The following is a 57671-nucleotide window of genomic DNA, read 5'->3' as shown; positions in this document are numbered from 1 at the left end:
GGCGACAAAACTTTTTTCATTTTGTAATCCGTCGCGAGGTCCAACTTCAACAATCTTAATTTTTTTAGTCATAGTTAATCCGAATTAGTTTAATTCTACGAGGTCAACTCCACCATCAATTGTTTGGCCTTCTTGAACTAGTATAGCATCAATCTTACCATCACGAGATGCCTTTACAGTATGTTCCATTTTCATGGCCTCCATAACAACTAGAGCATCACCAATTTTAACTTCTTGTCCTGCTTGAACAAGAACCTTAAGAATTTTCCCAGGCATTGGCGAGCTCATTTCATGGGCCTCACCTGTAGCAGCCCCAGAGCGCTTCGCAACACTTCGTGAAAGTTCAACACGCTTACTATTTACAATATAGGCATACTTTTGCGTTAAGATATGGAATGGAACTTCGTTAATCCAAAGAGCATCTTCTTCAATATCAACAGTACAAGTAAAGCCTTCAAAACGTACAACAAGAGTACTCACACCTGAGAACTTGAAGAAAGCTTCAAAAGTATTTTCTCCAAAGTCATAAATTCTCTTTTCACCTTGGTCACCGCTCATTCTAAAAGAATCAAACATGATATCATCTTTTAAGAAATCGTGAGCAAGAGCAGCAGCAATCTCTTCTGCATAAACTTCAGCAGGTGCAAGATCTGCTTCATAAGTTTTTACAAAGTGAGTATAAGTGTTACCAGCAAGGAATGCCTCATGCTTTAAAATTCTTACGAGATAGTCATTATTTGTTGTTAAACCTTCAAATGGAAGGTGATTAAGACCTGCAATCATTGTTCCTACAGCTTCATTTCTTTCAGCTCCCCAAGTAATAACTTTTGCAATCATTGGGTCAAAGTTAACAGTGATTGAGTTTCCATTCTTATAACCAGTGTCTAGACGAATTCCCTCAATTGCATCCCCAATATATTCAAGGCGACCAATTGCTGGCATAAAGTCATTATCAGGATCTTCTGCATAGATACGACATTCAATAGCGTGCCCGACTTGCTTAATATCATCTTGAGTAAACTCAAATCTCTCACCACTTGCTGCCATAAGCTGTAATTCGACAAGATCATATCCTGTTACCATTTCAGTGACAGGGTGCTCAACCTGTAATCTTGTATTCATTTCAAGAAAATAGAAGTTTTCACCGTCAAGAATTAATTCAACAGTACCAGCACCATGATAATCGATGGCCGTTGTAATCTTAACAGCTGCATCAGTCATCTTTTTACGAAGCTCATCACTTAGGGCCAAAGAAGGAGACTCTTCAATAATTTTTTGGTGACGTCTTTGAATTGAACATTCTCTTTCAAAAAAGTGAAAGTGATTCCCGTGAGTATCACTCATTACTTGAATTTCAATATGGCGTGGACTTGTTATGAATTTTTCAATCAAGACAATATCGGAACCAAATGAGCTTAGGGCCTCTCGCTTACAACTTTCAAGTTCAGCAAGAAAGTCTTTCGAGTCATTAACAACTCTCATCCCTTTTCCACCACCACCGGCAGATGCTTTAATCAGTACAGGATAGCCCATTTTATCAGCTTCAGACTTTAAGAATTCAGGTTCTTGATTTTCACCATTGTATCCTGGAATAACAGGCACACCGATTTCAATCATCTTGTCTTTAGACCCTTTCTTATCTCCCATAAGAACAATATGCTCAGGAGTTGGTCCAATAAACACAAGACCTGCATCAGTTACTTTCTGAGCAAATATTGCGTTTTCAGATAAGAAACCATAACCAGGGTGAATTGCATCACATCCACTATCTTTTGCAATTTGAATGATCTTATCCATATTCAGATATGTTTCACTAAGAAGTTTTCCTTCTAAGTAATAAGTCTCATCTGCAAATTCTCTTTGAGGAAGATTTCTTTCTTCAAAAGTGTAAAGAGTTACTGTTTTAATTCCAAGAGTGCGACAAGTTTTGATAACTCTTAGTGCAATCTCAGCGCGGTTGGCGATTAATACTTTCTCAATTTTCTTTATAGTTGCCATATATAACTTACTTCCAGTTTGGTTTTCTTTTTTCAAGTAATGCTGTCATACCTTCCTGACCTTCATCAGAAATTCTCTGCTTAGCAATAACTTCACAAGTGTAATTCATTGTTGCTTCATCATTTCCAAGACGCTCTTTAACACCAAAAATTAACTTCTTTGCAACTCTCTGTGCATTTGGTGCAACTTTAATGAGTTCTTTTGCCATATTGACGATATCTGCATCATAGTAGCGATCAAGAGAAACTCTATGAATAAGGCCAATTTGTAGAGCACGTTCTCCATCAAATCTCTCACCAGTAAGAAATAGGTGGCGAGCATTTGACTCTCCAATTTTTGCCATAACAAATGGAGAAATTACCGCAGGAACAAGTCCAAGATTAACTTCCGTAAGACCAAATTTTGCACTCTCACTTGCGATGACAAAGTCACAACAAGCAACAAGACCAACTCCACCACCAAGGGCAGCTCCATTTACTCGGCCAATGACTGGCTTAGAAAGATTGTTAATGGCATGAAATAGTCCCGCTAACTTTTTAGAGTCCGCAATATTTTCTTCCATTGAATAGTCTTTCATTTTTTTCATCCAATTTAGATCAGCTCCTGCGCAAAACGATTTTCCGGCACCAGTAAGAACAACAACGCGGACGCTATCATCATTTTCAAGTGCTAGGAACTCTTCTGTAAGTGCTGCAATCATCTCATCATTGAATGCATTATGTACTTCTGGGCGATTTAGTGTGATGAAACAAATCCCACTTTCTTCACCTGTTTTTATCTCTTTTGTATATCCTGTCATAAAAAATCCTTCTTCTATTTCACTACATTCTAAAGACACCAAACTTAGTCTCTTCAATTGGAGCCTGTTTGCTTGCTTTAATTGCCGCACCTAAGATATCACGAGTTTTATGAGGTTCAATCACGCCATCATCCCACAGTCTTGCTGTTGAATAATATGCGCTTCCTTCATTTTCGTATTTATCTAAGATAGGTTGTTTAAACTTCGCTTCTTCTTCGGCCGTCATCGGCTTTTCACCTTTTGCAACAAGCCCGTCTTGACGAACAGTTGCAAGTACACCTGCTGCTTGCTCACCACCCATTACTGAGATACGAGCATTAGGCCACATCCATAAGAAACGAGGAGAATAAGCACGACCACACATACCGTAGTTACCAGCACCAAAAGATCCACCAATCACAACTGTAAACTTTGGAACATTAACAGTTGAAACGGCCGTAACCATTTTAGCACCATGCTTTGCAATTCCTTCAGCTTCATATTTAGAACCAACCATGAAACCAGTAATATTTTGTAGGAAAACTAATGGAATATTTCTTTGTCCGCAAAGCTGAATAAAGTGAGAACCTTTAATTGCCGATTCAGAAAAGAGAATACCGTTATTAGCTACGATCCCTACTCTTTCTCCACAAATCTTTGCGAAACCACAAACCAGTGTTGGCCCGTATTTCTCTTTAAACTCATGAAAGCGTGAACCATCAACAAGGCAAGCAATGATCTCTCTAATATCAAATGGCTTCTTCGTATCACGAGGAAGAATTCCGTAAATATCTTCGGCATCATACTTTGGCATTTCAAAATTGAAGTCGTCTTCGTTTTGCTCAAAGTTTATATTTTCAAGAATTGATCTTGTAATTGCAAGAGCGTCGTCTTCGTCTTCAGCGAAGTGGTCAGCAACACCAGACTCACTAGTGTGAACCTTTGCCCCACCAAGAGTTTGAGCATCAACTTCTTCACCTGTTGCAGCTTTTACTAGAGGAGGTCCTCCTAAAAAGATCGTCCCATTATCTTTTACAATAATTGATTCATCCGCCATCGCAGGAACGTAAGCTCCACCAGCAGTACATGAACCAAGAACAACAGCAATTTGTGGAATCCCTTGGGCAGACATTTGGGCCTGATTAAAAAAGATTCTTCCAAAGTGTTCTTTATCTGGAAATACTTCATCTTGCATTGGTAAGAATGCTCCACCAGAGTCCACAAGATAAACACATGGCAGGCGATTCTCACGTGCCACCTCTTGCGCTCTTAAGTGTTTCTTAACTGTCATTGGAAAGTAAGTACCACCTTTAACTGTGGCATCGTTTGCCACGAACATGCACCAAACACCGTGAACCTTACCAATCCCCGTAACAATACCAGCACTTGGGATATCCATTCCATACATGCCGTTTGCAGCAAGAGATGATAATTCGATAAATGGAGATCCTGCATCGAGGATTTTATCAATACGCTCACGTGGTAATAATTTTCCACGAGAGTGGTGACGAGAAACAGATTTTTCTCCTCCACCCATATGAGCATGTTTAACTTTGTTTCTTAATTCTTCTACATTTGAAAAATGAAAATTGAAATTCTCTCTAAAGTCATCACTTGATCGATCGACCTTAGAAACGATAGGTAGCGTCCCTGAAATTGTCATAGAAATTGCCTCTAACTTTTGTAATAAAAACTGAGCAATTTTATCTATTTATGAGGGATTTTGACAAGGCAAGGCACGTTATAACGCGCCTTGCATCGGCTTATTCTAAGAAATTATTCTGATATTTCTGCTGCATTGAGAAATTGAGAGTAGATACTATCCTCAGAACTTACTTCTGAAGCCTCCGAGGCAATTGAGCGACCTGCGTTATCCAGTTTTTTAATCTGATCTGCTTCTAACTGGGGCCCCTCTAATTCAGGAAGCATTGCTACCTCAAATAGTGCATCTTTTGATTGTGAAAGGATGACGTTCCCATCATCATCATGGCCAATGAAGTATGTCTGACCATCTGCTAGGACAACGCGATTGCTACCTTTTGAAATTGCATCAGCAACTAGCTTACGATCTTGCTTTCCTATTCGATTATCTGATACCGATAGTACATCTGATCGTGTATTACTAGATAAACTAAGTCCTGATACCATATCTGCTGCGCCAAGGGCAGCTGAGATTGAAGATGCTGATCCAGAAGTCCCAGCACCTGCTATTGATGCTCCACCACCACGGCCAGAAGTTGAACCAACAGAGGCCCCTCCTCTTACACTAGATGGAGCTGCACCAGAGTGAGGATATGCAGAAGAACTACTACCAAAGTGACCTAATGCTCGCTCATCAGCAAAATTTTGCTCACTAGCAATACTTCTTTCTTTTCTCTTTGCGCTTTCTTCATTAACTGCAAGTGCATTTTTTGCAACATTGGCCAGTTGTTCTTTTAACTCTTTAAGTTGCTTTCTAAGCTCTTGCGCTTCTTGATCGTCATTAACACTTGATGCAAGTTGATTTTCTATTTTCTCAACTTGATTTTCGATCTCTCTCTCGACTCTTTCATGTTTTGTTTCATTTACTTGAGAAGCAGTATTTGTTTGCACCTGAGCAACTTGGGCCTGTCCCATCGTAGCCATTTGCGAGCTTTGTGCCATCCCAGTATTTTGTGTATTTGTATACTTCTTATTTAGGTACTCTGCCGTTTGAGAAAAGGCTCCATCATCGATAGCATCTGCAGATACATTTTCTATATTCGAATTTGATTTAGAATTATTATTAAACGCATTTGCTAGGCCACCCTTCTCATAGGACTCTCTAACTGAAGCAATTTGCTGTCCGTGACTTCCACGAACTTCATCAAAAACGAGTGCAGGGTCATAAGTTGAAGTAAAGTTACCATACCCACCCGCAATAGTTTGTGGGATCTCTCCTTTATTAAAAGCTGAACAATAGAACTCTGCTGTTTCAATATCATTTCCACCAAATGACTCATTCGCCTCAGTAAATTCAACTGCAGATACACTTTTCATTACATCATCAAAATTTGAAGGATCACAAGTATACTCAAGTTCTTCAATACGACTCTCACACTCACTAATTACTTCTTCTTTCAAATCTGTTAAGTGATTCATAAGAGAATCAAAGATAAAGCTCTTAGTATCAACACCTTGATTTTTAATTTCTTTTAAGGCCTTAGTTACTTGCTCAAAATCATCTGCGTCACGAACCATTGATTTCATAAATTTTGAACCAAAGAAGGATACGTATTGAATTAGAAATTGATCCTCTTCTTCTGCAGTAAAGACTTGATTAGCATAATCAAGGCGACCTTCTTTACCATCAGTTTGATAATAAAGGGAGCGACTTAACTTATCTGACTTTGCAATTTCTCTTTCTCTAAAACTATAAAATTCACGACTAAAGATTTTGTTATTATAAACATAAGCTTTAAGATCATCTTTATAATACTTCGAATATCCTTCACCACTAATTCTTTGTTCATTGAATCTTACAATGAAAAGATCAATGAATTGGTTTCTTTTACTACCGCCATTACCATCGAGGGCAACATTCTCAGCTGCAATTTTCTCATCAAAATAATCATCGATTTCTGTATTAGATTTTGTGAAAACATGATTTAGGCGCTGCTTTGCCTCACCTTCAGTACTTGTTTTGATAAGATTATCCAAATTATAACCAAGTTTCTTATCAATAGCATTTCTAACTTGAGGGCTTAAACAAGACTCAATTTTTTGACTAATTTTATCAATATCACTTTTTGTACAAGTAAATCGATCAAAGTTTTTATCTCTAATAGCTAGTTTGTGACGATAACGTTCTAATCGTCCAGCATTGTCTCTAATGAGATCAAAAAGATTATAAACTCGGCTGGCCACAATCGCAGAGTGAAACTTACTCTTATATGCTTCATCTGAATTAGGTACTAATACCTGTTCTTGAGTTACAGTAGCTGTAACGTTACTTACACAACCACAGTATTGTTCAACATTAATTTTCTCTTTAGCACCTTCTTGAAGGTCAACACTATATAAAGTGTCTCGACATGCATTACCATAACGAGACATACTGATTTCCATTTTTGTCACTTGATCAATTTGATTATCAGCTGGAGATGAACTCTTACGATCACCAACACAGCCAGACTTTGCAAGAGACTTCTCCATTTCCACAAATGGATCACTTGTACCAAGGATACGATTCTTTCTAATCTCATTGAATGTATTTTCGTTGTGATCTACCTGTTCAAGAAGATAGATACCAGCATCAGCAATAACCGTATCGACTTCACTTAACATTAGTAAGTTTTGTTGAAGTGGTGTAGAAAACGAACCTCCAGCGACTCCTAGGATAGCGGCTGCTTGAGTAGTGTTCTGTAGTGTAAACAATGTCGTAGTAATAAATATTTTAATTAATTTCATTTCCGTCCCGGATACCTGATCCAATTTGTCTATCGGTGGCATTAAGAATTCTCTTAAGTGACCAAAATTTATTGTTCACCTTCCTTTCTTCAATATATTATGGACGCTAAAAATATATTTTCTAAACACACTACAAATAACTTAATTATGAGGTGAGCAAACTCACTGAATTCACGTGTACAACTGTTTAAAAATAAATAAATAGCGACTAAACAACAAAATCTCCTTGCGCCAATAATAGTCGTCGTTTCAACACTTTCTATTTTCAAAAAAAAGTAAAAAAAAATAAAAAAGACCAGCTATTGCTGGTCTTTTCTATATGTGAATTTATTGATAATTCTATTCGTTGATTTCTGCAGCATTTAAGAACTTAGTATAAATACTATCCTCGCCAGGAACTTTTACTTCTTCACCTTCAGAAGCAATTTCACGCTTAGGACCGTCTTCGGCCTTAGGAGTAGGAAGTTGAGGTCCTTCTTGCTCAGGACTCGTCACACCAGCTAATACTTCTTCTGCTGTTTCAGAAAGAATCACATTTCCATCTTCATCATGACCAATATAATAGACACGGCCATCGGCAAGAACAACACTGTTATTCCCTTCAGCGATAGCTTTTGCAACTAAGCGTTGATCACTTTTAGCAATATTATCACCTGCTACTGCTCCTGAAGAAGCACGTGAAGAAGAGCCTGCTGTAAGTCCTAGTCCACCAGTTGCACCTAGTCGATTGATCGCACTAATTCCTGTACCGGCCGATGAAGAACTGCCTCCAGCTCCAGCAGAAAGATTTGAAGGAATACTCGATCCACTAGACGCCTGCTGTACAGCTCTAGTATTTCCTGCAGGTGCCGCATCTCGACGACCTCCACCAAAACCACTACTTGCAGCTATATTAGACATTACTTTATTTCTTTGAGCTGCAATACGCTTTTCTCTTTCAGGATCATCTTCATCAATAGGTTTTTCAGACTTTGCAGTTATAGCAGTATTAAGCTCTGCTATTTGTGCTTTAAGTGCAGCAAGCTCAGCTCTAAGCTCCGCACTCTGACTCGCTTCATCAGTAGAAACAGCTGTAGAGTTTCGGTTCTCTTCAAGCTCTTTCGCAATTGCCTCGGCTTCATCCTCAACTCTTGTTTTCACATCTTCAAGAGACTTAACAGATGTTGACGGATTTTGAATCATTGATTGCAGAGAGTTGTTATCAATAACATTCGAACTTGCAAAACTATTAGATGGTAATGAAGAGTTTGAACTATTATAGCTTTCTAAAAATTGAGCCGCTTCATCAAAGTTATACTCGCTTGAACTTCCATCATTTGCGACACCTGAGTCTTGTCCATTATTAATAATATCACCAGCAGTATTAGCTCTTTCAACAAAGCCTCCGAGGCCTCCATCTAATTTTGAATCGTCGTCACTCTTTACTTTATTAGTCCCAAGGCCAGTCGTTGGATCATATGAGCCTTTAATTTGCTCTAAGACTTTTTGTGAGTCCGAAACAACAGAGCTAGCAAGCTTGGCAGCATTCTCATTGGTAACACCCATATCTAGGGCAAGACAATATTTTCTTGAATTCAAAGAAACGTCTTCACTATTTGTATCATTAATCGCAACGAATTCTTCTAAAGAAAGAGAAGACATAATCTCTTTAGGACTACTGTTACAATCCTTTTCAAGGGCCTCAATTTTTTGACGACATGTTGCTCTTAATTCATCTTCGTGCTGATTTCTAATTACGTTATACATATCTCCCATCACTTTAGCGCCTTGATCATTTTTCGTTTCAAGAGCATTTAGAGCGTTTGAGATTTCAGATAGAGATGCCTTTGAAGAACCATCAAGTAGTCGTGGTAATGTTTGACTGGAAATTGATGTTGCAAATTGTAACATTAGCATATCTTCCTGAACTTGAGAGATATACATATTATCGACAAAAGAGCTTCCCCAACCATAACTTTTATTTTCTAAATTGGCCTTTGCTCTTAATGTTTTATCCGTTACATCAAGTTCCTGCTTTCTAAAATCTTGATAAGCTCCATACATAACAGGATCACTATAGATATACTTATTTAAGCGTGCCACATATGAACGAGGAAACCCTAAAGGTCCTCTTTTATGCTGGCTATATTCTAAGATAAAAATATTTGCGAATTCTTTTAGCTTTTCTTCATCAGTTGTGAACATCTGTCTTTGTCCACTAACATTTTTATCAATGTCTTCAAAGATTTGCTCGAAGCGATTCTTAGCGCGAGACTGTCTAGACGAGTTACCAAGAGCTGGAATCGTTGTCATAAAGTGTAGGCCAATCATATCATCCGAAGAATCAAGTTCCAGTTTCTTATCAATAGCATCACCAAGCCTTCCTGCAAAACAAGACTTAAGCTTATTACTTAGGTTTTCAATATTCTGCCCAGAGCAACTATACGGGTCATTCACATAGCTGTGCTTGTCAAATTCATCAAAACGAACTCTTGCGCTCTCTAAGAAGTCTTTAAATTCTTTGACTCTGTGAGCGACAACTTTTTCATAAATTTTATCAGAGAAGTTATCAATAACATCCTTCTGACCTAGCTCTTCTTCTTGTTCATCAGAATGAGTTATCTTATTTGCGCAATTACAGAATTTTTGAGGGTCAACTTTTGGTGTTATACTAAATGGATCTTCATCTATTGTTAAATAGTCATCAGAACAGCCTTTAAAACGGCTATCAAGCTTAAACATAAATGACTCAAGGAACTCACCATTCGTCCCTAGACGATTCTCAGAAATTGAATCATCACCAGTACAAGGCCTGTAGGCTTCATCAAAGCGAAAAGCAGTCGCATTATTCCAAGGATTGCCTCCAACGGCCACTGCAGAACTATGTGGATATTGTACTTTTTGCTTAAAAATGAAAGGAGAATTCGATAATCCCTTTAGTGATTTGTCACCATCGTCATAATTCAATTCGATTAGATTATCATAACTAAAGTCGTCCATTGGATCTTCAATACGACTCATAAGACCAGTTTGAAGGAAGCTTGCACTGTAAAACATCGGAGGAACTTTACTTCTAATTCCATCCCCACCTTCAAGCTCTCTAAGCTGTAGACGCTTAAGACGAATCGACTTCTCAAAATCATTATTCGTTTCAGCGATGTTATAGACTTGTTGAACAAGGACTTGTTGAACAGGGTCCACAGCATTGAATTGCCCACTTGCATTCACAACCGCATTACCAACCGCAGCGCCAAGCATGTCACCACTTTGATCAGCCACTCCACTAATAAGACCTGATTGTCCATTAGCAAAGCTTGAGTTAATCGTGAATAATAGGATAATCGATGATTTAACAACTTTCATTTCTTCCTCACATAGATTAATCTTCTTAATTTATCGGTTAATAAGTTTTATTTCTTTACTTAACCGACAATAAAGTTGACCACTCCCCTCTATCATTTTCACTTGAGAAAGGGTGTGAGTGAATAATTTTAATAAATTAGGTGCAAGATAATTTTTAGACCGACTTTAACTAGCTGATATCAAAGAATAATTTTCAATTGTAAAATTACTATTCACCAAAAACTGTGCAATTAATTGTGCCAATAAAATTTGCTTTTTAGCAAAGTCCTGGCCCAAACTCTTCCAATTTATTTAAGTGAGAGTCAATCGTCGCATAAGCATACTTGTGTAGTCTATCAGGAAGATCAGGATATATTGATTGAAAAATCTCTTCACGACTCTTGCCTTCTTCCAAGCAAGCACGGATTTGGTTTTCTCTTTCGATTCGATGATCAAGAGTTTGCTTAATTTTATTTGTTCCACCAAGACAAATTCCATGTGAAGGCATTACAACTTGTGGATCTAGATTGATTACATTAGTAAGAGAGTGAAAATATTCTCTCATATCAGAGCCACGCCCACTTATTGTAACTGTTCCAATCGTTTGGATTAGATCAGAAACAATCATCCATGCCCCGTCAGCTCTTAAAAGAGAGCTCTGACCAAAAGCATGGCCACCAGTCGTAACTAGCTTTACTTCATGGCCACATGACGTTGTCACAATATCGCCATCTTCATAGAACTTTACTTCATGGCCATCAAAATAATCCTGCCCAAAGTCTCCTAAAAGATGTTCATAAGTACCTTCGGACATAGAAAAAGGTAGTTTTAATATCTTTGCTAATTCACGACTAAACTCGTGATGATCAGGATGGTGATGAGTAAGAAATATCTCACTAAGATCATGTTCCTTTAGGCCATAAATTAGCTTTTCTAGTTCTTCTTCATTCTTAGGAGATGGATCGATAACAATTTTCTTTCCATTATCATCTCCAATGACAAAACAATTCGTACGATTTGCTGGAGGAAAAGTATGTGAAAGAGGCATGTATTGACGTAGGCCAAATAAAGGCTCAATCATTGGAACCTGCAAATCTCCATCATACTTCAAGTTAGCATCAAGGAAATCAAGAGAATTAATATCACGATCAAGGTCTTTAAGAATTGTAATCATAGGAGGAACAACCAAGAGATGTCCTTTCTTATATTCAGTAAAGGCCTCGTGACAATTCATCCACGTTGCCTTGGCAATTTCTCCCTCGTCAAAGTGAAAATTAATTTCTTCAAGAGCACTCTTATCTTTAATAAAAACCTTGAAGTAATAATTCTCAAATCGATGTGGATTAAAGTCAGGAGTGACTGCTAAAGCGTATTGCTTAACATCAAGTATGTGACCTGACTTTAATAGTTCATCAATATTTATATGAAGCTCCTCTTGGATCTCTCTTTTAAGAGCAAAGAGAAGGTAATCATCTCCACCATTGAGCACATCCTCTTCATCAACTTTTCCTCCAGGAAAAGAAGAGTAGCCAGGAAATGCTCTCAGATAGTTTTGTCTCTTCATAATAAGGACTTGGTCCTCGCAGATAAATATTGCTGAAACTGATTGCTTCAATTGATCTCCAACTCTTTAAATACTCTTTGCGCATTAGTGTAGCGAACTTCCCTGTAACCTTTAATATTATCGAGAAGCTTAAGGGCGTGATATTGACTATTCTTCGCTTCAATTTTTTGGATACCGTTAAATAAGTAATTTCTTACCTTAGAACCAATCTCTCTTTCTTTTGCATGCCAAGCAGGCAGCACAGAACGTAAGATTCTAAAGTGTCTCATAATTTTTAATTGCCAATCTTTTGGCGAAATATCAAATTCAATCTTCTTTCCAAAGATATCAAATGAAGGACGGTTAATTCTCTCTTTAGTATAAGACTTTCCAAGGAAGCTATAGATGCTCTCTTCCATTTGCTTTAAAAAAGGAGAAAGCATTAAGTGAGCAACCATGACTTCATCTTTAACGATAAATGTCTTAGCAAGAACACGTGTAGCAAGAACTTTATTTTCTTCATCAACAATAGTTCCCACTGCTCTGGCCCCAGAAATAAACTCTGTCGTCTCTTTACCGCGATTATAAATATACTGATCGTGAATGATCTGAATTAAGTCCTTGCGACTCATCCAGTTAATATCAACAATTGCTTGATCAAGATGTTGTCTAAATTTATTAATAATATAAGTAGAATTATGCCAAGGAAGTAGTGACGCCTTTACAGACTCGATTGCTAAATCGAGCGGGTCCTTGTTCCTTACGACAAGATTCTTATACTTAGCTTCAAAAGCTTCAGTTCCAAGAGAAGCCATTTCTCGCCCAAGCTTAAACGAAGCAATATTATTTTCAATTTCTGCAGGCTTCATCGACTTCTTTAAGGCCCCAAGAAGATCATCTTCACCAAATGGAACAAGACCTAATTGAAATGCATAACCGAGAATCATACTTGAAGCATAGACCGCTTTACCAAAGAAGAGATCACACCACTTCTTAAGAGGAACCAGAATAATTCTGTCATCACCTTTACTTCTAACTTTTTCAATAAGCTTAGCTCTAGTTAAACTTTCTTCACTCTCCCCCTTATCAAGAAGAATTGAAAGAGGCACTTGATACGAATCATCAAAAATTGCAACAGCATTCTCAGTCTTTAAAAATCCCAGTTGCCCAATACCATCTAAAAGGTCAGGACTTAAAAGTACATCAGAACCACCACGAGGAGTTACGGCCCCCATTGATTTATCTTTATGACAAATTGACATATGTCCCGTTACATTTCCATTTCTTTGAGCAAGGCCCTTTTGATCCATAAATTTAAAATCCAGATCATCACGGCCGGCCATTTCAACACATGCATTTGCAATAATTTTAGAGATCGTTGTAATCCCCGATCCACCGACACCAGTTACAACCATTCGCCAAGTGTCACCACTAGCAATTGCATCAAATGTTTTCTTCGTTTCAAATTCTTTCAGATCATATGTTAAGTGAGAAAGATCACTGTCACGATACATTGTTGGGTGATAACCTTTGACCACAACTTTTTCAAAACTTGGACACGCCTTCATTTTTGTACAATAACTATCGGCCACACAAATAGTAGGGTCAATTGCCATCTTAGTACCATATGCATCCATAACCTGAGTTAGGCCAGGACAACCTGTCTCTTCAATACAAATACGACAGTCTTCACAGGCCGAAGTATTAATTTGATAAAAAGTCTTTTGCGCTAGCACACCCTTATCTTTAATTTGTCCCCTCTCTTTAGCTCTTACCTTTGCTTGGTAAGTAAGAGAACATTCTTTATTTGAAATAATAACCTTAACGCCTTTTTGTACAACAAATTCACGCATAAGGTTTTGGTAAAAGTAGCGATCAGAAGGGTTAACTTCCTTGGCCACCTTAACACCAAGATTTTGCACGATGTTTAGCATATCTTGCTTAGGTCTCTTACTTCCCTCAACATTAATTTGTGATGCAGGAGTCATCTGATGTCCTGTCATGGCCGTATTATCATTATCTAAAAGAATGTAAGTAATATCGTGATCAGCTTGAACTGAGTTTGAAATATCAGTTAGGCCAGAGTGAAAGAAAGTTGAGTCACCCATCAAGACAACAGAAGGGTTCTTTGTGAAAAGATCCATCCCCGCACCAAGAGCACCACCTTGCCCCATTGCTGATAAATTATGCATTTCTCCAAATGGCGGTAAAAATGAAAGTGAATAGCAACCAACGTCACCATGAGTGATAAGGTCAATATCTTGGGCCTTAAGCCAGCGACGAAGGTCTTTTAAAAGAGAAAGAGTCTCACGGTGAGGACAACCTGGACAAAAAGTAGGAAGTCTCTTTGGAAGAATCTCTCCGAAATTTCTTTCTTCGAATGCCAATGATTTACATTGGCCAACTTCAAGATAGTCTTTCAGTGTTTCAAGTTTTTCACTGATGATTTCATAGCTAAGCCCACCAAATGCAGGAAAGCCATCACCATTTTTAAAGTCCTTTCCTACGATATCAAGAATAAGTCCATGTTTCTGACAAAGAGAGCGAATCTCCCCCTCTAAGAAACCTCGCTTTTCTTCAACCACAACAAGCTTCTTCAAGCCCTTTAAGTAAGGTACTAAGATGTCATCAACAAGTGGAAATGAAGAAGCAACTTTATATAAAGAGAAGTGATCAAGATACTCACCTTCTTCTAGGCATTGCTTAAGGGTTTCGAAAATCACACCGCTTGAGATAAAACCAATATCAGCGTTAACATTTCCAAAAACTTGATCAAGGGCCATCTCTTTAAGTACACTTTGAAGTTTTGGAAAGCGCTCTTTAATCATACTCACATCAGCAAGTAGAGAATTTGGTGGAACCATTACATTTTTTTGAAGATCAAAAGTTGAAGGATCGATATCGATTAAATTGCCATCAATCGGGGCCTCGTCAAAGCACTCAACTCTTCCACCACCTTCAGCAAGAAAAGTCGTTAGAAGTAATCCTTGATATAAACTTGTTTTAGAAGAAATTTCTTTTGCCTTAGCAATCCAGTCTTTTAACTCTTTAGGATTTGAAGGTTCTAGAAAAGACATATGAAGATGCTTAAAAAGATATCTTGAATCAGCTGCAGTTGAAGTGGACATCGACCAAGGGTCATCGCCAACACAAATAACAGTAGCAGGATAAACTTCCTTTCCATCGACTATCTTAGGTCTTGCAGGATTGGCAAAGTTACCAACGGATAAAGCATCACTTGCAACATGAAGTCCCATTGATTTCATGGCAACAATACAGTCACGTCCCGCTTGTTTTACTCCACTGGCCATAGCTGCTGCATTGGCCTCCGAGTTTGCAATAACAACACGGATACCTTTTTCGTGAAACTCTTTTTTCTTGCTATATAAGATATTAAAATAATCTGCTAACGGTGATCCTGGATATCCAGTATAAAGATTAAAACCAGCTTCAAGAGCACCTTGAATGATTAGCTCATTCCCATTGAGAATTCTATATTGACTCATAATTCCTCTAAATTTAATTGAGGTGCAAGTATAGAATTTTTATTATGTTTTTTGACGAACCAAAGCGTCATTACTCAATAGTAAACACGATTTTTTTAGTATAAGTATTTTGAATCTTCTGAGGCTTGAATTGCCATTGTTTTGCAACACTTAGTACTGCTTCATTGAAAGCTGTGTAATCAGCAGGTTTTAAAATTTTGACATCCACAACTTTCCCGTCAACACCAACAATAAGTGAGATAGTTACGGAGCCACCAATCGCAGCTCTTCTGGCAGATCGCGGATAAATAGGGGCCTCGAAATGAACTATTTGGTTCTCAAATGTATTATTTGTCACAACCTGTTGCTGCTCAGACTTAGAGGACTCCTCTTTGGCCTGAACACTTTTTCGTGGCTTTTGTTCAATCTTTTCAACTTCTTTTTTATTTTGCTTTTCTTGTTTTATAGCATGGGCCTTAATCTGGACATCAATACCAATGCGCTCGCGCCTCATCTGCTGCTCACCTTTTCTTATATTTGAAAAGAATATAACAGCATGAGTCACTAGACTTAGTGCAAAAAAGAAAAACCATAAACGATGCTTCATGCACATATCATAATGCATCTTGCTCCATTTGGGAAAAATCGTTAGTATCTTTCATACACAAATCAAACAGCTAATATAAAGAAGGAAGTTTTTATGAACTCAAAAATTTCTCCAGAAAACCCTCTTGGGGTCCTGGCCATTGATCATCTCGAATTCACATGTGATTCACTTGATACGGCCACAAAAGATTTATTCTACACATTTGGTTTTTCTAAAACATATGAAAAGCAAAGTGAAAGCAAAGAGCTATTCACTCAGGGACAAGTTAGATTTCTTTTAACGGCACAAAAAGGTGGCCATGCGCAAGATTACTTCAAGGCTCACGGTGAAGGTGTTTCAACAATCTCATTCTTAGTTGAAGATTGTGAGCATGCTTATAAGACAGCAATTGAGCGAGGTGCTGAGTCACTTCAAGAAGTTGTTATCACTGAAAATGAGCATGGTATCTACAAAAGTGCTCGCATTAAAGGCTTTGGTGATGTTGCCAATGAGTTCATCGAAAGACCTCGCACATTCTTTCGTCCAGGGTTTACGAAACTTGAAGAAGATCCAAAAGCGCGCCCTCTAGGTTCACGTGTTGCTCGTATTGACCACTTAACGAATAACGTTCCAAAAGGTGAAATGAAGAAATGGGTTGAGTTCTATGACCGTGTTTATGGTTTCAAAGTAACTCGCTACTTCGATATTAAAGGTTCAAAAACTGGACTTAACTCAGAAGTTGTTCAACTTCCAAAAGGTGAAGTCATTATTCCAATTAATGAGCCAAAAGAAGCTGGTGGAAAGGATCAAATTCAAGAGTTTCTTGATCGACACAACGGTGCTGGAGTTCAGCACATTGCTTTAACTTGCGGTGATATTCTTACAACTGTTAAAGACTTAAGAGAAAGAGATATTAAATTTCTTGATATCCCTCATTCATACTACGAAGGTATTGCTGGGCGTGGAATTAATGTTACAGAAGATCTAGTAGAGCTCGAAGATCGTCAACTTCTAGTTGATGGTGATGAGGAAGGATACCTAATCCAAAACTTTACTGACACTTATATTGGTCCACTATTTTTTGAATTTATTCAAAGAAAAAATCACAACGGTTTTGGTGAAGGAAATTTCCAGGCCCTCTTTGATGCTATTGAAAGGGACCAAATCGCAAGAGGATACCTGGATTAGAATTTAATTACTTAATACAATTGAAGATGCTTTGTTTCTCATAAGACTTCGAGGCAAAGCATCTTTTATCAATTGTCATATCTGACCAAGCTTTATAAGCACGATCGCGAATTGAGTTAATCACATCTACAAATCCTTGAAGGACTTCATACTCTGACTTATCAGAGCACTCGAATAAGAAGTTTGAACAAATAACTTCTTTAGAAATGATAATATCTTCTCGCTCTGTATTGATTACGATATGGGCCTCATGAAAAGGGCGAAAAGATTCAATTACGTGCGCACGCACATCTCTTGGTGAAACTTCTAGAGCAAATGACACTTGCAGCGCCATTAATACTAGAATTACTTTTGTTAATATTTTCATTTTCCACTCCGGGATTAAATTTTTAAGATGCGGCAATATAGACGAAAATCTAAAGGCAATGTTTATTATTGAAAGTATTTCATGTAGCGTCATTGGAAACTGATATTTTCCATTAGATTAAACTAATATATTGATTTCCTTTATCTAAACTACTGATAATACGTTAAAAAATGACTCAACTAGCCTATTCAAAGGGCCCCTCATATCCCTACAATATTGGTTTAATTAACTAAAATTTAAACAACACGACACAACTTCAAAGAAAGGATACTTATGTACAAGTTAATCGCCATTTATAAAATTCCAAACGATATCGATGCATGGGAAAAGCACTATGCGCAAGTTCATACTCCACTTGTAAAGAAAGTTCCAAGTATGAAAGAGCTTCGCTTAAATCGCATCACAGGGACTCCTCGTGGAGCAAGTGATCTACATGTAATCGCAGAAATGGTTTTTGAAAATAAAGATGACTTTAAAGTAGGAATGAGTTCTGAAGAAAATATGGCGTGTGGAAAAGATCTATTTAATTTCGCTAAAGAGATTGTTTCAATTCACTTCGCTAAAGAAGAAGTAATCACTCTTTAATAAGGAAAGCTTTAATGAGTAATATACTTTGTGAATTTCCATATAACGACCACGAGCATATCGCCCTAGTTAAGCTTAATCGCCCAAAGGTTTTAAATGCTCTTTCAACAGACCTAATGCGAGAGTTAGTTGATAAGCTTTTCGAACTTGATGATAACCCACAAGTTCGTGTCATCATCCTTACTGGTGATGAACGCGCATTTGCTGCTGGTGCAGATATTGCACAAATGGTTGAAGCGACTCCAATTGATCAAATCAATGACAACCGCTTCCGCTCATGGCAACAGCTTGCTCAAATAACAAAGCCAATCATTGCGGCCGTAAATGGTTACGCTCTAGGTGGTGGATGTGAGTTAGCAATGCACTGTGATTTCATTATTGCTGGAGATAGCGCAAAATTTGGCCAACCAGAAATTAGCATTGGGACAACTCCTGGTGCAGGTGGAACACAACGCCTAACACGAGCTCTAGGAAAGTCGAAGGCAATGATGCTTTGTATGACAGGTGAAATGTTTGGTGCAAACCAAGCACTTGACTGGGGCCTAGTTGCAAAGGTTGTCCCTAGCACGACTCTACTTCAAGAAACTTTTGAAACGGCAAAAGAAATCGCAAATAAGGCACCAGTTGCAATTAAGTTAATCAAAGAATCTGTAAACAAGGCCTTTGAAATGTCACTTAGTGATGGTGTTGATTTTGAAAGACGCAATTTCTATTTAACTTTTGCAAGTAGTGACCAGAAAGAAGGTATGCGTGCCTTCTTAGAAAAGCGCTCACCAGAGTACAAAGGAAATTAGAATGTCTGAATTTAAGAATATTATTATCGAAAAAGAAGCCTTCACAGGTATGATCACAATTAACCGTGAAGAAGTTTACGGCGCACTTTCTCGTGAAGCAAAACTTGAAATCATCAAGGCCATTAGAGATCTAAACCGCGACAGTGAAGTTGGCTGTATTATCCTTGCTTCAAAAGGCAAAGGATTTTGCACTGGACAAGATTTAAATGATCGCACAGTGCAAGCTGGAGAAAAACCAGTTGATCTTGGTGTAACACTTGAAACTGAGTGGAACCCACTGGTTAATGCAATTAAGTCATCTAAGAAACTAGTAATTGCTGCAGTTGAAGGTGTCGTTGCAGGAGCCGGTGTTTCCGTAGCACTTGCATGCGACTTAATCGTAGCAAAACCAGGAATAAAGTTTGTTTCAGGTTTTTCAAAACTAGGTCTTTGCCCAGATGCTGGATCAACTCATATGTTCACTCAAGCACTTGGCCCTAAAAAAGCAATGGAATACTTCCTTTTTAACGCTCCTTTAACAAGTGAGCAATTAGAGAATGCAGGACTTATTAATAAAGTAAGTGAAGAAGCATTAACAGATGCAAAAGCATGGGCCGGGCAAATTAATGCCATGGCACCTCTTTCAGTAAAAGCGATAAAAGAGAATATCAATGTTGCAATTGATAGCACTTCAAAAGAATCGATGGAGCGCGAAACAGCTTACCAAAGATTCTTGGGAAATAGTGAAGATTATAAAGAAGGCCTAACGGCATTCTTTGAAAAGAGACAAGCAAAATTTTTAGGAAAATAAGAAGGAGGCCATATGGCAGCAAGAGAATACACTCAAGAAGAACTACAATTATTTGAAGACATTCAAAATGGTAAGAAATTTGATAAGGGAGATGAGCTTCCTCCACTATACAAGAAGGCCCTAAGAAACCTTCTATGGATGCAACACGATTCAGAATATTCTGGGGCGCTTGGATATGCACCATGGATTGAAAAGGCACCAACGATGCAAGAAAAAGTAGTTGTTGCTCAAATCGTTAAAGATGAAATGAGACATGCTTCAGTTTGTTACAGACTTCTAAAAGGTCTTGGTGAAGATGTTGACTCACATATCGAAAAGTCAGAACTTGGATTCAAAATGCCAGAAGACGAAGCACAAATTGGATTCCAAAGATTAAAAGATGACTACCGTGTAAATATCTTCTACTACGGTATCAATTTCTGGGAAGACTTTATTCTATTTAACTTCCTAATGGATAGAGCTGCTGGCCACCAACTAGAAGACACTCTTGATTCAAGCTACCTTCCTTGGAAAAAAGGAATCGAAGGAATTTATAAAGAAGAAATCATGCACCTTGCTCACGGTGACAAATGGATCAAAATCCTTGCCGAAGGTGACAACAAAGAATTCCTACAAGAAAGACTAAATATCTGGTGGCCAAGAGTTATGAACGTATTTGGTTCAACAAAAGGTCGCTCAAATGACCTATATGTTAAGTTAGGACTTAAGAAGAGAACAAATGCTGTTGTTCGCGATGTTTTCGTAAAAGAAGTAGAAGAGCTTTGTGAACAAGCGGGCCTAGTTCTTCCTATCTACGACGAAGATGCACAACCACAAAGGCAATAATTGAATGAATATAAATAGTGTACTAGTTATTGGTGCAGGAACTATGGGGCGAGGAATCGCCCAATGGTTTTGCCAACACGGTGTGAAGGTTGAATTAGTAGACCAGCACCTTGAAATGGCCCAAGCAAGTGGTGATCTTATCACCTCTTCGTGGGACAAACTTGAAAGCAAAGGTAAATTTGACTCCGCTGAAATCACGGCTTTTAAAAAGAATTTAAATATCGTTGAGATGAATGAGCACCAAATCGATCACGACCTTGTGATTGAGGCCATTGTTGAAAACTTAGATATTAAGAAAAAAGTTTTTGCTCGTCTTGATGAGATCATGAGTGAAAAAACGATCTTTGCATCTAATACTTCATCTATTCCAATTACTAAAATGGCAAAAGACTTATCAAAACCTCGTAAAGAAAAATTCTTAGGTCTGCATTTCTTCAATCCTGCAACTTTAATGAAGTTAGTTGAAATTATTGAAACACCATGGAGTAGTAAAGATCAGGCCCATGCCCTTTATGACTGGTTTGAGCGCTATGGAAAAAAGCCTGCTTTATGCAAGGATTCTCCTGGTTTTATCGTTAATCGTGTTGCCAGAAATTTTTACGGCGAAAGCTTTCACCGCCTAGAAAACTATAATCAAGAGCAGGTCGCAGAAATTGATCGTGTCATGAAAAATGTAGGTGGATTTAGAATGGGCCCATTTGAGTTAATGGATCTTATCGGAATTGATGTCAACTATGATGTCACTCAATCTGTGTGGGCGTCATACTATTATGAACCACGTTTTAGGCCACACAAGATTCAACGTGAAATGGTTGATAGTGGCCGTATTGGACGCAAAGTTAAAGAGGGGTTCTATCGTTATGAATAAAACTATTTTAGTAAGTGATAACCACCCTCTGTACAAAAATGTTCTTGGAAGTGAATATCCTTCAATTGTTGTTGATCCGTATAGCATCAACACACTAGATGGTGTTGATTTTGATGAGACTGATTTAATTGTTGATCTTACTTGTTTTGATCGCAACTCAAAGATGGACCTATACGAACACTTAGATATTGTCTTTGATGGCCCAATCGTTTCAGATCTAACGGTCAACTGGGGCGAGTATTTAATTGGTCAATACGAAAATGTACTTGGCGCTGTAGCAGCGGCCTTCTACTCTCCAAAAAGCTGTTTTGAATTCTATATGAAAGATGATTCTATTGAAGAAGCTGCGTTTGATGTCTTCAAAAAACTCGGTTTTGATCTTGAAATCGTCAATCACATTGGAATTGGATTCACATACCCTAGAGTTATTTCACAAATTATTAATGAAGCATACTTTGCTAAAGAAGAAGCCTTGGCTTCAAATTCGGATATTGATAAGGCAATGAAGTTTGGTGTGAACTATCCACTAGGTCCATTTGAATGGGCCGATAAAATTGGAATTGAAAAAATCTTAATTCTGCTAGAAGAATTACGTGAAATCACAGGAGATGCACGTTATCGTCCGTCTCGCCTACTTAGGATGAATTTATGACACTTAAATATAGAGATGCGTACCTTGTCTACGCAAAAAGAACACCTATTGGAAAACTTGGTGGAAGCCTTTCTCATCTAAGAGTTGATGATATGCTAGCGACACTTTTTCGTGACTTCTCTCAAAGCTTTGATTTTGACATGAAGGAAATTGACGATGTTATCGTTGGCTGTGCAAATCAGGCCGGTGAAGATAACAGAAACCTTGCTCGTATGTCTGCTCTCTTAGGAGGCCTTCCTTACGAAGTTCCAGGTGTAACACTTAACCGTCTTTGTGCATCATCACTCGATGCAATTATTGATGGTTGGTCGCGCATTAATTTAGGAATGGCCGATTGCCTTCTTATTGGTGGTGCTGAGAGTATGACAAGAGCACCTCTTGTTATCTCTAAAGGATCAACTCCATTTGGGCGTGATTCTCAAATGTTTGATACAACATTTGGTTGGCGATTTCCAAATAAGAAGATGAAGGAGATGTTTCCTTTACTTGGCATGGGAGAGACAGCTGAAGAAGTTGTGGCGAAAATTGGAATTTCTCGTGAAGACCAAGATAAATTCGCACTTGCATCCCACCAAAAAGCTTGTAAAGCATGGGAGAACGGAGAATTTAACGATGAAGTTCTTCCTGTTGAAATAGCGATGAGAAAAGAAACAATTACTGTTTCAAAAGATGAAGGTCCTCGTCCATCAACAACTCTAGAGGCCCTAGCAGGACTTAGAGCAGTATTTAAAAAGGATGGTTCAGTAACGGCCGGAAACTCTTCAATGATGAATGATGGTGCAGCATGTGTGGCACTTGTTAGTGAAGAGTTCTTAAAACGCCACAACTTAACTCCTCTAGTGAAATTAACAGGAGCAGGTGTTCGCGGAATCCACCCAAATATCATGGGCCTTGGCCCTGTCGCTTCAACTCAAAGATTAATGGAAAAATTTGGAAAGAAGATTTCTGACTTTGATGTTGTAGAACTAAATGAGGCCTTCGCTTCTCAATCACTTGGTTGTATTCGCGAGCTTGGCCTTGATGAATCAAAAATAAATTTACGTGGTGGAGCAATCTCTCTAGGACACCCTCTTGGATGTTCTGGTGCTAGAATTGTGACAACACTTACTCATATCATGAAAGACAATGCAAATCTTAAGCAAGGTCTAGCTTCAATGTGTGTTGGTGTTGGTCAAGGTGTCTCTCTAAGCGTGGAAAATTGTAAATAGGAGTAAATATGAATGAAGTAAAATTATATATCAATGGAGAAATCCGCCCTTCGTCATCGGGTGAAATGGTTGATTCAATCGACCCATCAAATGGTGAATTTGTAGCGAAGGTTCACATTCCTTCGACACAGGATCTTGAAGATGCAGTACAAGCAGCAAAGAGCGCCTTCTATAATAAAGAATGGCGTGAAATGACTGCGGCCCAAAGAGGAGAAATCCTACTTAAAGTTTCAGAGCTTCTAAAAGAAAGAAAGCGTGAGTTCATTGAACAAGAAATCAAAGACAGTGGTTCAACTTTTAGAAAAGCTGCCGCTGATCTTCACAACACAGCAAGTTTCTTTAAGGTAATGAGTAAGGTTGCGACAAATTTTAAGTTTGAACAATTAGATGAAAAAGCAACAAGAGCGGGCTTTTCTAAAAATACTCGTCGCTATGAGCCTGTTGGTGTTTGTGCACAAATTATTCCATGGAACTTCCCTCTTGTTATGGCCGGTTGGAAAATTGGTCCAATCTTAGCGACAGGATGTACGACAGTTCTAAAATCAGCAGTTGAAACTCCAGTGACAGCAATGATGCTAGCAGAAGTTCTAATTGAAGCAGGCGTGCCTAAAGGTGTTGTCAATATCGTTACGGGTGGAGCAAAAGAAGGACAATATCTTGTTAATCACAAGGATATCGCAAAAGTAGCATTTACAGGATCAACGGCCGTTGGGCGTGAAATCTTAAAGCAAAGTGCAAGTGAAATTAAGAATACGACAATGGAGCTTGGTGGAAAATCGGCAAATATCGTTTTAGACGATGCTGATCTTGATATCGCTGTTGATGGCGCTCTTTACGCATTCCTATATCACTCAGGTCAAGCTTGTGACTCGGGAACTCGCCTACTTGTTCAAGATGGAATCTATGATGAGTTCATGACAAAGTTCAAAGAAAGAATTGCAAAAGTAGCAATTGGTGCAACTCCAGAGAAGACAACAGGATTTGGACCAGTGGTTTCAGAGAAACAATTTAACACAATCATGGGTTATATTAATAAGACAAAAGAAGAAGGTGCAAAGCTGATCTATGGTGGTGAGCGTATTACTGAAGGTGACTTTGCCAAAGGTTACTATATTCAGCCGACAGCTTTTGAAATCACACCAGACAATACAATTTGGCATGAAGAGATCTTTGGGCCAGTTGTAGGTATTACTAAATTCAGCACGGAAGAAGAAGCGATTAAGCTAGCAAATAACTCAATCTATGGACTTGCAGGAGCTGTATGGTCAAAGAATGAAGAGCGTGCTCTTAATATTGCCAAAGAAATTGAAGCCGGTACAGTTTGGATAAATGAGTATCACTTATTAAATCCAGGAATGCCATTTGGTGGATTTAAACAATCTGGTGTTGGACGAGAAATGGGTGAAGAGGGAATCAAGGCCTACCTTGAAGTTAAACACCTATGGGAATCTGATTGTAATACACGCGAAGGTAAAATGTGGTTTGATGCCCTATTTTAGATAAAGAAAAGGCCTTCATAACGAAGGCCTTTTTTTTATTTGTATAAAACTTTTAGTGCAATATCTCCAAAGTCATCGTAAATCGAGAATGATTTTTCAAAGTGACTTTCTTTAAACACAATATCCAAATTAGAATCAATACATGTTGTGATAAAATCACGTCCGTAGATTTCGTAACTACGATTTAAGAAAGGTTGAAATTCACAAATTCTCACCCTTGGGTATTGATAAGGAACACTTTCATAACTTAAAGCAAAGTACTCACGATACTTAAGAAAGTCCTCTCCTATTCCAGCTAACCTCGTAAAGACATAGCTAATATTGCGATTATTAAATCTAAAAAGTTGAGATAATTTTTGAGAGTGCTGTGCCGTTCCTGGGCGAAAGACTGGTTCATCACAATATTGAGTGTCATCAGAGTTGTAATTTGCGATATTAAATTTCTTAATCACACACTTAATTGGTGTTGCGATCGTAAGGGTTGACCCCTTTCTACCATGCATGAAGCGCCTAAATGTTTTATCCTCATTAACTGATCCGTGCACAAGGCCAAGAACATCACCAGTTCTCGTATCAACGACACCGGCCCCCATAGAATCATCACGAATATTACAATTTTTCATCGCAACGGCAGAAGATTCTTTGTTATTATTTGGGAATAAAACATTATTATTTGTTTTACGGCAGTTGTATCTCATACGGTTAAGTTCATAACCTGTATTATCAAGTTTCTTTTTAACGAACCAAAGTTGATAATAGCTAAAATCACTCATCTTATTTTCAGAAACAGCGGCATAGTCTCCAGGAATGGCCTCCTTGAGTCTAATAGTTGTAAAGTTTCCGTTGTAAGTACTTTGTTCGTTGAATTGAGATTGATCTTCTAGAATTTCACCACATTGATAGACGCGGCCGTTTGTTGTTTTTGCTGCAATTGAACTACAGCTGGCATCGGTCACACAATGAGAAGGAACAACCATGTGCTGCTCATCGGCCATATAGCCAGTACAATACTTAGGAAACTCACTTGAACTATTAATAAATAGCACAAATGAGTCAGTACACTGACCCTCTTCGAAACAGTCGAATTTAACCTTTGTTGAGGTCTCTAATTTCGAGGTCTGTCTCGTAACATTCTTTTTAGCACCATCTTCTCCACCTGGAGTTCCACATGAACACAGAACAAGTAGTGAGATGATTGAAAGTGTTATTGCCTTAAGCAAAGTTCGTCTCCAAAAACTTCATTTAGTCCGATTTTTTACCATAAATAGGATACCCAAATATGATATTGTAAATTATTCAAGAATCCTCGACACACAGTGGCAAAATCGACGATTTTAACGTATTCTTGTTAAATATGATGATCGTAAGCGCGTGCTTGGCCGGCAAAAAATGTCGATATGACGGAGAGCATAAAAAACAACAACTTATAAGTGACCTCGTTGCTCAAGGCAAGGCCATTGCTGTCTGTCCTGAAGAACTAGGAGGCCTTCCCACTCCAAGGCCACCCGCAGAGAATGTCGATGGAAAGCTCATCACAATCGATGGAAATGATGTCAGCATCAACTACGAGCTTGGGGCCCAAAGATCTCTAGAAATTGCACTAGAAAACTCATGCACAAAGGCACTGCTAAAATCAAAATCACCAATGTGTGGTGCTGGACTTGTTTACGATGGGAATTTTTCAGGAAACCTAATTGAAGGTGATGGCGAATTTACCAAGAAGCTAAAAGAGAACGGTATTCAAGTTGAGGCCATCGACTAATCCAAAGTTTTCACACATCTAACAAAGCTGTAACATCTCAATTAATAAATCAATTAAGATAGACCTACTAGAACACTAGGAGGGTCTAGATGAATGAATTAGAACTAAAGAAATTTCAAGCAAGAAATTTACAAGGTCGAATGAAGCACCTTAGTCATCAACTTGAATACTTAAAAGTGAATCCAGAAGACTGGGATAACTTTCAATCAATCATTAATATGAAATTTAATCATCTCATCAATGATTCAATTTCTCTTGGAAGTATTGAAGCGGCAAATTATCTTGCCCTATTACAAAATCATTTAAATGAAAATTTTAATAATGAGACTATTACTATCGTAAAAGACCAATTTGATGAAGTTCTCGATGCTCTAGATGGCCTTGGTGTTGAGCTTTTAATCAATACTGAAATGCAATCTGAGTTTACGCATTAGTTAAACTGTGGTTTGTGCTTCTGCGGATGCACGCAAACTCGTCGGCTTCGGCTCCTGCCTCTCGCCGACATACCGTCCATCCTGGACATAAAAAAGCCCCGCATTCGCGGGGCAATCCTTTTGCAGTAATTATAGTGGTTTTAATTAACCAATTAGTTTTAGAGCTGCAGCACCTTGAGAGTTAGACTGAGCAAGTACTGAAGAACCAGCGTTAACAAGAATATCATTCTTAGCTTTCTTCGCTGTCTCAGCTGCATAGTCAGTGTCTCTGATACGAGAGTTAGCAGCACTTAAGTTTTCTGAACTGATCTGTAGGTTGTTAATTGTAGAATTTAATCTATTTTGCTTAGCACCTAGCTCAGCTCTTTGTCCTGCAATACTTTCGATTGCAGAGTCTAGGTTTGCAAGAGCAGATTGAGCACCCTCTTTCGAGCCAACTTCAAGGTCTGCTACACCTAGGTTTTCCAGAGAAGAGTTCAGTACATTCGTATCGAATTGAATTCTATCTTGGAAATCATCATTATTAATACCGATTTGGATATCAAACTTATCACCAGCACCAGTTAGAAGTTTCTTTCCGTTAAACTCAGTAACTTCTGAAATTCTTTGGATCTCTTGCTTAAGGTTTTGATACTCAAGATCAGTAAATTGTCTCTCAGTGTCACCTACTGTGTCCGATGCTGATTGAACAGATAGTTCTCTTAGTCTTACTAAGATGTTTGATACTTCATTCAGACCACCTTCTGCGATTTGAATCATTGAAATACCGTCATTCGCGTTTCTTTCTGCTTGATTAGTTGATCTAATTTGCCCTTTTAATTTCTCAGAAATCGCAAGACCTGCAGCATCGTCAGCTGAACGTACAATTCTTGTACCAGATGAAAGTTTTTCTAAAGATTTTGATTGAGCGTTGTTGCTTAGACCTAATGATCTTTGTGCAGCTAAAGACGTTACATTTGTGTTAATACGCATACCCATTGTGATACCTCCGTGATCTATTTCCCCCCCGTACTCAGGGTTGTCCCGACCATTGGAACAATGAGCATACTGCTCTTGTGAATTTTATTAACTTTTTAATTAAGTCTTCTGACCTAACATGAATCTTCTCGGAGGTGAAAATGAAAGCTTTAGGAAAATATTAAATTATTTTAGATTTTTTTTTACATTTTCTAAAATTAAGGAAAGTCTCGAAAATCATTAATTTTTTTGGACTCTATAATGATAAGTACATAAATAAATTAAATGATTTACCGATAATAAGCTATATGGAAGAAGGGAAACCGCTCATTTTTCTTGAGCCTCTTACTGAAGCAGTAAAGAAGCTAAAAGAGTCTATTGAGGCATCTGCAGAAGCAGAGGGTATCGAAATATATGAAGTTGAAAGTCCCGAGGAATATAATCAACTAATCCCAACTATCGGCCAGTCTTTAACGATTGCCTGTAGTCCTAAAAAGACAGCTCAATGTATTCAACCGCTAAGAAAATTCATTCATAAAAATAATGTAAAAGTACTTCTGATTAACTCGAAAGCTGTGCCTCCTAAAACTCTAGAAAAGTTTAGAAAGATTGGATTAACAGAGTATATACAAGAACCTGTTCCTGCAAAAACGTTAGAGTATAAAGTAAATCTTATATTAAGATCTTTAAAGAAGGCCGAAGAAACAGCAGAAATGGAGTTTCGAAGTGGTGAAGATAAAGCAGCACTCGAAGAAAGAAATTATGAAGATAAGAAAGAGGCCGAAAGAAATAATAATGGTGGGCACTTAAAGGGAAATGTTTCAAAGGCAGCTCCTCAAAAAGCTAATAAGGATGTCTTTGATGATAGTACATATGCAGATTATAGTGATGATGACGAAATTAAAGAACAAGGAATGTCATTAAAAGACTTAAGTGCACACCAAAAGCAAAATAATCAAGAAGGTGGCCATCTTAAAGGCTCATTAGAAAAGAATAGTAAGGCCGACAACACTCCTGAGATAAATTTTGAAGAGGATCTCTTTAAAAGCCTTGAACAGCAATCAAGTAAATCAAATAAGGATCTAGGAGGAAGTCTAAAAGGTCAAGTATCCCCTACTTTAGATGACTATGATGAAGATAAAGACGACTTTGATGAGGACCTTTTTAAAAGTCTTGATAGTGTAAAAAAGAGTTCACAAAACACAGGCCAACAAAGTGGACAACTTAAGGGGAGTTTATCTCCAACATTAGATGACATTGAAGACGATGATTTCGAAGACGATCTTTTCAAGAGTCTTGATACTGTCAAAAAATCAGCAAATAAAGCCGATGACCTTGGTGGAAGCCTTCAAGGTAAGCTATCTCCTACTCTTGATGACATAGAAGACGAAAAAGATACTGACGAAGACCTCTTTGCAAATCTCGATAAAGTTAAAAATGCGACAAATAAATCGAATGAGAAAGATGGTTCACTTAAAGGTAGCATCTCCGCAACATTAGATAATGTAGAAAATGAAAAAGATACCGACGAAGACCTCTTTGCAAGTCTTGATAATATAAAAAAATCAAACTTAAATGATAGCAAAACGAGCAGACCAAATCTTAGTGGAAAGCTTACTCCTACACAAAGCGATACTGATTATAGTGATGACGATTTTGATGATGACTTATTGAAAACATTAGAAGAGCTACAGTCAAATAAGACCACTTCTAAGGGAAGAGATCAACAAGGAATACAGTCTTCATCTAATGATGAACTTATTGATAACGAGAAAGGTCTCCAAGGTAAATCGAAAGACAGTGCCGATCTGGCAATGAGTAAGAATAATGGTTCTCGTGATAATCAGACAAATAATAGAGACAATGAAGATCTATTTGCTTCTCTCGATGCGCACTCTAAAGAGAAAAATAAAAAGTATGATAATGTACATAATTTAGATCTTAATTTAGATAACAAGGCCGAAAACGAAGAAGTAACAAGACCTCCTGGACCAACTATTGAATACGAAAAGAAGGGTGATCTTGGCGAGCAAACTATTGATTACTCAAACCTTGATAAACAACCTGAATACGAAGGTGGTTCGAAAGAAGAATTAGAAATAAAATTCTCCGAATCTCAGGATGTGCTTGCTGCTAAAAAAAGAGAAGAAGCAAATCGTCTAGCAGAACAATTAAAGATTCAGCAACAACAAGAAGATGCAAGAAAAAAGCAGGAAGAAGAAAGAAAAAGAGCACTTGAAGCACAACAAGCAAAGGCACTGGCCGATGCTGAAGCAGAGAGGCTAAAAAATGAACAAGAAATTGAAGATGCCCTAGGCGCAATCTTTATTCCAGATCCAAAAGATATGAACTTTTTTATCGAGGCGATGAATTTTGTTATTGATGGTGACGCAGTAAAAAGCTTCACAAATGAATATATAAATACTTTTTGCATTGGAACTGTCGTCATTTATAATATTCAAAATGAGTGTATTCTAGGCAATGAAGATGTTGATGATCGCTTCGAGGCCATAAAGAATGTTTTAAAAGCAAAGAGAAAACCTAGTTGGAATGATACAACATTTCAAAGTGAGCTGCTCTACTATCACATACCAATCATAGAAAATGGAAAATACCATAACTTCATTCTATTTCTGACTTCCAAGGGTGAAATTGCAAGATCAAATGAAAATCCAAAAAGAGTCGAACAATGTCTACAAGTAATCAAGGGAAGCTACCTTAGTGGAGAAGATCGAGCATCTAAGAAGATTGAATCAAAAAAGAGCTCATCCATTACAGAATCTGTTAGTGGTCTCTTTAAAGGAATCTTTGGAGGTAAGAAATGAGGGCATATTTCTTTATCAAATTAAGTTCACTAAAAGACATTAAAACTTTTCCTTTTTCACTCTATGTCTACAACTTGAAAGATAAAACATATAATTTATCACTAAAGGCCAATACTCCATTAACAAATGATAGTTATGAACTACTACGTTATATTGAAGATAGTAATAAAGGTAAGATCGCAGTAAAGCTTTCCCAGAGAATGACTTATTTGGCCACAGTTGGAGAACTCGATAAGATTGAACCAAGAGTTATTGAAGAAACAAAGCAGAAGATTGAAATTTTAAAAGAGTACGAAGACATTATTGAGGAACAAAGGATAAGCGAACATATCGCACTTCCCCCTCTTCGCAGTATGGTCTCAAAAGCAATCGATAAGGATGACTTTCTACCTATCATACTTAGGGCCCAAAAAGAAATCATGCTTTTTTCAATTGATATAAGCCACACTGTATCTCTTGCACGTCACTTTGCAGGTGTGCATATGAATAAAGATAATCTGACAAATAGAATCGTCGCTCTCAGTTATTTCTTTGCGAAGAAAATGATGATTGATAACCCACAAGATCTTGCAGACCTAGTATGTGCTTCATTCCTAGCAAATATTGGCCTTACTCAAATATCGCCTAATATCATTCATGGCAATCAAACTGAAATCACTCACGATCAAAGAGAGCAATATTACAAACATGTTAAATTTAGTCGTATGTTTATTGATCAAAGCGGTATTAAGTTAAGTGAAGAGTGTAAGAAACTCATTGATACTCATCATGAAAAATATGATGGTTCAGGAATGCCCGATCAAATATCACAAGCAGGCCTTGGCCTAAGCAGTGAGATCCTTGAGTTTGTCTCTCACATCATGGAATTTAGCTACGGACTGATTACCGGAGAAAAAACATCTCTAAGTAGTGTTGTTTATATGATTGATGCTGGAGCAGGAGTTAGAGGACTCAATGTCAATTACAGCGGCCGTATAAAGCCTCATGTAACAAGCATACTATCTCTTTAATTATTAGTTATTAATTAAATGTTCCGTACGGAAGTGTATTTCTTCCCATCCAAGTGTGAAGATTCGCCTGAATACTCGTTTCATTATCATTTTTATTATCCATAACTTCAATCTTAGCGAAAGTTAACTGAGTCGTTCCAGTTCCCTTTCCAAAATCGAGATTATACATACGAGTCCATGTTCCAGTATTTATAAATGTCTTACCATTAGAATAGGTACGACAAATCGGCTCATGCGTATGACCAACAATTAGCACATCTGTATCTTCTGCTTGCTGTAGATAATCGAAAGTCAGAGATTCGTAATCTTGAAAGAGTGCTAATTCCTTAAAGAATAGTTTTAACCAATCACCAAAATTATCACTTATCTTAAAAAGATAAATTGAACGAACCATGATGAAATAGATAACGTTTGCGAGCATAAAGCGCAGCGTGAAGAATGTATCGTAAATAAGTCCATTAATTAAGAACTTATTGATAGGTCTTACAGCATTTACGTGATCTCGCTCCTCTTTAAACTTATTGATTACTCTTGTGACGTAATAAGATCCCCACGGAGGATTAAAATAGCGCTTACCAGACTCATCTTCGATAATACAATGCTCTTCATCAAAGGTATGAGCAATCTCATACTCGTGGCCATGCTTAAGAACAACTCGATCAGCAGGACGATACTCATCATTTAGGTGACGTATTTCAAATTTTGATCGAATATTTTCGTCAAAGTAAGATAAAACAAGCTCCTGTAGTGATTTAAAAACAAGCTCCGCATCGTGATTACCTATAATGAAAGTAATTTTCTTATTCTTTGTTTTCAAAAAATCATTAAGGGCCTGCATAACTTCTTTATGGGCCTCAAGAATCATTTTTAATTTTTTTAATGAAGACTCTTCAGACCAAAATTCGTCATCATATACCTTGATATAAGGAACGGCCAAAAGATCAAAAAAGTCTCCATTAATAATTAATTCAACTTCTTTATTTGAATATTCTTCTTTACTAAAATATTCGAGAAAATCCACAAGTTCTTCATCGTAGTGAAAATCTTCAAGATAGTTTCTTACACCATCAACATACTCGCCTGCTCCGAGATGAACATCAGAGATTACAATAATGGTTTTCTTTGAATTATTTTTGCGAAGGAATCTCATATGCCGATTTACCTATATTCAAGACGATTTTTTGGAAAGCAGGATCTAGTGGAACGAAGAAAAATCTTTTCTTGGTATTGAAGTCAAATTCAACACTTACTTCCATGTCTGACTTTACTGTAATAAATTTTAAATTCTTATCAAACTCATCAACAAACTTGCCGCGAATCGGAGTAAGGGTTTTATTTTGAACAATAACTGCAACTCTCCCATTTCTCATTTTTGCAGGGGAAATTACCTTGTAATAACTAGGCATGGCCGTAACTATAAATGCCTCGGCCCTCTCCATTCTCTGTTGTGCAAATACTTCTTTTGTTAAAAAGAAGCTAAAAAAAATTGAGAAAAGAAAGAAGCTTAATCGTTTATTATTCATATTTATATTGTAACTATTTAATATTTTATAGATTATAGCTGGCAAAGCTTACCTAGTAATCATCATTTACACGCTGAAAGTGATGTCATTTAAGATTCATACCGATGAATCTTGTATGATAAACGCAATAAAGAAAACATTTACAAAGAATACTGAAGAACAAAACCTACCATTAGTGGACTTTTCTGATCCAGCACACCACTGGATCGTTTCAAATCCACATATTTTTAGATTCTTTCAAGATATACTTGGACAACTCGATGAAGAAGAATGTGAGAGCTTGGCCTCATATGGACAATTAGTTTTTCTCGAAAGCCAAGGAATGTACTCAAGTGTTATTCCTTCACATGGAGATAAAACATTTGTTCTTATTTACCCTCAATTACTAAAATTGATTCGTTCAGCAGATAACGAAATGGCCCAAGCAGTTATCTTCCATGAATTAGGTCACCTCTACTATCGTCATTTTACAATGAGGTCACAAATTGGAGAGATGACAAAACAAATTGAAGCAGATGAGTTCTCTATTCGTCATGGCCATGCTCTTGGACTATTTAATTTCTTAAAGGGTATGCCAATTACAACGGAAGTTAGCCAAAGACTAGAAATGATTCGTTTAAGAACTTAATTTCATCTCTTATTTTAGCTGCATCTTCAAATCGAAGATCCTTTGAAGCTTCTTTCATCTCTAGCTTAAGCTCAGCGATACGCTTCTTAATTTCTTCAGGAGACATCGAGACTTCTTTAGGTCCACTCTTCTTACCTTTCTTCTTATTTCCTCGAAGAGTCTCGATAACACCACCAGATACCTCTTTCAAAATAGTTTGAGGAGTGATTCCATTGGCCTCATTATACTCCATCTGAATAGCACGACGCCTTTTCGTTTCACCTATTGCTCGCTCCATCGATTTTGTCGTTTGATACGCATACATAAGAACCTTACCATCACTATTTCGAGCGGCACGTCCAATTGTCTGAACGAGTGATCTCTCAGATCTTAAGAAGCCTTCCTTGTCTGCATCTAAAATTGCGACAAGAGAAACCTCAGGTATATCAAGTCCTTCCCTTAATAAGTTAATACCAACAAGAACATCAAATTCCCCAAGTCTAAGATCGCGAATGATTTCAACTCGCTCAATTGTATCGATATCACTATGAAGATACTTCACTTTAATTCCACTACCATGATAGAAATTAGTTAGCTCTTCAGCTAACTTCTTCGTTAGTGTTGTGATTAAAACTCTTTGACCTTTTTCTATGATTTTTCTTACTTCAACAAGGAGGTCATCAACCTGATTGGTAGCATCCCTAACTTCGATAATTGGATCGAGAAGGCCAGTTGGTCTAATGATTTGTTCAACAAACTCACCGTGAGTTCTCTCTAACTCATAATTTCCAGGAGTCGCTGAGACATAAAGAATATCGTCTAACTTTGTCTTAAATTCTTCAAAGTTTAAAGGACGGTTATCAAGTGCTGATGGAAGTCTAAAGCCATAATCCACAAGATTTAACTTCCTTGCTCTATCTCCCCTATACATCCCTCCAACCTGAGGAACAGTAATATGGGACTCATCAATAATCATAAGAAAGTCTTTTCTAAAAAAATCAATGAGAGTCGGAGGAGGATCACCAGGCTCACTTCCTGTCATATGGCGCGAGTAGTTTTCAATACCAGAACAAAAGCCCATCTCTTCAAGCATTTCGATATCAAGAAGTGTTCTTTGTTCAAGTCTTTGCTTTTCTACCAGTTTATTTTGTTTTTCTAATTCCTGTAGTCTTTCACGAAGCTCAACTTTAATAGTCTCCAAAGCATGCTCCATTCTCTCCTCTCCAACAACATAGTGAGACTTTGGATAAATTGTCACCTTCTGTAGTGCTTGTATCTTTGTTCCTCTTAAAGGATCAACAATTGTAATACTCTCAATCTCATCATCGAAGAACTCAACTCGTACAACATTTGAATCCTCGTGGGCCGGAAAGATTTCAACGATATCACCACGAACGCGAAAGCATCCACGAACAAAGTCGATATCATTTCTTTCATATTGAATTGCAACAAGTGACTTTAAAAATTCGTCGCGATCTTTTTCATCTCCAACAAAGAGAGTCTCTCTCATATTCGCATACTCATCAGGGGAACCAATCCCGTAAATACAACTAACAGATGAGATGATAATCACATCATCTCTTTCCAGTAGTGAACGAGTTGCCGAGTGGCGAAGTTTATCGATCTCATCATTTACTGATGAGTCTTTTTCAATATAAGTGTCACTTCCAGGAACATAGGCTTCTGGTTGGTAATAGTCATAATATGAAACAAAGTATTCAACAGCATTATCGGGAAAGAATTCACGAAACTCTGCATAGAGTTGAGCAGCAAGAGTCTTGTTATGGGCGAGAATAAGAGTTTTCTTTCCTAGCTTTTGGATAACGTTGGCCATGGTAAAAGTTTTTCCAGAACCTGTTACACCAAGAAGTGTTTGTTCCTTAGTGCCGCTTGTAAGCTTCTCTACAATTGTTTTAATCGCCTCAGGCTGATCTCCACAAGGCTTAAACTTCGATTTTAAATTAAATACATTTTCACTCATATGCCTATTTTATCTTATTATCATAGTTTAAAACAGCGAAATTGAGTTATCATTAATATAACCAAGTTAGTTTTTGTAAACTCGATAGAAAGTTTATATGATAGTAAAAATTCGAATTGTTATTAGGGTTTATTATGAGTGTAGGTGAAACACCTAAAGGTGAAAAAAGAAAGATCGCGATCATTGAGACAGCAATCGATCAGATGGCGCACAAAGGTATTGATGGTGCATCTTTTCAAAAGATTGCAAATACACTTGGAGTTAGCCAGTCTGCAGTTTTTCACTACTTTAAAAATAAGTCTCAACTCTTTCTTGGAGTTCTCGACTTTATCGTTACAAAGAACCACGCTAGAGTAATAAGCACAATTTGCGAAGAAGATACTTCTTTAACTAAACTAAAAAAGCATTGTCTTGCTAATTTCCAATGGCTCATTGACCGTCCCAATGAGGCCAAAACGATTCTCTATCTTTACTATCGCGCTTCTATCGACAAGAAGGTTTCACAAACTGCTGCCAACCTCATTCACACCGGTAGACAGAGGATAATCGACCTCGTTCGTAGCGCTCAAAAAGATGGGCAGCTCGCAAAAGACCTAAACCCTGAGCTTGCTGGTCAGGCCATTCATGAATTTCTAACAGGTGCTATCATCCAGATATTAAGCCTTTATAATGTAATTGATCCAAAAAAAGAAGTTGAAGCCTACACAAAAAGGCTTGAGACGATAATTAACCGACTAAACAACTAAAGAATAGCGTAAAATTTCCGAATAGCTATTGGTGAAGATTCTAATATCTTGTGTATTTTCCATTCTAGTAATTCTTAGCTTTATTCTTAGTAAAGACGAGGTTGCACGCCGCTCAATTGCAAGTGTAAATAGGCCAAATTCTTGTCTCGAGGCCATTTCTGAATTTGTTAATTTTGGAGCGGATCCTAAGTATGACACAAAGGTTGCACAAATCATGACTTATCTGAAAGATAAGTATAAGGGGATCAACCTTTCTTATATTCATCGTTCAGGACTAGATCGTAAGATAGAAGATGGCCACTTAGTTTTCACTACTTTAAGAGGGAATTTAAAAGTTCCTCTTAATCAGCAGCATCTTATTAATGCCGATAAAGTAAAGGCGGTAACTCCCCTTTCACAACTGAGCGACTATCATCAAAAGCAATATGAGAATAATATTTCAAAACTTTATAAGTATCAAAATGATATCAGCACTATTATTTATGAAGCTCATAAGAAAGATGAAAAAGAAATAACAGATTATCTTCTAGGTGAATATCAACGAATCAATACTCTTATCAAATTCTACCGTGGAGAATTAAATTACGTCCCATATGCACAACTTGGAGATAACCCTTATAAGTTACACGAGCCAGTTCATGTAGACTCTCAAGGAAGAACAAGAACTCTTGTACATTTTGATAACTCGAGCTCAACGAGCAACTCTATCTTTAATATTTCTGCAAATGAGAGTGAAGAGATAACTTACCAAACGATGTTTGCGAACTTTTTAAATAGCTTAAACTACAATCAAAACTTTTTCTCACCTCAAAGAAGGATCAAAAAGATTCAAAGCTTTACCTATATGGATGATAATGAAGTGAAGGCATCCTTTCATATGATTGATGCTATCAGAGACTATGAATCACGTCCTGAACTAGTCAGAACCGTGAGAGACTTTCTTTTTAATGAATATAAGAATCGTCTAAATATCGAAGACCAAGACTTAGATAAGCTTAAAGAAATAACGGAGCAATTAGAAAGTCGTACAATCGTTCTTGCAGCAGCTCGAAACTCTCAGATAAAATATTCATTTAAAGGTCATGATGATTCTGGTATTCGCTACCTATCTAGAGAAAAAGATTCGATCGATATTTCGGGAACAATTTCAATTACTCTTTCAAAAGAAGTAAATCAGAAGCTTCCTCTTGAGATCTTTACTGGCCATGAGGTAGAAAGACAAAGAGGTGAAATAATAGCCGAAATTGGACGTTTTGCAGTGGATGGGAATGATTCCATTTTCAATGCAAATGACTTAATAGCGGCCGTTACATTTGCGGCACAGAAAGTAGAGGGCCTTGATCGCATTGTCATAGAAGCGGATAAAATTAGGGCCCGCTCATTTAAGCGCTGGGGCTTTAAACCAATTCACGAGCGAATCAATTACGAAGGAAACACTGAGTACATTATGGAAGTTACACCAAAAGAGTTACTCGAAAATGTTGAAAAAAGATATTTTGAAAGTCTTTGAAAAAAATAAAGCGCTTGCAAGTTACCCCACAAACGCTTATTTCACACACACAACACAAGAGAATAAGTTCAAAAGAACCTTGAACTTATAAAGCTATTAATTAAAACAGCTCTCAATTTGATTTTTTACTTCAGTTTTCTCTGCCCCATTCTTGATTGAAATCTCTTGAACAATTAGGTCTCTACACTGCTCAAGCATTTTCTTTTCACCGAACGAAAGATTCTTCTTATTCTTTAATAAGAAAAGTGATCTAAGGACATCAGCAATCTCAATAAGTGAACCAGTCTTCACTTTTTCCATATAGTCTCTGTAACGACGGTTCCAAGTTGAATTATCAACTGTTACATCATGATCATTAAGAAGCTCGTAAACTTCACTGATCTCTTTTTCGTCGACGAGTACTCTAATTCCATCTTTGGAATTTGTAGGAACCATTACAGTCATTCCATTAGCTACAACTTTAATGATGTAGAATGAAAGACTTTGTCCTCCTACCTCGCGATCTTCGATGTCCACAATTTGTCCCACACCGTGGCCAGGGCAAACTGCGTAATCTCCAATGTTAAACATTTCTACCTCCAAGGGTATTTTCTCTCCCATTGAATATACTACGACGCAGCATCAGCCTCAATGAGCCTTGTAAGATTTACATATGATCTTTGAATTTTAGACAGTTCGTTGTAGAGAAACGACCCAATAATTTCAACTACTTATATTTAGCTGAGTTACGATAAAGAGGAAGCATGATCTCAAAAGTCGTATTCTCCTCTTTATTAAGATATTTAATGTGGCCATTCATCGACTCAACGATCTGAGTACTAAGGGCCAAACCAATGCCCATACCGGCTTCTGGCTTAGTTGTATACATATATGCAAAGAGCTTCTTCTGATCCTTAAGATCAATCCCTTTACCTGTATCAACAATATGTATGATCAATTGGTTTTCACTATTAGATTTATAGCGAATCGTAATTCGCCCTCTTTCCATCTCTTCAATTGCATCAACAGAATTGGAAACAAAATTTGTGAGTACCTGAAGAATCTGAACTTCCTTTCCCCAAATCTGACAACCTTTACAGTCACCTTCAATATTCAAAGCAATATTATTTGCACTACATTTATGAATAACAAGCTCTTGTAGCTGATCAAAGAGCTTATCTACATTAATTGCACTATTGTTTAGATGATTAGAGTTCTTAGATAAAAGCTTGATCCCTTTAATAATTTGATCAATCCTTTGGGCCTGATTCTTAATCATATTAAACTTTTTCTTCTCTTCTTCATCAGCAGTGTTCTTCTCTAGTCTTTTCACACTCCACAGAAGTACAGTAAGAGGATTATTAATTTCATGAGCGACATTGGCCGCAAACTCACCTAGATTTGCCAGACGATAATTATTAACAAGCTCAACATTCTTTTCTTCAAGCCTCTCATCACTTCGAATTTTTAAAACAAGGATGACGAGGAAACCAATAAGGCAGATAGTTAAACCGGTAAGAGAAGCTAGGTAAACAGCACGCTTAAAGTCAAAAGATTTGGTGATATCGCCATAGACATAGGCAGAGATTTGCCAAAACTCACTTTCAAGCTCTAAGTTCAAGTCACTGAGTCGCTCTAGAATTAGAATTGAGCGAGCAATCTCCTTAAAGTCATTTTCCGTAAATTGATAGCCATCTACACTCTCGGCCCTCGTAAGAACTGTCTCAATAATACCACGAGCAGACGTGAGGATTTCATTTGCAACCTTCAGGTAGTCTTGAAATGATTTCGTTTCATACTCATCTAAAATAAAAGCTTCACTCTTTAGTGCACTAATTTGTCCAAAGCTAGCATCAATTCTTAAATAGGCATCTTCGAGATTATCAATTGTTGGTGAATCTTTAAATTTTATAAGTTTTTTATGAGTGTCATGAATAGCGTAGGCCACATGAAAATAAAGTCTAGCAACAACTCTTGAGTTAAAAAGTCTGTGCTCTTCCTTATCAAAAATTCGAAGCCCTGCTCCAAATCCAGCAGAAAGCATCAAAACGAGAATAATTAAGAAGCTATAGAATAAATGCTTATTAGAAAGCTTACTCATAGACAAATTCGATCTCATTTATCATCCAAATCCAGTCAGCTCCTTCTTCAGTAATCTTATCTTTTGAAATAACCCCTAAGTCTTTTCTAATAATTCTCATAGGGCCAAGCTCTGAATTTTCAAGCCACTTCCCATCCTGCTTATACATAATATAAGTCGTTTTAGAACGTTCAACATTTCTTTTAATATGAACTTTATAAAGATTAATGGCCTTAAGTTTCACGGACGTAGCTGTAGGCGCAAAATAAACAAACAGACTCTCAAGAGAGAAAGCTGTTACCTTTATCTTCTTATGCTGTTGATATGGATCAAAAAAATCAAACTCAACACTTGGGATTTTAGTGAAGTAATCAACCTTCACAACCTTGTCTTCGGTATGAAGTTTTTGATTTAAGATTGCAATTTTTTGTCTAGGTACTTTAGCAATCACGCTAATACTAAAAAACGTAGCGATTAGTAGCAAAATTTTCATAAATAATTTTTATCACGATTAAGTCGATTTGACCAAGTATAAAAGAAAAATAGAAACTAATTAGCGATAAAGGGGCAACATGATTTCAAAAGTCGTATTTTCCTCATTATTTAGGTATTTGATATGGCCGTTAAGAGACTCAATGATCTGTGAACTAAGGGCAAGTCCGATTCCCATACCTGTACCAGGCTTACTCGTGTACATATAAGCAAAAAGCTTCTTCTGATCTTTAAGATCAATCCCCCTACCGGTATCGATAATATGAATAAGTAACTGATCTTCAAGATTAGTTTTATACTTAATCGAAATTTTCTTATTATTCATTCCCTCCATTGCATCAATAGAGTTAACAATAAAGTTTGTGAAAACTTGAAGAAGTTGAACCTCTTTCCCCCAGACCTTACTTCCTGAGCAACTCCCTTCAATATTCAAAACAATATTATTAGCGACACATTTATGAATAATAATCTCTCGCAGGTGTTCAAAGAGTTCTTCAATATCTATTGGGCTATTATTTAAGTGATTAGAATTTTGAGAAAGAAGCTTTATCCCCTTAATGATCTGATCAATCCTCTCGGCCTGACCTCTAATCATCGCCAAGCTTTTCATTTCCCCATCGCTGTTATTAACTTTTTCAATTCTTTTTACGCTCCACAATAAAACCGTGAGTGGATTATTGATCTCATGAGCAACATTAGCGGCAAACTCACCTAGGTTTGCGAGTCGATAATTATTAAGCAGCTCAACATTTTTTTCTTTTAGCTCTTCATCACTCCTACTCTTTAAAATAAGCATGATCAGAAAGCCGGTCAGACAAATAAATAGACCAATTAAAGAAGTGAGAAAAACAATTCGATTAAATTCAAATGAACCTGCAGCATCCCCAAATACATTTGCAGACAACAGCCATGACTCACTCTCTAGCTTTAATGTTAGATTATTCAAGCGCTCTAAGATGATTAGAACTTCATCAATTTTATTCAAGTCACTAGCAACATAAGAATATCCCACATTTGACTCAACCTTAAAAAGGAGTGCTTCAATCTTTTGTCTAGCAGTATTAAAGCTACGGTCGACTTCAGAGAGATATTTCAGAAACGACTCTGTATCATATTCAGCAAGAGAGTAGATTTCACTCCTATAGGCCATTGTATGACCAAGGATTGCATCGGCCCTAAGAAAAGCGGACTCAAGGGCTTCAGAACTTGGACTCTTTTTAAATTCTTCAAGGTTCTGGGAAGTGGCATGAATACTTGCGACCACTTGAAAATACAATCTCGAAATAACACGAGCATTAAACAGCTTAGGCTCATCTTTATCAAAGATACGAAGACCGGCCCCTACTCCTGCAGCGATAACAAATATAAAAATTACGATGAAACTGTAAAATAAGTGTTTATTCGAAAATTTATTCATAGATGAAAGAAATCTCATTAATCATCCAAATCCAATCTATTCCTTCTTTGGTAATTTTATCATTCGGAATTATACCTAAACCTTTTCTGATAACCCTTAAAGGACCTAAGTCAGAGTTTTCCATCCAATTTCCATCTTGCTTATACATGACGTAAGTTGTTTTGGCCCTCTCAGTATTTCTTTGGATAATAACTTGATAAAGATTAATGGCCGTTAGCTTTACTGACTTTGCATCTGGAGCAAAGTGCTTGAAAAGATTCTCAAGAGAGAATGCCAACGCTTTATTCTTTTTATTCTTTTGATAGGGATCGACGAAGTAGAATTCTTCACTTGGAATATTTGTAAAATAATCAACTTTTGCAACTTTAAGCTCTTTATGAAGTCGTTGATTCATTATTTTAATTTTTTGTCTTGGGATCTGAGCAAATGCCGAAATCCCGAATAATGCTAAAGACAGTACAAGAGTTTTCATACGTAAACTTAACACGACAAATTCTCTTTATAAACATAAAAAAGGCCTTGTCATAGACAAGGCCTTCTCTCATTATACTTTTAAGATAAAAAGATAATTAGAAACGTGGACAAATTTCATCTTTTTCGAAGAAATAAGCAAGTTCTCTTTCTGCAGAAGCTAGAGAGTCAGAACCGTGAACAGCGTTTTCACCGATTGACTTAGCATATAGCTTTCTTAGAGTATTTTCAGCAGCTTCAGCTGGGTTAGTAGCACCCATGATTTCTCTGTTTCTTTCAACTGCGTTTTCACCTTCTAGGCACATAAGTACAACTGGCGCAGAAGTCATGAAAGCAACAAGCTCACCAAAGAATGGTCTATCTTTATGCTCAATATAGAAACCTTCAGCTTTCTCTTTTGAAAGGTGAGTAAGTTTAAGAGCAGCGATTCTTAGACCTTCTTCTTCAAATCTCTTAATGATGTTACCGATGTTGTTATCAAGAAGCGCGTTTGGCTTAACGATACTAAAAGTTCTTTCCATTTTAATCTCCTTAAAATTATCTTGCGGAAAATTTCCTAAATTCTTTAATTAAAGGTTCTTTAAAACCTTCTCCATTGTCTCACCAAGTTCAGCTGGAGAACGTGATACAGTTACACCACACTCTTCAAGAATTCTAAACTTAGCTTCAGCAGTGTCATCACCACCAGAGATGATTGCACCTGCGTGCCCCATTCTCTTACCTGGAGGCGCTGAAGCACCAGCGATGAAAGAAACAACTGGCTTACTCATGTTCTTTTGAATCCAACGACCTGCATCTGTTTCTGCAGAACCACCGATCTCACCGATCATGATAACAGCATCTGTATCTGGATCTTTTTCGAAAAGCTCTAGTACGTCGATGAAGTTAGTTCCGTTTACTGGGTCACCACCGATACCAACACAAGTTGATTGTCCGATATCTCTTTGAGTTAATTGGTAAACAGCTTCATAAGTAAGAGTTCCTGAACGAGAGATAACACCAACACGACCTGGCATGTGGATGTGACCTGGCATAATTCCGATCTTACACTCACCTGGAGTGATAACACCTGGACAGTTAGGACCAATTAGTCTTGATTTTGAACCTTTAAGAGCTGCTTTTACCTTAACCATATCTAGGATAGGAATCCCTTCAGTGATAGCAATGATAAGTGGCATTTCTGCATCGATTGCTTCAAGGATTGAGTCAGCTGCGAACGGAGGTGGAACCATAATCATGGCCGCATTCGCTTCCGTCTTATTCATAGCTTCTTTGATTGTATTGAAAACAGGGAAACCTTCGTGAACTGTTCCACCTTTACCTGGAGTTACACCACCAACAAAGTTAGTACCGTAATCTCTTGATTGTAGTGAATGGAAAGTACCTTGCTTACCTGTAAAACCAACAGTGATTAGTTTTGTATCACGATTAATAAGAATGGCCATTACGCCTCCCCTTTTGCTGCTTCAACTGCTTTCTTTGCAGCATCAGCTAGATCTTCAGCAGCGATAATTGCAAGATCTGATTCATTTAATATTTTCTTACCTAGAGCAACGTTTGTTCCTTCTAGACGTACTACTAATGGAACTGTAAGTTCTAGTTCTTTTGCAGCTGCAACAACACCTTCAGCGATAATGTCACATTTCATGATCCCACCAAAGATATTAACTAGAATTGCTTTTACGTTCTCATCTTGAAGAATTAGAGAGAATGCTTTTTGAACAGTTTCTTTTGTTGCTGATCCACCAACGTCAAGGAAGTTAGCTGGCTCACCACCGTGTAGCTTAATGATGTCCATTGTACCCATTGCAAGACCTGCACCGTTTACTAGACAACCAATATTTCCATCAAGCTCAATATATGCTGCACCAAATTCACTTGCTGCAAGTTCTTTATCACTTTCTTCAGTTGGATCTCTTAGTTCTTGAACCTCTGGATGCTTGAAAAGAGCGTTTGAATCAAAGTTTAACTTTGCGTCTAGTGCTAAGATATCACCTTGCTTAGTTTTTACTAATGGGTTGATCTCTGCAATTGAACAGTCATACTTCATGTATAGATCGTAAAGACCTTTAAAGAAAATTGAAGCTTCCTTCACTTCTTCTTTTGTCTTAAGACCAATTCCGTATGCAAGCTTTCTAGCAACAAATGGAGTGAACCCAGCTGCTGGATCGATTGCTACTTTAATAATTTTCTCTGGAGTATTGTGAGCAACTTCTTCAATTTCAACTCCACCTTCTTCAGAGGCCATCATTGTAACTTTACCAGTTGCACGGTCTAGAACAACACCAGCATAGTACTCATGCTCGATGTCACATCCTTCTTCGATGAATAGTGTGTGTACTTTCTTTCCTTCTGGACCAGTTTGGTGAGTAACAAGAGTCTTACCTAGAATATCGTCAGCGTGTAAGCGAACTTCTTCGATTGACTTTGCAAGCTTAACACCACCTGCTTTACCACGCCCACCTGCGTGAATTTGAGCCTTAACAACCCAAATATTTCCACCTAATTTTTCTGCAGCAGCAACTGCTTCATCAACAGTCTTCGCTACTTCACCTCTAAGAACCTTCAGGCCCATATCTCTCATTAAACCCTTGGCCTGGTACTCATGTACGTTCATTAAAACTCCTAAGTTTTTTGTCTATGAAATATTCATGATTTTACTGGCTTATAATAGAGGGCAAGACCATATCTTTCTAGGTGAGTCGTGTCATTTTCCCCAAGTTTTTTGTGCATTAAATGATTAAGATTTAGAACTGAAGATTTATTCACAATATAACGCTTACAGTCTTGTAGCAATTTCTAAACTTTCGCACAATTATGACATGGAAAACATACTTATTAGCCCTGGTAAATTTAGATTAGACGGTGGTGCCATGTTCGGCATTATTCCAAAACCATTATGGAACAAGGTTCATCCTGCGGATAATGACAACCGCATTGACCTCGACCTAAGACTTTGGATCATCAAGGACCAAGATCGCATCATTATAACAGATACGGGAATTGGCGATTATCACGGTGAAAAGTTTGATGAGCAATTCGATGTTCGCCAAGAACACTCTCCTTTAAAGAAGGCACTTGCCGACAAGGGAATTGATTGTGCAGATGTGACAGACCTTGTGATCTCTCACCTACACTTCGACCATGTTGGTGGGATGGTATATAAAGATGAAAATGGTGAATTTGCACCGGTCTTTCCAAACGCTACGATTCACCTTCACAAAGACCACTGGGAATATGCACTTAATCCAACGTTAAGAGATAGTGGCTCTTTTCATAAGCAATACTTTAAAGAAACAATTGAAAGGTTTGATAAAGCTGGACGTGTTCACTGGCTCACTGGAAAAGAAGGTGAAATTTTAAAATTAAGTAATGATAGCCTTCGTTTTAAGTGCTCTTATGGCCATACTCCTCACCTTATACACCCATATACAAATGAATATATCTATCTTGCCGATCTAATCCCAACATCAAATCACGTTCACGTGCCTTGGGTAATGGGCTATGACATTGCTCCTGGGCAGACGACTGTTGATAAGATTGAATTTCTAAAGATGATTGTAGAAAAAGATCTTCGCGTAATTTTTGAACATGACCCTAAATATGCCAGTGCAAAGATTACGCAAAATGAGCGCGGAAAGTATATTCCAGTAGACTTAGAGTAGCTTTTGAATTTCTGCTTGAATATCATTCTTTGAAGACTGAAAAATCACGCGGTCATCATCCATAAACTTTCTTAGGTAGAGACGCTTTTTCTTATTTAGCATTCCATAGCGAGACAGCTTATCAGTAAGCTTCACACTCCAAGCACTTATATCTTTACCCAAAGAGTGTATTTCATTTTCAAGTTTCCTCTCTTCACTAGAAAGTCTTGCATCATTAAGATCATAATTCGATAAAATAATACTCTGTAACAAAGGTGCAATATTTTTTGCATATCGTTGCTTAAATTCTTTATGGGCCAACCATCCACTAACCTGACTAAGAGAAAGACGATAGTGAATAGACATCGAAGAAATGAGGGCCTCTAGTGTTCTAAGCTTTTCATTAATTGCAGCAATATTCTTTTTTGAAGCAACAGTCTTCTTTTTCTCAACTTTTGTAATTTGTGCAATATATTTTTCACGTGTTTCAGGAACAAGGAATACTTTCTTTTCTAAAACTTCACGGTTTGAACCAGTCCCAAATTTGCTCTTAATATTATCCAATAGTCCAAGATAATCGTAAATGAAAGTTACAGCATAAGAACCAGGTATGAAGTTTTGTCCTTCCTCTAATGTTAGATCCTTAAACTCAATAATTCCGCCTTCACCAATATTATGGGCCTTTACAAGAACATCCCCACGATGTAGCTCATCAGGTTTTCGATGAAGGATGAGCTCAACACTTACTCTCCTTTTAAATGGAAGCTTTATATAAAGAGCAGACATATCCTTATTAACAATTAAATGTACATCATTTGCACTAACAGGCTTCTTAAATTCATTTAGTGCACTAATAGAGATATTTTTTAACTCAACTTCTTTCACTTTAGGGCCTGCGGCCATGTAGAAACTGATAACCACAACAACTGTGATGATAAAACTTGCAATAACTGTTGTATAAATTGGAAACTTACTAGGTAACTTAATGTCTGCTGCGACATCAAGTTTCTCGCTACTATCTTCTAACTCACGTTCGAAATCGTCCTCATCTTCAATCTCTTCCTCTAAAGGAGGTGGAGTATCATCCTCATTGTAGTCATCAAAGAACTTCGCTTCGTGTATAGGAATCTCAGGAAGATCATGATCTTCATCTAAAACCTTAGACTCATAATAAGATTGGGCCTCATTACGGGCAACTTGAATGACTGCAAAGACAGGCTTCCAATTCTTGGCCCCTTTGCGCCAGCAAAGTTGATAGGATTTAATTAGACCTTTATCATAAAAGTCGATAATATCTTGAGCGTTGAATGGTCCCTTATTTTTGCCGGACTGATTAATATACCAATTTTTTTGCATAGTTATACTTTAAAGGAAGTTACATGGGCTGGAAAGAAATAGATGACAATCTTAACAAAAGAAAATCACAATCTATTGCCACTCGCTTTAAAATTGATGACTTTAATTCACAGCAAGCTCTTCTACTAAGTGAGAACGACCTTGGTGTTGTGAGAAACGGTGGCCGCCGCGGCGCCTCTCACGGGCCAAAAGTAATCCTTTCTCAGCTAAAAAAATTTGCCGATCATAATAGCCTCAGTGAGCTTGGAATAATAAGTATCGCCAACCAAGGACAGTTGGACTTTGATAAAATGCAGGCCCAATCAATCGAGAAAATAAAGAAGATAAAAGCAAAGAAATTAGTTCACCTTGGTGGAGGCCACGACCATGTCTATCCTCTTGCCATGGGTGTTGAACTAAAGAATCCACTTCTAATCAATATTGATGCCCACCTTGATACAAGAAGTGATGATGTCTATCATTCAGGGACTCCATTTCGCCAAGTGGCCAATCAGAAAGAAGTCAAAATTTTGCAAATTGGAATTCATCAATATGCAAACGTGCCTCAAAATTATGAAGGTATGAAGATGGATATTATCGATACGAAAAAGCTCAAAGAGTTATCTCTTACTTTTAGCGACACTAGCTTTATGAAAGAGATCTACGAAACACATGATGGTGATATTCTCTTTAGTATCGATGCAGACGCTATTGCAGCTAGTGATATGCAAAGTGTGAGCGCTGTAAATCACGACGGAATCCCTCTTGAGTTTTTAAGAAAGCTTGTTTCTCAATATAAAGAGTATACAGCGAGTAAAAAACAGATTTTAGGAATTTACGAATACAATCCGTTATTTGACGAGTTATCGGCAAAGGACGCACGCGCCCTCGCCTCACTCATTTATGATTTCTTAGTTTGATCTTAATTGGATAGTTTTCTTCAAGTCAGTTTGTGGGTCATTGATTTTAATGACCTTCTTTGAAATATCCCATTTTGGATTATCAACTTTCTTAGATCCCTCTTGAGCTTTATATTCCCAAGGGTAGTCTCCAATAAATTGATTTTTCTTCTTATCAAAGATGACAGCGTAGTAAATATCTATTAACTGGAAAGTACCCGCTGAACCTGCGTAATAAATTATCAATTCATAATTATCACCAACAGACTTAGTCTCAGTAACTTTACTTTTTCCAGTACGTTTTGTGATTTTTGCCTTAAGTGTTTTCGAATCTTTTTTCTTAAGCCAGAAGTCACCTTTAATATTTACAATTGACCAGTCACTAACACCAGCGCTAACAATTGTTTGAAATAGAAATGTTGTAATTAATAGTATCTTTTTCATTATGACCTAAACGGTTTCTTTACAGTCCAATGCCAATCGTCGCCATCAACGATCTTTCCATCTGTATCGATTGGTTTATAAAAAATATGGCGTTGTCTTTTCCAACTTTTCGCAATCTTCTTACGATCACTTGCATTGTTTTCATTATACATTGGGTTTGGCTGTCTTAGAAGATTTCCATCAACTTGAACATTTAACTCCCAATTATCTTGATTTGCTCTAAAGTTATCTCCCCAAGCATCATTCGTTGGAAGCATCCAGTTTGCATGGTAATGGTAAACATGATCAACATCTGGCTTTGGCTTAAAATTGGCCGTTCCAAATTTCATATAAGCATCAATGGCCGTATCAAACTCTTGATTTCGACCAGGAAGCATCATTTGTCTCCAATTATCTTCATTATGGTTATACATCGAGAATTGCCATGGATCTAAAGCAATATCGAGAGCAGTCGTACTACCTTCTTTACCAGCACGAGATGCATCTTCATTCGAGTTACGAACACGATTATCAATAACCTTCATGATCATCATCATTTCTTCAGGGTGTCTTTCACCACCATTGATATCACGAACAAGGATTCCAGCTTCACCTTGAGCAGTAAAGATCATAGCGGCAAAGTGCTGCTCTTCCGGTCTTAAATAACGGTAGAGGTTTTTAAATATTTGCCCACGATTTTTTAAAGAACCCTGACGTGTAATTGAGTTTTGGATACTCCTAATACATTGTCCAAGCTTTGACTTAGTATTGCTATCGCTTGAAGTTAATGAATTACGGTTTTCTAAGACCTCGCAACCGGCCTTCCACTTTTGATTACTTGTAATAATATTCTTAGGCTCTTCAAAAATTTCGCCAACATAAACAGGACGGTTTTCAGATAAAATATCACTACCTTCACAAGGCTCAATTGGAGGATTCCCTACTTCATCAATAGTACGGTTTAAGCGGATATAGTTGTAGGCCGTTGCCATATCAAGGGCCTCTTTAAGATATCGTTTCGTTACATGATAAGTCTTATCTTGCTCAACTCCGTCGACTTCAAGTTTAATTCGATAGGCCCAATTATTTTGACCAACAATACGAACCTTTATACTCTTATCACTTCCTCTCTTTGGGGCATCAATTCGGTGGGAGTAACCTGTTTCAGGATCAAGAATATCAAATGAACGGACAACATCGAATTGAACATCCGTCACTCCTTCGTAATTCTCATCTGTTACAAGAGCATAAGTGCTTGAAATTGCGACTATGCTTAAAAATAAAATCAACTTTTTCATCAACTTCCCCATAAGTTTAACGCGACAATAGTTATTGTAACACGTTGCGAAGATATTAATGAAATATGGGCGAAATCTGCTTGTTTATACAAATTTCGCTACCAATTATTTAAGGCATAATTTTGTGAAGCTCTTTCTTATCAGTTAGTCCGTACTTCAAAAAGTAGACTAAATCACTTTTTTGCGAGTCATTTATACGAATTAGCTCATCTTTAAGGATCATGTCTGCTGCATCTTTCTTTTTAAAGAGCATATATTGATTTGTTTCAACAAACAGATTCTTGCCAAAATTCTTATTGAAAGTATTTAGCAACCAAGTGCTATCGTATTGATCGATGGCCTTAACACCTGTTCGGTAATGCTCAACAACTTCTTCAAGGCTCCCGTATGCACCAGAATGAAAGTAAGGAGCAGTTAAAGCAATATTTCTTAATGGTGGAACTCTAAATTTATAACGATCACTTTCTCGCTTGGTTACAAGAAAACGTCCTTCATCATTTCTTCTCGGATCGTTCTTACCTGGCCCTATCTGCGGCGAAGCTACTGCTGCAAACATATTCGCACCAAGAAGTGTCCCTGTATGACATCCAATACAGCTTCCAGTTTCAAAGAATACAACTGCACCACGCTTGGCCTTTTGATTAAGAGCAAAGCGATTACCATTTAAGTACTCATCCCACGCCGTTTCATATACTGCAAATTCATGTGTTTCAAAATGGGCAATGGCCTGACCAAAGTGGCCAATATTAAGTTCAGCTTTTGGAGTCCTTGGATAGGCTTCTTTGAACAACTTTTGATACTTAGGCATCTTTAAAAGTCTTCCCATAACGATCTTCCAAACTGCTTCTTCGTTTACGGCGTTGGCAATGTCATTGCTTCCCTTAACTCCTCTCATTTCTTCATGTGAAGTAATGGGAAAAAGAGCTTGGGCAGCAAGGGCACTTCCAAGATTTTCAGTAATATCCCATCGTTCAGGATAATCACCATTTAAGGCTTCAACTGGAGTTGTGTAAACATCCCAATCTTTACGATAGTGAACTCTTCCATCCCAGAACATAAATTCGATATTCTTATCACCTAAGTTATAAAGAGGTTGTGAATTTCGTGGAATAGCATGGCCTTTAGCAATTAAGCGCTCACCTGCTTGCCACTTTCCACCTTCACCAATTCCCACAGGAAGCTTATCACCACTGCCAAATTCAGGCATATGGCAATCGGCACAGCTAATATTGCGATTTCCAGAAATCTCTTTCTCATTAAAGAGCTCTTTTCCTAATTTAAAAATTTGTGGATTCTTTCCTGTTGGCTTCTCAACGGCCTTCATTGAAAAGCGCTCAATATAGCGCTTTAACTTAATATCAAGTTGATCGGCCTGGGCCGCAAACGCGCCCAGAACCATTGTGAGGATAAATAATGTTTTCATTTTGTGTGTGTCCCAAAAAATTAATTTTCAAAATACTAGAAAAGAGTGTTTGATACGTCAAACTTTAAACTTCCTAAATCTTGCACGACTTAAACTTATCTTTAAAAAGAAGAATTAAATCGTGTGGCATGAGTCCAAAAGATAAAAGCGTGTCATTAAAGCACTTAAGCTTAACTTTTCCGTAATTCTTTTCAATCAACGCCTTTAGTCCTCTAATCTTTTTTAATCCGTGGTAGTAAGCAGTAGCTTGCCCCGGAGATCTAAACGCATATCGCTGAAACTCAAGGGCGGCCATCTGCTTTGAAACCCCTAGCTTATTATGAAAAACCTCCACAACATCAGCTTCAGTTGCCAAGCCTAATTGAACACTAGGGTCTAGAAAATAACGAGCGATACGCCAAAGCCTCATTTCAAGGCCTGCAAACTTCTCTTCTAAAGTTAGGTAATCATAAACAAGATCTTCCGCGTATAATGCCCATCCCTCAACATTCACAGAGTTCATTGCATAACGAGCACGAATTAGAGAATTCTTTTCTTCAAGCATACGACTAAATTGTAAATCATGCCCAGGTCTGCCCTCGTGTGCAGTTAGAATAGTTGCAGCACTTTCATAAGAGAAGTCATCAAAAGGAAGACTTCCTGTTGAAGACGTTGGTACTACAAACTCAGGTTTAATACTTCCATCGTTTCCAATTAATGGTGGAGGATTTAAGTGAGGAACAGGTTGCGCTCTCGATTCTGCATCCCCGGCCATACGAATCACTAATTTCTGCTTTGGTAGCGAAACAAGATCATTATCTGCAATAATTTTTTCTAACTTATCTGCTGCATTTTCATAAAGCTTTTTAACATCATCAAGTTTTGTTACCTGCTTCTTCTTTAAGAATGTAATCACTGAAAGAGGATCGTCTTTTATAAGATTATTCTTCTTCGCAATTAGAGATGCTAAATTCTGGTATTCTTTATAAAGCTCATCAAAATCTTTCTTTCCAATTTTAATGAGTTCATCCGCACTAATATCAACTCCTGCATCACCTAGAGCAACTTGATATAGTTCTTTTGGTAAATTTGGATTTTGTCTTGCGTGTGGAAGAATTTCATTTCTTATAAATGCATCATACTCAAGGATTTGCTTTTGAAATAATTCATATTCTTTGTGCCAGTCTGTACGGCCACTTAATTCTAGTAATTGCTTTACACCAGCAACATAGGCAGCAGAATTTTCTAAGTTCTTTGTGATCTCCCCAACAAACGGATAAATCTTATCTTTATAAAGAGCAAGATAGCGCTTTTCTTCACTAAGCATCCCCATAACATAAGAATTCTTACCTTCTTCAGACATATAATATTTAAAGCGATCAACTCCTGCTTGCTTTCTTTGCTTTGGAGATTGAGGATTAATTAATCCAAAAAGTGATTGGTAGATTGATTCTGAAACATTAGAAGCAGCGATAACACCTAAGCGTCTTGAAGTATCAACTCGATTCTTCATTCTCTTGATAACACTTAAAAGAATTTCATAGTCAACTTTAAGATTACCTAATTCTGTTTCCTCTTCTAGTTTCTCTAGTTTTTTAATCCACTTAATAAATAACTTATCATAAGCTTCATCCAACTCCATGCGAGGGTTTGTCCCTAACTTATCATATTGTTCATATCCAAATGATGAACCGATTTCAGGATTTAAATCAGAAAGAGCAAATGTAAATTCTTCGGCCAATTTATCTGACGCTTCTCCCCAGTCTTTTTCGTTTTGAGAAAAGCATGAAGAAATAATTAATAAAGATAGAAAGATTAAGTGATTAAACATTTTCATTATGGCCCTTGGGTAAATATTTAGATTAGAAAAGTTTAATAGTTGGGTATTGGAGTGTCTAGGTTTGGTACCTTATTAAGCTAACTTCGCTTCGCGAAGTGTCGCGGTTGGGTGGTAATCGGGTAAGGGAATTAGTTTGATTTGCAGAGACCGTACCCGAAGGCTCCCTTCGTGGTCGCCTCTGGGTTGTATTGCATCATTTTGCCTTCGTGGCAAATGCTGCAAACAAAAAAAGCCGGATCACTGATCCGGCTTCTTAAAGAGAGACATTTTTGACGGAGTGAAAAAATCCTTTCTTCTGCTCCAACACACACACGTTTATATATAAGCAAGGCCCGTGCCAACTTTTCAAAACCACTGACGCAGCGAAAAGGTACTAATAGTACGTAGTTTCATAAAATGGCGATGTCATATTTATGACTGACACACGTTGTCTTTGTGTTGTTAAATTGACTTTACTGACTTCAAGAAACGAGACAATTTCATCATCCCAATATCACAAGCTTCAGTTTCATCTTCTGCGTTAAAAACTTGATCCACGTGTTTGAAAATCTTTTTTGTTTCTTTATAGACGATTGCAATATCTGCATTGAATCCACGAGATGTTTTATTAACTTCAATTTGACCAATGAGATTGTCATTATTTTGTAAAGTTACATAAAAATCTTTCGGATAATCATTTTGTTTCATATACTTGATGTATCTAATTCAAAGGAGAAAGACAATGAAATTTATTATTGCTGGGCTCCTCTTTTCTAGTATGACATTTGCAAACTGTTTCGAAGTTAGTAACGCAAATACGAAGATAAAGTGGGAAGCATACAAGACTGCAAAAAAAGTTGGTGTAAAAGGTGAATTTAAAAAATTCGACATCAAGACAACGAAGAAACAAGGTTCTATTGAGGATCTAATTCGTGGTGCACGTTTTACAATTGACGTAAACTCTGTTCACACAAAAGATGCTTCTCGTGATGCAAAGATTGAGAAATTCTTTTTTCAAGATATGAAAATCTCAGGTGTTGTTAATAAAGTTGATAGCAACTACCTTTATGTAGATATGACTTTAGGTGGAAAAACAATCAAGGTTCCAATGAAATACGATATCGAAGATGGTGAGCTAGAGGCAGAAGGAACAATTGATGTTCTTGATTTTGCTCTAGGAAAAAACCTATCTGCTATCAATAAAGCATGTCTTGCCCTTCACGAAGGGAAAACTTGGAACGATGTTCAAGTTTCTATTGAATCTAAGTTCTCAAAGTGTAAATAATATACTCAATTGTGGGTAAAGAAAGTGAACCTTCACTAACTTCACCCACATCTTTTTGTGATTAATTCAATTAACTATCATACTCGCTCTAAGTTCAGGGTCGAACCCTATTTAAGTAAGCTTGGAGGCATATTTGAAAAAGATAGCAACATTACTACTTTCATTGGTCATTAATATAACCTATGCGCAGGTCAATGAAATCTCAATCGAAGAAGCTTCTTTTCTTGATTCCCTATCAAAGAATTTTAAACTTCTTTATTTAAACTCTACATACGCAGAGATCAATTCAAAAGATAGAAATGGTATTACAATGGATCACCTCTTCTACTTTCGTTTAAACCTATCAAAGAATCAGAATATTCGTTGGGTTCCTGTCTACACTCAATATATAGGACAAGAAGGAAAGAAAACACTTCAAGGAGAATACGCTTACTCATCATTAAGATGGTACGTAAACAATATCCTAACTGAAGATAAGCACGGAATTAACTTAAACTTTCAAAACCGAAATTATATTTTTGATGGTGAAGATCGCAACAGTGGATACGACTCATATCATAGGGCCTATTTCCTATCATCAAAAACAGTCGCTAACGGAAAGCTAACTTTAGAAGCGAATACTTACTTGCAGGTTTACAATAAGAATGGAAGGAATCCTAATGCAAATGCATGGCGTACAATGTTTGGAACTTTTGCTTTTTACAACTTTAATGACAACTGGTCTCTTGGCTTTGGTGGCGAGTGGTATACTGACCACAGAGATGGTGACAGAAAAGCTGGTGACGATCGTTTCGTAGCTTGGCTACCTTATTTAAGATATGCCAAGGGTGATGGATTTGTTGAACTTTATGCAACTTACACTGCGGCCCAATCAGGTGACAATGACCATGCTCTTATCATTGACGACTTTCACAAGCGTGGAACAGTTACATTGGATATCGGTTATTACTTCTTTTAAATCTTAACAGAATCTCAACTTTGCAAGTGGAGTTGTTATTGTTATTTTCATTGAGAACACAAGAACAATATCCTCTCCACTTAATTACAATTGCATAGAGTAATCAGGTCTAGAGAACACACTTCGCGGCAAGGCCCCTGAATCTTGCCGCGATTCCAAAATAAATTTTCTTCTTTTCATTCGGTCAATTAATTGTTACTACAAATAAAATTTAGATATATCTGTAGGGGGATATTGAAATTGATTTGCTAGAACATTCGCTTCTGGTGTGTCGCTATATCTTTTATCCAACTACTATATATAACTTTTCATAGAATCAGGTACGCGAGCCTGACTTCTATTTCTCTAAGTATCTGGCGTGGCACTTGTGCCACGTCTTTTCTTTTCCTAATATTCAAATCTTAACAGAAACCAAACTTTTCTTTTGAGTCTTTGGTTGGTACTTAACCAGCATAAATAAAACTCGGAGATTATTATGAAACTTGTTATCGCACTTTTTGTTACACTTACAGCATTTGCTAATACTTACCAACTTTCAAACACTGTAGCTTCTGAAGCTAGCTATGACTACAAAGCTCTAGAAACAATTACACTTACAGATGTTGAGCACCTAAACTCAGACATCTTTGCTAGAACTGTTACTTTTAGAGCAGTACTTAACGGTGAACTAAAGTCATTCACTGGAAAGATCGTTGAGCGCGAAGTTGTTGGTTCAGATTACCTATACAAAGTTCAAGGATCTCTAGACAGAGACGTTGTTGCTAATGGTTACCAATGTGACGAATTTGAAGCATTCAACTATGTTTTCGATGCGCAGCTTGAAGTTAACTTTGAAGCAAAATACAGAGAAGTAAAAATCACAAAAGTTTCACTACTTAGAGAGTACAGCTACGACATCTGTCACGACAGAAAAGAGTCGACAATTACTCCATACATCCTAAAGTAATTCAATACTTCTAAGCGACACTCCGGTGTCGCTTTTTTTTTGCGATGGGCGCAAGCCCTAGCAGCGACGAGCGAAGCTCTAGCAAAAGCGATGGGCGCAGCCCTAGCCACAGCGATGGACGAAGTCCCAGCAGCGACGAGCGAAGCTCTAGCAAAAGCGATGGGCGCAGCCCGAGCCACCGGCGAAGCCGCAAAACAAATTTTGAAATGATATTTAATTCTTTAAGGCTTGCTTCGGATGCTAGCGTAAGACGAGGGAAGGCGTAGTTTGCTACGCCGACCGAAGTCAGGCGCAGCAGACGGAGTGAGACCTAAAGAATTAAAAGAAGCCACCGCCCCAAGGGCCGCCCTTCTTGCGAGGCTTTTTCTTCTTGCCACCAAACCCAGGAAGATTAGGCATTCCACCTCCCCCCATTCCTGGCATACCAGGCATCCCCGGCATCGCCCCACCTTTCATCATTTGAGAAAGGCCACCCATCATCTGCTCCATCTGCTTGAACTTAGCGATAAAGTCACGAACCTGTGCTTCTGTATTTCCAGAACCACGAGCAATACGCTTGATGTGAGAATCCTTCATGATCTTATAATTGTCGCGTTCCTTTTTTGTCATCGAGTTGATGATAACGCGCATTCTTTTCATTTCATTTTCAGCAGGTGTTAAATCCCCTACTTGCTTAAGCATGCCCCCCATTCCAGGGATCATCTTCATGATTGATGCCATTGAACCTAAGTTCTTCATCATATCCATTTGTTTCATGAAGTCGTTTACAGAGAACTTTCCTTTCTCTAAACGTTTCATCATGCCTTCAGCATCATCTTTGTCTATTGCAGCTTCTGCTTTTTCAACAAGAGTTAGAACATCTCCCATATCAAGAATTCGTCCAGCCAGACGATCCGGATGAAAGAGTTCAAGGTCTTTCATTTTCTCACCTGTAGAGATGAACTTGATTGGAA

The 57671-nt window shown here is 37.5% G+C and carries 51 protein-coding genes (2 of these 51 running past the window's edge); 21 read left to right on the top strand and 30 right to left on the bottom strand.

The genetic code is table 11. From position 1 onward, the window contains the following. The 9 genes from ACMAWV_RS06825 to ACMAWV_RS06785 form a co-directional block, all read right to left on the bottom strand. Positions 1 to 72 carry the start of a hydroxymethylglutaryl-CoA lyase gene (locus ACMAWV_RS06825; protein ID WP_103216905.1) on the bottom strand. 834 nt of this gene lie to the left of the window's left edge, so the window shows 72 of its 906 coding nt (coding positions 1-72); it begins with the start codon at positions 70 to 72; the stop codon falls past the left edge of the window. A 12-nt stretch (positions 73 to 84) separates the two neighbouring features. Beyond that, positions 85 to 1998 (bottom strand): acetyl/propionyl/methylcrotonyl-CoA carboxylase subunit alpha, encoded by a 1914-nt coding sequence (locus ACMAWV_RS06820; protein ID WP_412469688.1) that lies wholly within the window; start codon positions 1996 to 1998, stop codon positions 85 to 87. Between the two features lie 7 nt (positions 1999 to 2005). Then, positions 2006 to 2797, bottom strand: coding sequence for an enoyl-CoA hydratase-related protein (locus ACMAWV_RS06815; RefSeq protein WP_103216903.1), 792 nt, complete (start codon positions 2795 to 2797; stop codon positions 2006 to 2008). Positions 2798 to 2819: 22 nt separating this feature from the next. After that, positions 2820 to 4439 (bottom strand): carboxyl transferase domain-containing protein, encoded by a 1620-nt coding sequence (locus ACMAWV_RS06810; protein WP_103216902.1) that lies wholly within the window; start codon positions 4437 to 4439, stop codon positions 2820 to 2822. Between the two features lie 113 nt (positions 4440 to 4552). After that, the gene (locus ACMAWV_RS06805) at positions 4553 to 7204 is read right to left on the bottom strand and encodes a hypothetical protein (protein WP_412469689.1); all 2652 of its coding nucleotides are present in this window, start codon (positions 7202 to 7204) and stop codon (positions 4553 to 4555) included. Between the two features lie 339 nt (positions 7205 to 7543). Then, entirely contained in the window at positions 7544 to 10546 is a 3003-nt protein-coding gene (locus ACMAWV_RS06800; protein ID WP_412462749.1) for a hypothetical protein, read from the bottom strand. Positions 10547 to 10802: 256 nt separating this feature from the next. Next, the gene (locus tag ACMAWV_RS06795; protein ID WP_412469690.1) at positions 10803 to 12140 is read right to left on the bottom strand and encodes an NUDIX domain-containing protein; all 1338 of its coding nucleotides are present in this window, start codon (positions 12138 to 12140) and stop codon (positions 10803 to 10805) included. Further along, the gene (locus ACMAWV_RS06790) at positions 12137 to 15574 is read right to left on the bottom strand and encodes a thiamine pyrophosphate-dependent enzyme (RefSeq protein WP_412469691.1); all 3438 of its coding nucleotides are present in this window, start codon (positions 15572 to 15574) and stop codon (positions 12137 to 12139) included. The genes ACMAWV_RS06795 and ACMAWV_RS06790 overlap by 4 nt, the downstream gene beginning before the upstream one ends. Before the next feature lie 70 nt (positions 15575 to 15644). After that, positions 15645 to 16160, bottom strand: a complete 516-nt coding sequence (locus ACMAWV_RS06785; protein WP_158246786.1) for a TonB family protein — start codon at positions 16158 to 16160, stop codon at positions 15645 to 15647. Between the two features lie 93 nt (positions 16161 to 16253). Here ACMAWV_RS06785 and hppD point away from each other — a divergent pair, with 93 nt between their 5' ends. Continuing rightward, a complete protein-coding gene (hppD, locus tag ACMAWV_RS06780; RefSeq protein WP_412469692.1) occupies positions 16254 to 17327 on the top strand; it encodes a 4-hydroxyphenylpyruvate dioxygenase in 1074 nt (357 codons plus the stop codon). 7 nt (positions 17328 to 17334) lie between these two features. Here the strand turns inward: hppD and ACMAWV_RS06775 are convergent, their stop codons facing one another. Then, the gene (locus ACMAWV_RS06775; RefSeq protein ID WP_103216895.1) at positions 17335 to 17694 is read right to left on the bottom strand and encodes a hypothetical protein; all 360 of its coding nucleotides are present in this window, start codon (positions 17692 to 17694) and stop codon (positions 17335 to 17337) included. 273 nt (positions 17695 to 17967) lie between these two features. Between ACMAWV_RS06775 and ACMAWV_RS06770 the strand changes: the two genes are divergently transcribed. The 8 genes from ACMAWV_RS06770 to ACMAWV_RS06735 are packed head-to-tail and all read left to right on the top strand — an operon-like array spanning position 17968 to position 24915. Beyond that, positions 17968 to 18279 (top strand): EthD family reductase, encoded by a 312-nt coding sequence (locus ACMAWV_RS06770; protein ID WP_103216894.1) that lies wholly within the window; start codon positions 17968 to 17970, stop codon positions 18277 to 18279. Positions 18280 to 18293: 14 nt separating this feature from the next. Continuing rightward, positions 18294 to 19073 (top strand): enoyl-CoA hydratase-related protein, encoded by a 780-nt coding sequence (locus ACMAWV_RS06765; protein WP_103216893.1) that lies wholly within the window; start codon positions 18294 to 18296, stop codon positions 19071 to 19073. A gap of 1 nt (position 19074) precedes the next feature. Next, complete coding sequence (locus tag ACMAWV_RS06760; RefSeq protein WP_412469693.1) at positions 19075 to 19863, top strand: enoyl-CoA hydratase/isomerase family protein; 789 nt, start codon at positions 19075 to 19077, stop codon at positions 19861 to 19863. 12 nt (positions 19864 to 19875) lie between these two features. Next, a complete protein-coding gene (locus ACMAWV_RS06755; protein WP_103216891.1) occupies positions 19876 to 20688 on the top strand; it encodes a Phenylacetic acid catabolic protein in 813 nt (270 codons plus the stop codon). A gap of 4 nt (positions 20689 to 20692) precedes the next feature. Beyond that, on the top strand, positions 20693 to 21556 hold the full coding sequence (locus ACMAWV_RS06750; RefSeq protein ID WP_103216890.1) for a 3-hydroxyacyl-CoA dehydrogenase NAD-binding domain-containing protein: 864 nt from the start codon (positions 20693 to 20695) through the stop codon (positions 21554 to 21556). Continuing rightward, positions 21549 to 22208 (top strand): 3-hydroxyacyl-CoA dehydrogenase family protein, encoded by a 660-nt coding sequence (locus ACMAWV_RS06745; protein WP_158246785.1) that lies wholly within the window; start codon positions 21549 to 21551, stop codon positions 22206 to 22208. The genes ACMAWV_RS06750 and ACMAWV_RS06745 overlap by 8 nt, the downstream gene beginning before the upstream one ends. After that, positions 22205 to 23416, top strand: coding sequence for a thiolase family protein (locus ACMAWV_RS06740; protein WP_392991511.1), 1212 nt, complete (start codon positions 22205 to 22207; stop codon positions 23414 to 23416). Before ACMAWV_RS06745 ends, ACMAWV_RS06740 begins: the two co-directional genes overlap by 4 nt. A gap of 8 nt (positions 23417 to 23424) precedes the next feature. Beyond that, complete coding sequence (locus tag ACMAWV_RS06735) at positions 23425 to 24915, top strand: aldehyde dehydrogenase family protein (RefSeq protein WP_103216887.1); 1491 nt, start codon at positions 23425 to 23427, stop codon at positions 24913 to 24915. Positions 24916 to 24950: 35 nt separating this feature from the next. On the opposite strand, the gene ACMAWV_RS06730 is transcribed toward ACMAWV_RS06735, so the two are convergent. Continuing rightward, complete coding sequence (locus ACMAWV_RS06730; protein ID WP_412469694.1) at positions 24951 to 26135, bottom strand: hypothetical protein; 1185 nt, start codon at positions 26133 to 26135, stop codon at positions 24951 to 24953. Between the two features lie 134 nt (positions 26136 to 26269). Here ACMAWV_RS06730 and ACMAWV_RS06725 point away from each other — a divergent pair, with 134 nt between their 5' ends. Next, positions 26270 to 26677 carry a DUF523 domain-containing protein gene (locus ACMAWV_RS06725; protein ID WP_103216885.1) on the top strand — a complete coding sequence of 136 codons (408 nt, stop codon included), beginning with the start codon at positions 26270 to 26272 and terminating at the stop codon, positions 26675 to 26677. An 89-nt stretch (positions 26678 to 26766) separates the two neighbouring features. Then, entirely contained in the window at positions 26767 to 27111 is a 345-nt protein-coding gene (locus ACMAWV_RS06720) for a hypothetical protein (RefSeq protein WP_103216884.1), read from the top strand. Between the two features lie 144 nt (positions 27112 to 27255). On the opposite strand, the gene ACMAWV_RS06715 is transcribed toward ACMAWV_RS06720, so the two are convergent. After that, entirely contained in the window at positions 27256 to 28089 is an 834-nt protein-coding gene (locus ACMAWV_RS06715; protein WP_103216883.1) for a flagellin, read from the bottom strand. Positions 28090 to 28376: 287 nt separating this feature from the next. Here ACMAWV_RS06715 and ACMAWV_RS06710 point away from each other — a divergent pair, with 287 nt between their 5' ends. Continuing rightward, positions 28377 to 30893, top strand: coding sequence for a cell envelope integrity protein TolA (locus tag ACMAWV_RS06710; protein ID WP_412469695.1), 2517 nt, complete (start codon positions 28377 to 28379; stop codon positions 30891 to 30893). Beyond that, positions 30890 to 31903 carry an HD domain-containing phosphohydrolase gene (locus ACMAWV_RS06705; protein WP_412469696.1) on the top strand — a complete coding sequence of 338 codons (1014 nt, stop codon included), beginning with the start codon at positions 30890 to 30892 and terminating at the stop codon, positions 31901 to 31903. The genes ACMAWV_RS06710 and ACMAWV_RS06705 overlap by 4 nt, the downstream gene beginning before the upstream one ends. Positions 31904 to 31913: 10 nt before the next feature. On the opposite strand, the gene ACMAWV_RS06700 is transcribed toward ACMAWV_RS06705, so the two are convergent. Next, on the bottom strand, positions 31914 to 33053 hold the full coding sequence (locus ACMAWV_RS06700) for a metallophosphoesterase (RefSeq protein WP_412462757.1): 1140 nt from the start codon (positions 33051 to 33053) through the stop codon (positions 31914 to 31916). Next, positions 33031 to 33426, bottom strand: a complete 396-nt coding sequence (locus ACMAWV_RS06695; protein WP_103216879.1) for a hypothetical protein — start codon at positions 33424 to 33426, stop codon at positions 33031 to 33033. The genes ACMAWV_RS06700 and ACMAWV_RS06695 overlap by 23 nt, the downstream gene beginning before the upstream one ends. A 115-nt stretch (positions 33427 to 33541) precedes the next feature. On the opposite strand from ACMAWV_RS06695, the gene ACMAWV_RS06690 reads away from it, so the two are divergent. Further along, entirely contained in the window at positions 33542 to 34054 is a 513-nt protein-coding gene (locus ACMAWV_RS06690) for a M48 family metalloprotease (protein ID WP_103216878.1), read from the top strand. On the opposite strand, the gene uvrB is transcribed toward ACMAWV_RS06690, so the two are convergent. After that, positions 34017 to 36014, bottom strand: coding sequence for an excinuclease ABC subunit UvrB (uvrB, locus tag ACMAWV_RS06685; RefSeq protein ID WP_103216877.1), 1998 nt, complete (start codon positions 36012 to 36014; stop codon positions 34017 to 34019). The genes ACMAWV_RS06690 and uvrB overlap by 38 nt on opposite strands. Positions 36015 to 36148: 134 nt before the next feature. Between uvrB and ACMAWV_RS06680 the strand changes: the two genes are divergently transcribed. Then, entirely contained in the window at positions 36149 to 36760 is a 612-nt protein-coding gene (locus tag ACMAWV_RS06680) for a TetR/AcrR family transcriptional regulator (protein ID WP_412469697.1), read from the top strand. A gap of 31 nt (positions 36761 to 36791) precedes the next feature. Continuing rightward, complete coding sequence (locus ACMAWV_RS06675) at positions 36792 to 38270, top strand: N-acyl amino acid synthase FeeM domain-containing protein (protein ID WP_412469698.1); 1479 nt, start codon at positions 36792 to 36794, stop codon at positions 38268 to 38270. 96 nt (positions 38271 to 38366) lie between these two features. Here the strand turns inward: ACMAWV_RS06675 and ACMAWV_RS06670 are convergent, their stop codons facing one another. From ACMAWV_RS06670 to sucC, 8 genes are all read right to left on the bottom strand, one after another. Further along, complete coding sequence (locus ACMAWV_RS06670) at positions 38367 to 38840, bottom strand: CarD family transcriptional regulator (RefSeq protein WP_233189682.1); 474 nt, start codon at positions 38838 to 38840, stop codon at positions 38367 to 38369. A 136-nt stretch (positions 38841 to 38976) separates the two neighbouring features. Beyond that, a complete protein-coding gene (locus ACMAWV_RS06665) occupies positions 38977 to 40368 on the bottom strand; it encodes a sensor histidine kinase (protein ID WP_412469699.1) in 1392 nt (463 codons plus the stop codon). After that, on the bottom strand, positions 40343 to 40822 hold the full coding sequence (locus ACMAWV_RS06660) for a hypothetical protein (protein WP_146037770.1): 480 nt from the start codon (positions 40820 to 40822) through the stop codon (positions 40343 to 40345). The genes ACMAWV_RS06665 and ACMAWV_RS06660 overlap by 26 nt, the downstream gene beginning before the upstream one ends. A gap of 60 nt (positions 40823 to 40882) precedes the next feature. Further along, positions 40883 to 42238 (bottom strand): sensor histidine kinase, encoded by a 1356-nt coding sequence (locus ACMAWV_RS06655; RefSeq protein ID WP_393099566.1) that lies wholly within the window; start codon positions 42236 to 42238, stop codon positions 40883 to 40885. Next, a complete protein-coding gene (locus ACMAWV_RS06650; RefSeq protein WP_412469700.1) occupies positions 42231 to 42710 on the bottom strand; it encodes a hypothetical protein in 480 nt (159 codons plus the stop codon). The genes ACMAWV_RS06655 and ACMAWV_RS06650 overlap by 8 nt, the downstream gene beginning before the upstream one ends. Before the next feature lie 97 nt (positions 42711 to 42807). Then, positions 42808 to 43236 (bottom strand): nucleoside-diphosphate kinase, encoded by a 429-nt coding sequence (gene ndk, locus ACMAWV_RS06645; protein ID WP_103216869.1) that lies wholly within the window; start codon positions 43234 to 43236, stop codon positions 42808 to 42810. A gap of 42 nt (positions 43237 to 43278) precedes the next feature. Further along, positions 43279 to 44154: a succinate--CoA ligase subunit alpha gene (gene sucD / locus ACMAWV_RS06640; RefSeq protein WP_021266725.1), complete on the bottom strand. Its 876-nt coding sequence runs from the start codon at positions 44152 to 44154 to the stop codon at positions 43279 to 43281. Beyond that, positions 44154 to 45326 carry an ADP-forming succinate--CoA ligase subunit beta gene (sucC, locus tag ACMAWV_RS06635; protein ID WP_103216868.1) on the bottom strand — a complete coding sequence of 391 codons (1173 nt, stop codon included), beginning with the start codon at positions 45324 to 45326 and terminating at the stop codon, positions 44154 to 44156. Before sucC ends, sucD begins: the two co-directional genes overlap by 1 nt. Before the next feature lie 205 nt (positions 45327 to 45531). On the opposite strand from sucC, the gene ACMAWV_RS06630 reads away from it, so the two are divergent. Next, complete coding sequence (locus tag ACMAWV_RS06630; protein ID WP_412462763.1) at positions 45532 to 46374, top strand: MBL fold metallo-hydrolase; 843 nt, start codon at positions 45532 to 45534, stop codon at positions 46372 to 46374. On the opposite strand, the gene ACMAWV_RS06625 is transcribed toward ACMAWV_RS06630, so the two are convergent. Beyond that, the gene (locus tag ACMAWV_RS06625) at positions 46366 to 47709 is read right to left on the bottom strand and encodes a DUF4339 domain-containing protein (protein ID WP_103216866.1); all 1344 of its coding nucleotides are present in this window, start codon (positions 47707 to 47709) and stop codon (positions 46366 to 46368) included. The two genes, ACMAWV_RS06630 and ACMAWV_RS06625, sit on opposite strands and share 9 nt — an antisense overlap. A 23-nt stretch (positions 47710 to 47732) precedes the next feature. Here ACMAWV_RS06625 and ACMAWV_RS06620 point away from each other — a divergent pair, with 23 nt between their 5' ends. Beyond that, complete coding sequence (locus tag ACMAWV_RS06620) at positions 47733 to 48608, top strand: arginase family protein (protein WP_412469701.1); 876 nt, start codon at positions 47733 to 47735, stop codon at positions 48606 to 48608. On the opposite strand, the gene ACMAWV_RS06615 is transcribed toward ACMAWV_RS06620, so the two are convergent. From ACMAWV_RS06615 to ACMAWV_RS06595, 5 genes are all read right to left on the bottom strand, one after another. Beyond that, positions 48600 to 49031: a hypothetical protein gene (locus ACMAWV_RS06615; RefSeq protein ID WP_103216864.1), complete on the bottom strand. Its 432-nt coding sequence runs from the start codon at positions 49029 to 49031 to the stop codon at positions 48600 to 48602. The genes ACMAWV_RS06620 and ACMAWV_RS06615 overlap by 9 nt on opposite strands. Further along, positions 49031 to 50308, bottom strand: a complete 1278-nt coding sequence (locus tag ACMAWV_RS06610; RefSeq protein ID WP_103216863.1) for a hypothetical protein — start codon at positions 50306 to 50308, stop codon at positions 49031 to 49033. Before ACMAWV_RS06610 ends, ACMAWV_RS06615 begins: the two co-directional genes overlap by 1 nt. A 109-nt stretch (positions 50309 to 50417) precedes the next feature. After that, a complete protein-coding gene (locus ACMAWV_RS06605; protein WP_412469702.1) occupies positions 50418 to 51731 on the bottom strand; it encodes a cytochrome-c peroxidase in 1314 nt (437 codons plus the stop codon). Between the two features lie 73 nt (positions 51732 to 51804). Continuing rightward, the gene (locus ACMAWV_RS06600) at positions 51805 to 53547 is read right to left on the bottom strand and encodes a DUF885 domain-containing protein (protein WP_412469703.1); all 1743 of its coding nucleotides are present in this window, start codon (positions 53545 to 53547) and stop codon (positions 51805 to 51807) included. Between the two features lie 444 nt (positions 53548 to 53991). Next, complete coding sequence (locus ACMAWV_RS06595; protein WP_021266900.1) at positions 53992 to 54237, bottom strand: hypothetical protein; 246 nt, start codon at positions 54235 to 54237, stop codon at positions 53992 to 53994. 34 nt (positions 54238 to 54271) lie between these two features. Between ACMAWV_RS06595 and ACMAWV_RS06590 the strand changes: the two genes are divergently transcribed. The 3 genes from ACMAWV_RS06590 (at position 54272) to ACMAWV_RS06580 (ending at position 56718) form a co-directional block, all read left to right on the top strand. Continuing rightward, positions 54272 to 54814, top strand: coding sequence for a YceI family protein (locus ACMAWV_RS06590; protein WP_158246784.1), 543 nt, complete (start codon positions 54272 to 54274; stop codon positions 54812 to 54814). Between the two features lie 133 nt (positions 54815 to 54947). Next, a complete protein-coding gene (locus ACMAWV_RS06585) occupies positions 54948 to 55772 on the top strand; it encodes a hypothetical protein (RefSeq protein WP_412469704.1) in 825 nt (274 codons plus the stop codon). Positions 55773 to 56247: 475 nt separating this feature from the next. Further along, entirely contained in the window at positions 56248 to 56718 is a 471-nt protein-coding gene (locus ACMAWV_RS06580; RefSeq protein ID WP_412462767.1) for a hypothetical protein, read from the top strand. Positions 56719 to 57036: 318 nt separating this feature from the next. Here the strand turns inward: ACMAWV_RS06580 and ffh are convergent, their stop codons facing one another. After that, positions 57037 to 57671: the end of a signal recognition particle protein gene (gene ffh / locus ACMAWV_RS06575; RefSeq protein ID WP_392991479.1), read on the bottom strand. 808 nt of this gene lie beyond the right edge of the window; only the last 635 of its 1443 coding nucleotides appear in the window; its start codon lies beyond the right edge, outside the window; its stop codon occupies positions 57037 to 57039.

It is taken from the genome of Halobacteriovorax sp. RT-1-1, assembly GCF_047085455.1.
Taxonomy (GTDB): domain Bacteria; phylum Bdellovibrionota; class Bacteriovoracia; order Bacteriovoracales; family Bacteriovoracaceae; genus Halobacteriovorax_A.
Note: the sequence above shows the minus strand (reverse complement) of the source record. Positions and strands in the feature narration are given on the sequence as shown.

Coding starts and splice junctions, on each gene's coding strand:
- ACMAWV_RS06820 (WP_412469688.1), bottom strand. CDS start 1,998: ATGGCAACTATAAAGAAAATTGAGAAAGTATTAATCGCCAACCGCGCT.
- ACMAWV_RS06815 (WP_103216903.1), bottom strand. CDS start 2,797: ATGACAGGATATACAAAAGAGATAAAAACAGGTGAAGAAAGTGGGATT.
- ACMAWV_RS06810 (WP_103216902.1), bottom strand. CDS start 4,439: ATGACAATTTCAGGGACGCTACCTATCGTTTCTAAGGTCGATCGATCA.
- ACMAWV_RS06805 (WP_412469689.1), bottom strand. CDS start 7,204: ATGAAATTAATTAAAATATTTATTACTACGACATTGTTTACACTACAG.
- ACMAWV_RS06800 (WP_412462749.1), bottom strand. CDS start 10,546: ATGAAAGTTGTTAAATCATCGATTATCCTATTATTCACGATTAACTCA.
- ACMAWV_RS06790 (WP_412469691.1), bottom strand. CDS start 15,574: ATGAGTCAATATAGAATTCTCAATGGGAATGAGCTAATCATTCAAGGT.
- ACMAWV_RS06785 (WP_158246786.1), bottom strand. CDS start 16,160: ATGAAGCATCGTTTATGGTTTTTCTTTTTTGCACTAAGTCTAGTGACT.
- hppD (WP_412469692.1), top strand. CDS start 16,254: ATGAACTCAAAAATTTCTCCAGAAAACCCTCTTGGGGTCCTGGCCATT.
- ACMAWV_RS06775 (WP_103216895.1), bottom strand. CDS start 17,694: ATGAAAATATTAACAAAAGTAATTCTAGTATTAATGGCGCTGCAAGTG.
- ACMAWV_RS06770 (WP_103216894.1), top strand. CDS start 17,968: ATGTACAAGTTAATCGCCATTTATAAAATTCCAAACGATATCGATGCA.
- ACMAWV_RS06765 (WP_103216893.1), top strand. CDS start 18,294: ATGAGTAATATACTTTGTGAATTTCCATATAACGACCACGAGCATATC.
- ACMAWV_RS06760 (WP_412469693.1), top strand. CDS start 19,075: ATGTCTGAATTTAAGAATATTATTATCGAAAAAGAAGCCTTCACAGGT.
- ACMAWV_RS06755 (WP_103216891.1), top strand. CDS start 19,876: ATGGCAGCAAGAGAATACACTCAAGAAGAACTACAATTATTTGAAGAC.
- ACMAWV_RS06750 (WP_103216890.1), top strand. CDS start 20,693: ATGAATATAAATAGTGTACTAGTTATTGGTGCAGGAACTATGGGGCGA.
- ACMAWV_RS06745 (WP_158246785.1), top strand. CDS start 21,549: ATGAATAAAACTATTTTAGTAAGTGATAACCACCCTCTGTACAAAAAT.
- ACMAWV_RS06740 (WP_392991511.1), top strand. CDS start 22,205: ATGACACTTAAATATAGAGATGCGTACCTTGTCTACGCAAAAAGAACA.
- ACMAWV_RS06735 (WP_103216887.1), top strand. CDS start 23,425: ATGAATGAAGTAAAATTATATATCAATGGAGAAATCCGCCCTTCGTCA.
- ACMAWV_RS06725 (WP_103216885.1), top strand. CDS start 26,270: ATGATGATCGTAAGCGCGTGCTTGGCCGGCAAAAAATGTCGATATGAC.
- ACMAWV_RS06720 (WP_103216884.1), top strand. CDS start 26,767: ATGAATGAATTAGAACTAAAGAAATTTCAAGCAAGAAATTTACAAGGT.
- ACMAWV_RS06715 (WP_103216883.1), bottom strand. CDS start 28,089: ATGGGTATGCGTATTAACACAAATGTAACGTCTTTAGCTGCACAAAGA.
- ACMAWV_RS06710 (WP_412469695.1), top strand. CDS start 28,377: ATGGAAGAAGGGAAACCGCTCATTTTTCTTGAGCCTCTTACTGAAGCA.
- ACMAWV_RS06705 (WP_412469696.1), top strand. CDS start 30,890: ATGAGGGCATATTTCTTTATCAAATTAAGTTCACTAAAAGACATTAAA.
- ACMAWV_RS06700 (WP_412462757.1), bottom strand. CDS start 33,053: ATGAGATTCCTTCGCAAAAATAATTCAAAGAAAACCATTATTGTAATC.
- ACMAWV_RS06695 (WP_103216879.1), bottom strand. CDS start 33,426: ATGAATAATAAACGATTAAGCTTCTTTCTTTTCTCAATTTTTTTTAGC.
- ACMAWV_RS06690 (WP_103216878.1), top strand. CDS start 33,542: ATGATAAACGCAATAAAGAAAACATTTACAAAGAATACTGAAGAACAA.
- uvrB (WP_103216877.1), bottom strand. CDS start 36,014: ATGAGTGAAAATGTATTTAATTTAAAATCGAAGTTTAAGCCTTGTGGA.
- ACMAWV_RS06680 (WP_412469697.1), top strand. CDS start 36,149: ATGAGTGTAGGTGAAACACCTAAAGGTGAAAAAAGAAAGATCGCGATC.
- ACMAWV_RS06670 (WP_233189682.1), bottom strand. CDS start 38,840: ATGTTTAACATTGGAGATTACGCAGTTTGCCCTGGCCACGGTGTGGGA.
- ACMAWV_RS06665 (WP_412469699.1), bottom strand. CDS start 40,368: ATGAGATCGAATTTGTCTATGAGTAAGCTTTCTAATAAGCATTTATTC.
- ACMAWV_RS06660 (WP_146037770.1), bottom strand. CDS start 40,822: ATGAAAATTTTGCTACTAATCGCTACGTTTTTTAGTATTAGCGTGATT.
- ACMAWV_RS06655 (WP_393099566.1), bottom strand. CDS start 42,238: ATGAATAAATTTTCGAATAAACACTTATTTTACAGTTTCATCGTAATT.
- ACMAWV_RS06650 (WP_412469700.1), bottom strand. CDS start 42,710: ATGAAAACTCTTGTACTGTCTTTAGCATTATTCGGGATTTCGGCATTT.
- sucD (WP_021266725.1), bottom strand. CDS start 44,154: ATGGCCATTCTTATTAATCGTGATACAAAACTAATCACTGTTGGTTTT.
- sucC (WP_103216868.1), bottom strand. CDS start 45,326: ATGAACGTACATGAGTACCAGGCCAAGGGTTTAATGAGAGATATGGGC.
- ACMAWV_RS06630 (WP_412462763.1), top strand. CDS start 45,532: ATGGAAAACATACTTATTAGCCCTGGTAAATTTAGATTAGACGGTGGT.
- ACMAWV_RS06625 (WP_103216866.1), bottom strand. CDS start 47,709: ATGCAAAAAAATTGGTATATTAATCAGTCCGGCAAAAATAAGGGACCA.
- ACMAWV_RS06620 (WP_412469701.1), top strand. CDS start 47,733: ATGGGCTGGAAAGAAATAGATGACAATCTTAACAAAAGAAAATCACAA.
- ACMAWV_RS06615 (WP_103216864.1), bottom strand. CDS start 49,031: ATGAAAAAGATACTATTAATTACAACATTTCTATTTCAAACAATTGTT.
- ACMAWV_RS06610 (WP_103216863.1), bottom strand. CDS start 50,308: ATGAAAAAGTTGATTTTATTTTTAAGCATAGTCGCAATTTCAAGCACT.
- ACMAWV_RS06605 (WP_412469702.1), bottom strand. CDS start 51,731: ATGAAAACATTATTTATCCTCACAATGGTTCTGGGCGCGTTTGCGGCC.
- ACMAWV_RS06600 (WP_412469703.1), bottom strand. CDS start 53,547: ATGAAAATGTTTAATCACTTAATCTTTCTATCTTTATTAATTATTTCT.
- ACMAWV_RS06595 (WP_021266900.1), bottom strand. CDS start 54,237: ATGAAACAAAATGATTATCCGAAAGATTTTTATGTAACTTTACAAAAT.
- ACMAWV_RS06590 (WP_158246784.1), top strand. CDS start 54,272: ATGAAATTTATTATTGCTGGGCTCCTCTTTTCTAGTATGACATTTGCA.
- ACMAWV_RS06580 (WP_412462767.1), top strand. CDS start 56,248: ATGAAACTTGTTATCGCACTTTTTGTTACACTTACAGCATTTGCTAAT.